Below are 47,704 nucleotides of genomic sequence, written 5' to 3'. Positions count from 1 at the left end.
TTTTTTTTTGAAAGCAAAACACAATCCCTGTGGGAGCGAGCCTGCTCGCGATGGGGCCGTGTCAGTCAACATTGATGCCAGCTGACACTCCGCTATCGCGAGCAGGCTCGCTCCCACAGGGTGATCAGTTTTATATTCGATACAGATCTTAATAAATAGCTTCTTATTCCTTAACGAATATAAACCCCGTCCCTATACTCGACCAGGAACAGACACGCACAAGAGAACTCCCCATGCGCAACGAATCAATTCGCTACCTGATTGTGCCGGGCTGGCAAGGATCGCCAGGGGATCATTGGCAAAGCCATTGGCAGAACAGCCTGCCGAACAGCGCACGGGTGGAGCAGGCCGACTGGCTGACGCCGCGTCGCGAGGATTGGGTTGCGGCGCTGGCCGAAGCGATTGATGCCGACAGCACGCCGGTGATCCTGATTGCCCACAGTCTGGGTTGCATTACCGTTGCGCATTGGGCGGCTACTGCGCCGTTGCAGGCGTTGCGTCAGGTTCGCGGGGCCTTGCTGGTAGCGCCTGCCGACGTCGAACGCCCGGCCTGTGCGCCTGCGTTGCGCAACTTTGCACCGATCCCGAGGCACCTGCTGCCGTTCCCGAGCCAGGTGGTGAGTTCTGACAACGATGCCGCTGTCAGCGCTCCACGGGCGCTTGAGTTGGCACGAAACTGGGGCGCCGAAGCAGGGATCCTGGCGGGTGCCGGGCACATCAACGTGAAGTCCGGTCACCATCGTTGGGAGCAGGGATTTGCCTACCTGTATCGCCTGCAAAACCGCATGGAACATCACGCCCTACGCCGCGCTTGAACCTCTTATTTATTTAAACGCCCCCGTCTCCCGGCGGTTCTGGGCGGGAGTCTGCCATGAGTTTGCATGAATCTTTCGGTCAGCCCTTGCTGACCTTTCCCGACGCTGAAAAAAGCCCGTTGAGCATTCGCGCCAAGGCGCTGGTGTTTGTCGACCCACGCTCGCGGCAGCTGCGCCAGGAGCTGGAGCAACTGGCGCCGCGCTCGATCCCGGTGTTGATTCGCGGTGAAACCGGCAGCGGCAAAGAGCTGTTGGCGCGATATATCCACCGTGCCAGTGATCGCGGCGGTCTGTTTGTATCGGTCAACTGCGGCGCCATTAGCCCAACCTACGCCGATGCCGAGTTGTTCGGTTATGCCGGCGGCAGTTTCAGTGGTTCGGCCAGCAGTCGCGCCGGCTGGTTTGGTTCGGCCAATGGCGGGACGTTGTATCTGGATGAAATCGGTGATTTGCCGTTGCCGATTCAGATCAAACTGCTCGCCGCCCTGGAGAATCACGAAGTCACCCGCGTCGGCGCGCAACAACCGAGCCCGGTGGATGTGCGCCTGGTGGCGGCGACCAGCATCGATCTGGCGCAAGCCGTGGCGGCTGGCAAATTCCATGAGCGGCTCTACCACTACCTCAACGAAGGTCGGCTCGAATTACCGGCCTTGCGTGAGCGAGTCGGTGATATTCAATCATTGGCCGAGTATTTCCTCGGCATCTACAGCCAGCGCCTCAACCTGCCAGTGCCGTTTATCAGCGACGCGGCCCAGCAGGTTCTGGAGCGGCACAGTTGGCCGGGCAATACCCGTGAGCTGGAGAACGTCATTCACTTTGCGTTGCTGGTGAGCAGTGGCGAGGAAATAAAGCCTGCGCATTTGAATTTGCCTCAGGTGCTTGCGCCATTGGAGTTGATCGAACGACAGGCAACGCAGGTGATTACATCCGGATCTGCCGGTGAGCGCGCAGCGCTTAAACGTTTGCTCGAAAGCCTGACGCAAACCGTTTAACCCCCCCCCTGTGGCGAGGGAGCTTGCTCCCGCGGGTCGGTCCGCGCTCGGGCGAAGCGACCCCAAAATCAGCAGGCGATTTTTGTCAGGTAAACCGCGGTTACCGGAATGCGGCTGCTGCGCATCCGAGCGGGAGCAAGCTCCCTCGCCACAGGCGTTAGGTGTCTTTTTTGTGTATGAGCAAAATGGAATATGAAAGTGAATAAAAGATATTGTTCGGGAATAAAAAATCTCGGTATCGTCCGCACCACACCAGCGATAGCACGTCACTGGCCTTTCATTTTTTAGCCATTGTCGATAACGACAAATAAGGACACTGCATGAAAAAGGTTCTGTTGTTCACCGCATTGGCGGCTGCCCTGACTGCGGGCCTGGCCCAGGCTGGCGAGAAACTGGTGGTTGCCGCAACGCCGGTGCCGCACGCCGAGATCCTCGAGCTGATCAAACCGACCCTCGCCAAAGAAGGCGTGGATCTGGAAATCAAGGTCTTTACCGACTACGTACAACCGAACGTGCAGGTCGATCAGAAGCGTCTGGACGCCAACTACTTCCAGACCCTGCCGTACCTGCAAAGCTTCAATGAAGGCAAAGGCACTCACCTGGTGACCGTGATCGGCGTCCACGTCGAACCGTTCGGCGGATACTCGAAAAAGGTCAAAACCCTGGCTGAATTGAAAGACGGCGCGACCATCGCTATCCCCAATGAAGGCAGCAACAGCGGCCGTGCGCTGATCCTGTTGCAGAAAGCCGGCCTGATCGAATTGAAAGATCCGAAAAACGCCCTGGCGACGCCAAAAGACATCGCCAAGAACCCGCACAACTTCAAGTTCAAGGAACTGGAATCGGCGATGCTGCCGCGTGTGCTGGATCAGGTCGACCTGGACATGATCAACACCAACTACGCGCTGGAGGCGGGTCTGAACCCGGCTAAAGACGCGCTGGTGATCGAAGGTGCGGATTCGCCCTACGTGAACTTCCTGGTCGCGCGTCCAGACAACAAGGACAGCGCAGCGATGCAGAAACTGGCCAAGGCCCTGACCAGCCCTGAAGTGAAGGCATTCATCGCCAAGAAGTACAACGGCGCGGTACTGCCGGCGTTCTGATTGAGCGGTAAACCCTTTTGAGGTTTCAACGCCGACGGCTTTCGATAGCGTCGGCGTTTTTATTGCACGCGAAAATCAAAAGATCGCAGCTTTTCGAGTCAATCCGGCCAGTTCCACGCCGGCTCGTCCAGCATCCCCTGACCAACAATCCCGGTCTGGCCGAAATTTTTCTCCAGCACGATGGCGTTGCATTCGGGGGCTTGCTGCAACGCCGCGATCAAGCGGCTGGCGTGGGACACCACCCACACCTGACACTGCTCCGAGGCGCGGACGATTAGCCGTGCCAATGCCGGCAGCAGGTCCGGATGCAGGCTGGTTTCCGGCTCGTTGAGCACCATCAGCGTCGGCGGTCTTGGCGTCAGCAGAGCGGCGATCAGCAGCAAGTAACGCAAGGTCCCGTCCGACAGCTCGGCGGCGGACAGCGGCCGCAACAACCCTTCCTGATCGAACAGGCTGTCGAAGACCGGCGTGTGCTGGGCCAGCACATCCCAATCGCGTTCGACCCGCGAGCGAATCATCGGGCCGATGCGATTGACCAACAGGCTGGCCGGGCGGTACAGCGGCCCTGACCAGATACATTCACGCTTGATTTCCGGGTCCAGGGAAAACGCTGAGTGCGACAGTTCCGGCAGGCCCAGGGCGATTGCATAACTGAAGTCTTCACTGGCAAAGCCCAGCCGCAAGCGCTTGGGCGACTGGCGCACGGAGGCCTCGACGGCCACCTCACCGTTGCGCATGCGCCGGCTGATGTTTTCCGGACCGGCCCAGAAAGTCGAGGCCAGACCACCCTCGCGCGCGAGTGCGTTAACCACACCGCTCTGAGCGGTTTCGGCCAATAGCCGCAGAGCGCGGTAGAGGTTGGACTTGCCGCTGCCATTGGGCCCGGTGATGAGATTCAGGCGCCCGAGCGGGATCACCAATTTATTGATCGAGCGGTAATTGGCCACCGCGAGGGTTTTGAGCATCCGGGAGCTCCTGCTGTGTTGCCCGGCAGTGTGCCTTACTGTCGATAACGCGATGATTTCTGAATGTGTGCAGTTGTTGCCGTGCAGCGCTGGAGCCCTGATCTAAGCTCTCAGTCGTACCGTCACGTGTCCGCCCGTATCACGCAAAGGAGCTTGCATGGCTGGTCCCGGATTGAAATGTATCGTTGGCCTGAGCCTGTTTGCCCTGCTGGCCGCGTGCGGCGATAAAAAGCCGGTCGAAAAGGAGCGCCCACGGGTGTTTGTGCAAGAGGTTCAACCGACCCATTTCGCCGCTTCGGTGACCCTGACCGGGGATGTTCAGGCGCGGGTTCAGACCGAGTTGTCGTTTCGCGTTGCCGGCAAGATCATCCAGCGCATGGTGGATGTCGGCGATCGGGTTTCCGCCAAACAGGTATTGGCCAGGCTCGACCCGAAAGACCTGCAGACCAGCGTTGACTCGGCCCACGCCCAGGTGGTTGCCGAGCAGGCGCGGGTCAAACAGAGCGCTGCCGCGTTCGTCCGCCAGCAAAAACTCCTGCCCAAGGGCTACACCAGCCAAAGCGAATACGATTCTGCCCAGGCTGCATTGCGCAGCAGCCAGAGCGCCTTGAGCGCAGCGCAGGCGCAGTTGGCCAATGCCCGCGAGCAGCTCAGTTACACCGCGCTGGTTGCCGACGCGCCCGGCGTGATCACCGCGCGTCAGGCTGAAGTCGGCCAGGTGGTGCAGGCCACAGTGCCGATTTTCAGCCTGGCCCGGGATGGCGAGCGTGACGCGGTGTTCAATGTCTATGAATCGCTGTTGAGCGCGCCGCCATCGGATCGGTCGGTGGTGGTCAGCCTGCTCGATAACCCGACGATCCACACCACCGGCACGGTGCGCGAAATCACCCCGGCGGTGTCGGCGCAAACCGGTACGGTGCAGGTCAAGGTCACCCTCAGTGCATTGCCCGAAGGCATGCAACTGGGCTCGGTGGTCAGTGCCACGGCCAAGGTGCCGGGCAAGTCTGTGATCGAGTTGCCCTGGGCAGCACTGACCAAGAACCTCAGCGATCCGGCCGTGTGGCGGGTGGATGCCAATGGCAAGGCACAGCTGCAGACCGTCAAGGTGGGACGCTACCTGACCGGCAACGTGATCATCAGCGAAGGCCTGAACGGCGGCGAGAAAGTCGTCACTGCCGGCGGTCAGTTGTTGCACCCCGACGTGTTGGTAGAGATCGTTACACCGCCCGCCGAAGGTTCGACGGGAGCCCAGCCATGAAGCGCGTGTTGCTGCTGTTGTCGGCGGGGCTGTTGTTGGCCGCCTGCTCGAAAAAGGAAGCACCACCGGAACCTGTGCGGCCGGTGCTGTCGATCGAAGTGCAGTCTTTTGACCAGCAAGACCTCGGGCGTTTTGCCGGGAGCATTCAGGCGCGCTTCGAAAGCAACATCGGTTTTCGTGTGCCGGGACGTATTGCCAGCCGCAATGTTGATGTCGGCAGCGAGGTCCGGAAGGGTGCGTTGCTGGCAACCCTCGATCCGACCGATCAGCAGAACCAGTTACGTGCCGCCCAAGGCGATCAGGCGAAGGTCGAGGCGCTGCTGATCAATGCCAGGGCCAGTGCACGCCGTCAGCAGGAACTGTTCAACAAGGGGGTGGGCGCTCAGGCGCAGTTGGACATCGCCCAGACCAACCTGAAAACCACCCAGGCTTCACTGGACCAGGCCAAGGCGGCGGTCAGTCAGGCCAGGGACCAGCTCAATTACACCGAACTGCGTACCGATCACGCCGCGATCGTGACGGCCTGGAACGCCGAGGCTGGACAAGTGGTGACGGCGGGGCAGCAAGTGGTGACGCTGGCGCGGCCGGACATCAAGGAAGCGGTGATCGATCTGCCAGCGGGTCTCGCCGAGCAGTTGCCCACCGACGTTGTGTTTGAAGTGGCTGCGCAACTTGATCCGAGTATCCACACCACGGCCATCATCCGCGAGATCGAGCCGCAGGCGCAAAGCGCGACCCGTACCCGCCGCGCCCGTCTGACCCTGGCCGAGACACCACGGGGCTTTCGTCTCGGCACGGCGATCAGCGTGACCTTGAGCTCGACCGTTGAGCCGCGTATCGAGTTACCACTGACAGCCTTGCAGGAAATCGACGGAAAACCGCGAATCTGGGTGATCGACAAACAGACCCTGACCGTTTCCCCGCGAGACGTCACGGTGCTCAGTCGTGGCGCTGACAGCGTGATTGTCGGGCACGGAGTCAAAAGCGGTGAGCGAGTGGTCAGCGCCGGTGTGAACAGCCTCAAACCGGGGCAGAAAGTCAAAGTCGACGAGGACAGCCCGCGATGAAAGGGAGCTTCAACTTATCCGAATGGGCCCTCAAGCATCAGTCCTTCATCGGGTACCTGATGTTCGTCGCTTTGCTGATGGGGGTGTTCTCGTACCTCAACCTGGGGCGAGAGGAAGACCCTACGTTTGCCACCAAAACCATGGTGATCCAGACCCGCTGGCCGGGCGCGACCCAGGAAGAAACCCTCAAGCAGGTCACTGACCGTATCGAGAAAAAGCTCGAAGAGCTCGACTCGCTCGATTACGTGAAAAGCTACACCCGGCCAGGTGAATCCACCGTTTACGTCTATCTGCTGGACACCACGCCTGCCAAGGTCATCCCGGATATCTGGTACCAGGTGCGCAAGAAGATCAGTGACATTCGCGGCTCTTTCCCCCCGGGCATTCAGGGGCCGTCGTTCAACGACGAGTTCGGTGATGTCTACGGGTCGATCTACGCCTTCACCGCCGATGGTCTGTCGATGCGCCAGTTGCGCGACTACGTCGAGCAGGCCCGCATCGAAATTCGCAGCGTACCGGGGCTGGGCAAGATCGAGATGGTCGGCCAGCAGAATGAAGTGCTCTACCTGAACTTCTCCACCCGTAAACTGGCGGCGCTCGGCATCGACCAGCGTCAGGTGGTACAGAGCCTGCAAGCGCAGAACGCGGTGACGCCGGCCGGGGTTATCGAGGCCGGTCCCGAGCGCATTTCCGTGCGTACCTCCGGGCAGTTCGCCTCGGAGAAAGACCTGGAAGCGGTCAACCTGCGGCTCAATGACCGTTTCTACCGCCTGGCCGATATTGCAGACATCAGTCGCGGTTACGTCGACCCGGCCTCACCGATGTTCCGCTTCAACGGTCAACCGGCCATAGGCCTGGCCATAAACATGAAGGCGGGCGGTAACATTCAGGTGTTCGGCAAGGCGCTACACGAGCGCATGACCCAGCTCACCGCCGACCTGCCTGTGGGCGTCGGCATACACATGGTCTCGGACCAGGCCCAGGTGGTGGAAGAGGCGGTTGGTGGCTTCACCAGCGCGTTGTTCGAAGCCGTCATCATCGTGTTGGTAGTCAGCTTCATCAGCCTCGGCGTGCGTGCCGGACTGGTGGTGGCCTGTTCGATTCCGCTGGTGCTGGCAATGGTCTTTGTGTTCATGGAATACAGCGGCATCACCATGCAACGGATCTCTCTCGGTGCGTTGATCATCGCCCTCGGGTTGTTGGTGGACGACGCGATGATTACCGTCGAGATGATGGTCACGCGTCTGGAAATGGGGGAAACCAAGGCGCAGGCGGCAACCTTCGCCTACACCTCGACCGCGTTTCCGATGCTCACCGGAACCCTGGTGACGGTCGCAGGCTTCGTGCCGATTGGCCTGAATGCCAGTTCCGCCGGTGAATACACCTTCACCTTGTTTGCGGTCATCGCCGTGGCGATGATTGTGTCGTGGATTGTCGCGGTGCTGTTCGCTCCGGTGATCGGCGTGCACATCCTCAGCGCCAATGTGAAACCGCATGACGCGGAGCCCGGACGCATCGGCAAGGCCTTCAACAGTGGCTTGTTGTGGAGCATGCGCAACCGCTGGTGGGCCATTGGCATCACGGTGCTGTGTTTCCTGCTGGCAGTGTTTTGCATGCGTTTCGTGCAGAACCAGTTCTTCCCGTCGTCGGATCGCCCGGAAATCCTCGTCGACCTGAACCTGCCGCAAAACGCCTCGATGGCTGAAACCCGCAAGGCTGTTGACCGTCTCGAAGCAACCCTCAAGGGCGATCCGGATATCGTGCGCTGGAGCACTTACATCGGCCAGGGCGCGATCCGTTTCTACCTGCCGCTCGACCAGCAATTGCAGAACCCCTACTACGCGCAGTTGGTGATCGTCAGCAAGAACTTCGAGTCACGGCAGGTGCTCAGCGAGCGCCTGCGCGAGCGCCTGCGCAAGGACTTCGTGGGCATCGGCAGCTACGTGCAGGCTCTGGAAATGGGTCCTCCGGTGGGGCGTCCGATCCAGTACCGGGTCAGTGGCAAGGACGTCGATCAGGTGCGCAAGCACGCCATCGATCTGGCCAGCGAACTGGACAAGAGCCCGCACATCGGCGAGATCATTTTCGACTGGAACGAGCCGGGCAAGGTGCTGCGCATCGACATCGCCCAAGACAAGGCGCGGCAACTCGGGCTGTCGTCCGAGGACGTGGCGAACCTGATGAACAGCATCGTCAGTGGTTCGACGGTGACTCAGGTTGACGATGATATCTACCTGATCAACGTGATCGGGCGCGCCGTGGATGCCGAGCGGGGGACACCGGAAACCCTGCAGAACCTGCAGATCGTTACACCGGGCGGGACGTCGATTCCGCTGCTGGCCTTTGCCACGGTGCGTTATGAGCTGGAGCAACCGCTGGTCTGGCGGCGCGACCGCAAACCCACCATCACCATCAAGGCGGCGGTGCGCGATGAGATCCAGCCGACGGATCTGGTGAAGTTGCTCAAGACGCAAATCGACTCGTTTGCCGAAGGCTTGCCAGCGGGCTACTCAGTCGCCACCGGTGGTACGGTCGAGTCCAGTAGCAAGGCTCAGGGGCCAATCGCCAAAGTCTTGCCGTTGATGCTGTTTTTGATGGCGACGTTCCTGATGATCCAATTGCACAGCGTGCAGAAGCTGTTTCTGGTGGCGAGTGTCGCGCCGCTGGGCTTGATCGGCGTGGTGTTGGCGCTGGTTCCGTCGGGGACGCCGATGGGCTTCGTGGCGATTCTCGGGATCCTCGCGCTGATCGGTATCATCATCCGCAACTCGGTGATTCTGGTGACCCAGATCGAAGAATTCGAGCACAGCGGCCTCTCACCGTGGGACGCCGTGGTGCAAGCTACCGAACACCGTCGTCGGCCGATCCTGCTGACTGCCGCAGCCGCGAGCATGGGCATGATCCCGATTGCCCGGGAAGTGTTCTGGGGGCCGATGGCCTACGCGATGATTGGCGGGATCATCGTCGCCACCTTGCTGACGCTGCTGTTCCTGCCGGCGCTGTATGTGGCCTGGTACAAGATCAAGGAGCCGAAGAAAATCGCGCAGTAACGGCGATAGCGTCCTGACAGGCTACGCCGCTTTACGCCAGACACTCGCCAACCAAGGCTGTTGATCCCTCGGCAATCCCGCCGGCCGGTAGTAATGCTCCAACTCGACAAACCCTGCCGCTGTCAGCAATTTTTGCCACGCCGCCAGATCGTGATACGCCCCAAATCGCGGGCCATTCCAGCCTTCGCGGTTATCCCCGCGCGGATTCGAACTGAACAACACACCGCCTGGCTTCAATGCCCCGTGCAACTGCTTCAGCACCCGAGGCAATTCCTGAACAGGAACGTGAAACAGCACTGCGTTGGCGAAGATTCCGTCGAAGCGTTCGGCGGGCAGATCGAGTTTCAGAAAGTCTTGCTGCCAGACCTCGCAGCCGCTGTCCTCGCGGGCCATTTGGGCGAATCGCTCCGAACCGTCGAGGCCGATGGCGATGTGGCCCATGCGGGTGAAAGTTTGCAAATCGCGGCCGGGGCCACAGCCGAAATCGAGCAGGGTGAACGGCGCCGAGCCCTGAATGTGCCGCAATAGTGCGTCGATGTTCTGGCTGACATCGTGGTCGCGTGTGCCTTCACGAAAACTTTCGGCCACCTGATCGTAGTGGCCCAGAGTGGTCGCGGTGATCTGTTTGAGGTCGTCGGGCGTGTGCTTCATGGCGGCTGCGCAGGCAAAGGGTGAGTTCGCCGAATATACGCCATGACGAGGGTGGCTGCTGCGCCGCCAATCGCGAGCAAGCTCGCACACACTGGATCGTGTCGATCCCCACAATTTTGTGTTCACCGAGTATCAAATAATGAAATGGCTACCCCCGCCGCCCCCTGTGATCGCCCACTAAGCTTTCGCAGGGGGCTCATCGGAGACCGTTGCCATGAACAAAGTAGCTATTGCCGCCATCGATCTGGGAAAACACTCTTTCCATCTACACGCGCAAGATGATCGTGGTCATGAGCTTTACCGCAAAAAGTTTACTCGTGCGGCGCTCATGCAGCACCTGATGAATCTCGAACCCTGCACCGTTGTGATGGAAGCCTGCGGCGGAGCCCACTTCATGGCGCAGGAGGTCGCGAAGCTGGGACATACGCCCAAGCTCATTGCCCCGCATCTCGTACGCCCTTACGTGAAAAGCAACAAAAACGACTTCGCTGATGCCGAGGCGATCTGCGAGGCGGCGACTCGTCCAACAATGCGCTTTGTACACCCCAAAACCCAGGCTCAGCAGCTGCTGGCCATGCTCAACTCGACACGCGATTCGTTCATCAAAGAGCGCACCGCGACCGTCAATCGGATTCACGCAGCGCTTTTGGAGGTCGGCGTCAGTCTGGCCACAGGCTTCAAGCCCATCAAAGAACTGCCCGCTCGGCTTGAAGCGAGTTCAATTCCTGTGCCCATCAAAAAACTTCTGACGAGGTTGCAGGAGCACTTCACCTATCTGGATGGGCAGATCAAGACGCTGGACAAGGAAGTGGAATGCCAGGCCGCCGAAGATGATCTGGCGGCTCGTTTGATGACCATGCCCTGCGTAGGCCCGATCACCTCCAGCGTCCTGGCTGCCGAATTGGGCGATGGCAAGCAGTTCAAATGCGGCCGAGGCTATTCGGCCTCAATCGGGCTGATACCCAAACAGCATTCTACGGGCGGCAAGACCGTCCTGCTGGGCATCAGCAAGCGAGGTGATCGCAACCAGCGGCGCCTGCTTGTCCAATGTGCCCGTGTTTACCTGATGCAACTGGACCGACAGAAAGGCTGGCTGGCGGACTGGGTCCGGCAGCTATTGGCCCACCATCACTCCAACCATGTGGTCTGCGCGCTGGCCAACAAGCTGGCAAGGATCGCCTGGGCGATTGCTGCCCACCACACTGAATTTGATGCAGGGCCAACCGCGATGAACGCCTGACCCTGCTGTCACCCGAGCACCACCCACCTGGTTTTGCGATGCTGGATAACAGATGACGTGAACGGCTAACCGGCCTGACGACAACCCTGAGCTCCCACACGGCTGAAAGGCCGTTCGAATAATTAGGATCGTTAGGCATCGATTCTCATCGAGGCGCGGGGTTGCCACCCCACACAGACGCCGGATAGATGAAAGCAAGCCAAACACGCATCAAAAACAGTATTGCAGAAAAGGGGGTAACCATAGATGTGGGAGCGAGCCTGCTCGCGATGGCGGCGGTCCTGCCAACATCGGCTCAGGAATACTGCACCTCTATCTCATCCAGCTGATGATCAAAACTTTTCAGCCGTGCCGTCCACGTATAAACCAGCACTTCAAAATCCCGATTGATCACCGCGCCATTCGGTGAATCCGAGCGTGGGTCGCAGAAATCCAGTTGATAGCGCTCGCGGGCCATGGCGTTGGCCACGTCAGACAGTTCGCGGGCGTTGTTCAACCAGTGCCAGCCTTCATCGGTGACCTGTTTGTCGAGGGCCAGGCATTGGGTTTTGAGGGCTTCGAGGCTTTTTTCCAGCGGAGTGCCGGTGAGTTCGCCCATGACTTCCTGAAAAGTACGTCCCGGTTGCCAGTAACTGCCCCAGAAATACCGGTCGAATACCGTTTCAACCCGGCGCAACGCCACCTTGGTGTCCCAGATCAGCACCAGGGTCTTGCCTTGTTCGAGTTGTTTTTTCTTGATCCGCCGGGTTTGCAGCGAAGCCCAGGCGACGACTGCAATCGACATCACCCCGATCAGCGCACTGGCACTGTCGAGAAAGATCAAAGCCTTATCAATCTGGTGCGCCAGCATCACGCCATAAAAATACGTAGCCGAGAGCAGCACCAGCGCGACAATTGCGCACCAGAAGCCGGGAGCATAAGGGTTTTTCATTATTGGAATCCCCATGACCAATGCGAGCCTTGACTGCCGGATCCGCACGCGCGAACCCGACATGTAAAAGCATAGCAACGGCCTCAGGGTTTCGTTGGCTGTGAACCTTGCGTTCGTCCGCTTTCCCAACCGCCGCCCAGCGCCAGGAACAAATCGATCTGGCTCATGGCGACCTGAGTATTGGCGGTCGCCACCTGCGCACGCACGTCGGTGTAGGTGCGGGTTGCCTGCAAATCGGCAAGGAACGACGCCCGGCCGGCCTGGAAGAAGCGGTGAGTCTGGTCCGCCGCCTGTTGCGCCGATTGCTCGGCATCGACCAAGGCATCGCGGCGTTGCAACAGCGCGGAATACTGCGCCAGACCGGTCTGGGTTTCGCGGATCGCGTTCAACACCACCCCGTCAAAGTGCGCCAGCGCGCCTTGGGTCGCCGCTTCAGCCTCACGCACCCGTGCCCGGGAGCCGTTGGACGGCACTGTCCAGGTCAACAACGGGCCGAAGCCCCAGCGATTGGTTTGCGGTTGGCCAAGGTGATCGAGAATACCCACGGTGCCGACGGTCGCGCCGATGCTGATGTCCGGGTAAAGCGCACCGGTAGCGACCCCGATGTCCGCCGTCGCGGCCGCCAGTTGACGTTCGGCCTGACGCACATCCGGTCGCCGTTTGAGCAAGGTGGCACCGTCACCGACCGGCAACAATTGCGCAATCTTTGGCAGCTCGTGACAACTGCTGGTCCCGGCGGGTAATTGATCCACCGGTTTGGCCAACAGCATCGACAAACGGAACAGCCCGGCCTGACGGGCGGCTTCATAGCGCGGCATATCGGCGCGCAAGGATTTGAACTGGGTTTGCGAACGGGTGACCTGGGTTTCGTCGCCGCGCCCGGCATCGCGCAGGCGCTGAGTCAGCGCGGTGCTCTGGCCTTGCAGGTCCAGTGAGTGCTCAGCGATTTCACGCTCTTCGTTGGCCGCGCAGACTTGGGTATAGGCCCGCACGACGTCGGCGACCAGGGTGATGCGCGCAGTGTCCGCCGCGGCTTGCGTCGCATCGGCATTGGCCTTCGCCGCTTCGATGCCGCGCTGCAACGTCCCAAACAGATCGAACTGATAAGACGTGGTGATGCCGATGTCACCGACATTGGCCACTGGAACCTTTTCCGGTATCAGAAACGCCTCGCCGGATTCCTGCAAACGCTGGGCACCCATCTTCACGCCACCGCTCCAGCCGCCCGCCGACTCGGCCTGTTCGACCTGGGCACGGGCGCGAGACAGGTTGGCTGCCGCCACCCGCAAATCGGTGTTGGTGGCCATGGCCTGGCGCACCAGCTCATCCAGACGCGGATCCTGGTACAGCCGCCACCAGTCGCCCGGCACCGGCGCCGACACTACGTTTTTTCCGTGCGCAGTCAGATCGCCCTGAAAGTCCGCGCGGTGCACCGCTGCCTCTTCAGGCAAATGGTAATCCGGGCCGACCACCTGACAGGCCGACAGCAGCAAGCCGAGACCGGCCGTCGCTAAACAGGCGGCCGCTTTCATTGCGCCGGCTCCTGCTCGGGCTTGTCGCCGATGATCGACACGGTCGCGGTACGCCCGGCAATCATGCGGAAATCTGCCGGTACGTCATCGAAGGCAATCCGCACCGGAATCCGCTGTGCCAACCGCACCCAGCTGAACGCCGGGTTAACGTTGGGCAGCAGGTTCGAACCGCTGCTGCGGTCACGGTCTTCAATGCCGGCGACGATGCTTTCGACATGCCCGCGCAACCGCGCACGGTCACCAATCACGCGGATATCGACACCTTGGCCGACATGAATACCGTCGAGTTTGGTTTCTTCGAAATAGCCGTCGATGTGGAAGGAATTGCTGTCCACCACCGACAACACCGGACGACCGGCAGTGACGAACTCCTGAGTACGCGGTGCACGGTCGTTGACGTAACCGTCCACCGGGCTGCGAATCACCGAGCGGTCGAGGTTCAGCTGGGCGCTGTCCACCGACACCAGAGCCTCGGACAACGCCACTTCGGCGCGGGCCACGCGGGACTGGCTTTCTTCGAGTTGCTCACCCGGCACCAGATTGCCCAGGCCACGGTTGCGCTTGGCTTCACGTTGCGCCTGAGCCAGGGTTTCCTGACGGTCGGCGACTGCCGCCTTGGCTTGGCGCAGCGCCAGTTTGAAACGGTCCTGGTCAATGCTGAACAGCACCTGGCCGCGTTTCACCAGTTGGTTGTCGCGCACTTCCACTTGCTGGATCAGCCCGGAAACGTCCGGGGCGATCTGCACGATATCCGCACGAATGTGCCCGTCACGGGTCCACGGAGCGAACATGTAATACATCACCATGCGCCAGACCACGACGACCGCAAAGGTCACCACCAGCAAGGTCAACACCACACGGCCAAGAGTCAAAATAGGTTTTTTCATGTCATCAGGTATCGACTGAGTGAGTCCACGGCGCCGAGCAGCAAGGCGTAAAGACCAACGTTGAACAATGCCCGGTGCCAGACCAGACGATAAAAGTGCAGGCGCGTCAGTAACCCGTGCACCACCAGGTACAGCACGTACGTAATACCCATCAGCACCAGCAACGTGGGCAGGAATACCCCGCTGATGTCCAGATCACCGATCATAAAGGCGCTCCATCGATACCATGGGGAAACGGCTCATCGGCCTCGCTGCCACCGATGAACTCCACGCCCGGCAACAGCGCCAGACGTAGACCTGCGAGGGCGTGCAGCAGGTGGAGGCGGGTTTCGCCGTCACCTTGCAGACCTTGGCCATTGAGTGCGCGCCGGGTGCGATCCAGGGTCATCAGCAACGGCGCCGGTGCCGGCAAGCGTTCGCCGGCCTTGAGGCAGGCCTTGAAGTACTCGCCGACCTCGGCCACCACCTGCCGCAGCAAGACGTTCGGTACGCCCAATACCCGTGGCGCGTACGCCAGCAAGTCAAGCAGATTCAGCGCCACGCGCACTTCGCGCAGCGCCACGCCGGTGTCCTGACCGGTCATCGCCAGACGCGGCAAATGCTGCATCAGCCGATCAAGCATCTGCACACCCAACTGCCGGTGTTCGGCAAGGTTCGCCGGCTCGGTCATGCCGACGATGTCGCGCCAGCTGAAACGGGTCAGGCGCTTGGCCGCCAGCTCCGAGCCAAAGGGCCGCGCCACCAGGGTCCAGATAAAGGCAAACAACAAGCCGATGGGCCCGGCGAGATTGGAGTTGGCGAAGCTCAAAAAGTCCGCGTCGTAGGCACCCTGGATGCTGATAAACGACGAGGTGTTGACGATGGTCAGCAACATGCCGAGGTAGAAACGCGGCTGTACGGTCAGGGTGCCGACGCAGATAAACGGCACAGCAAACGCCAGCACCAGCATCGGGAAGTCATGCAGGTTCGGCAGGATCAAAAACAGATAAAGGCTGGCGAACAGCACCGACATCGCCGTCCAGAAAAAAAACCGGTAAATCTGCGGCGCCGGGTCGTCCATCGCGGCGAAAAAGCTGCACGCCACCGCTGCCAGAATCACCGCGCTGCCACCGTCGGTCCAGCCGAGCAGAATCCACAGCACCGAGGCGACGATGATCGCCAGCACCGTCGACGCCGCCGAATAGAGCATCAGCCCACGGTCGAGAAAAGGTGTCAGCCGACCCAGCCGCCAATGCCGGTAGACCGCACGCCAGTTGTCCTGGCTTTCGCAGCGAATCGCCTCTTGCAGGCTGCGCAGGTCTTGCCACAAATCGATCCATTCACCCAGACGATACAGCGCGTTGGAAAACAGCAATGGCTTGCGATCATCCAGCGCTTCGGCACTCGGTTGCAGGGCTTCAAGTTGAGCGCGCAGGGTTTGCCAGTGCTCGACCGAAGCGTCTGTGCGGTCGAGCCATTCAATGGTCGAGGCCAGCAACGGCGCGAACTTGTCCACAAGCTCGGGAGTGCGCCGCTGCAAGGCATACAGCGCATCGTCCAGCGCATCCACCACCGGCAGCAGGTGAATCATCCGCCCGCGCAGTTCTTTGATGTTGCGCACGGTTTGCGGCCGCGCACCTTCGTGGGGCAACTGGCCGATCATCAATTCCAGGGAGTTGAACGTGGCCACCATCGAGGCGCGCAGGGTGCTGACTTCTTCGGGCTGCACGTTGCGGGTCAGGAAGCGCTGGCTGTAGGTCACCGCATCGCTGAACCACTTGCTGACTGAGTCATCGAACACCGGCGCCAACCGCCGTGGCCAGAACATACTGCCAACCACTGCTGCGCAGACAATGCCGAGGAAGATTTCTTCGGTCCGTGCTTCCGCCACATCCCACACCGCCAACGGGTTATCCACCACCGGCAGGGCGATCAGCGGCAAGGTGTAACCGGCGAGCATCAGCGCGTAGTTATTGGCGGTGCGCAAATGCATCGACAGAAACAGCAGGGTGCCGGTCCACAGCGCGATGACCAGCACCAGCACATACGGGCTCTGGACGAACATCGGCACAAACAGCAACGCCGCTGCCGCGCCGGTCAAGGTGCCGACAGCACGGTACAGGGCCTTGGAACTGGTCGGCCCGACGAACGGGCTGGAAACGATGTACACCGTGGCCATCGCCCAGTACGGACGCGGCATTTGCATGAGCATGGCGATGTACAGCGCGATCATCGACGCGGCGAAGGTACGCACGCCGTAAAACCAGTCTCGGGCCGGCGGTATGCCGCTAAAAAATCCGTTCACAGTGGGGTCACCGGTAACTGCTGCTCCGCCGCCTCGAATGCGCGAATCACCCGCAGCGCGGCTTCAAGATCCGCTGGATCGATGCCTTCAAGCACCACACGGCGCAAGCGCACCAGCTCGGCTTCTACCGCCTGCACCAACTCACGGCCAGTATCGGTCAGGTTCAGGCACTTGGCGCGGCGATCCAGGGGATCTTCGCCGCGGCAGACATACCCGGCCTGGCACAACTGATCGAGCAAACGCACCAGCGACGGGCTCTCCATCCCTGCCGCCTGCGCCACCGTCACCTGGCGCACACCCTCGCCCAGCCGCCCGATCATCAACAACGGGACCGCGCAGGCTTCGGAGATGCCGTAGTTGACCAGCGTAGTCTGGCAGATTTTCCGCCAATGCCGCGCGGCCACCACCATGGCACTGCTGATGTTCATCTGAAGGGCGTCGAGGGTCTGGGACACAGGTCAATTCGCACACTGTTAGTTTGCTAACTATCAATATCGCATTGGAGGGGAAATGCAGTCAAGTTTTGAAACAAATTAGCGCAGTGGGCAAAACCTGCGGTGAGGGGGCTTACCTTGATGCCGGTAAATGAACGGAAATCTATCGCCTGGCGATCCATTGTGGCGAGGGAGCTTGCTCCCGCTCGGCCGCGAAGCGGTCGTAAGCCGGCAATCGCGTTCCATCTGAATACTCGCGGTGACTGATTTCAGGGTCGCTTCGCCCGAGCGCGGTTTGAAACAATTCTTCCCCCGCTCGTCGCGGCAATATCTGGACAGTGATGAATATGTACTGAAGACGTATATACTTTTTCAGCACCTAATCCCGGAAACAAAACCATGTCCAAACAAGCCGTTTTTACGATGAAACTTGAACCCGAACTGCGCGAACAGTTCATGGCTGAAGCAGAAGCGTCCCATCGGCCGGCGTCGCAAATTGTCCGGGAAATGATGCGTCAGTTTGTTCAAACGCAACGAGAGTCGCGTGAGTACGAGGCGTTCTTGCAACGTAAAGTCGACATCGCGCGAGTCTCCATGCGGGCAGGCGAAGGCCTGACAAACGATGAAGTAGAAGCCGAATTTGCTGCCAGGCGTACTCAAGCAGCCAGACAAGGATGAGGGTAATTTGGACGCCAGCCGCGGCACAGGATCGTGCAGACATTTGGGACTATCTCCACGCCGTAAACCCACGAGCAGCCATCGAGATGGACAACCGATTCAGCGAATCGGTTTCTCGCCTCTCACTCCATCCTGAATGCGGTCCTGTAGGGACGATTTCTGGTACTCGCGAATTGATTCCTCATCAAAGTTACCGACTGGTCTATCAACTGGATCAGGGAACCGCGTGGATACTCGCTTTGGTCCATACCTCGCGCCAATGGCCTCTTGAGAAATGAACATTCCCGCGCCCTGCGCGGGAACGCATTGCAGCAACCTTAGCTCGCTTGCGCCGCCTGTGCAGCCAAGCGGTGTTGCAGCTCCTCCATCAAATCCAGCCCATCACGCAATGACACGTACGCGGCGTTGATCAGGCGATAGAAGTCTTTGTCGTTGAGATCGCGAAGGGTGATCGAGGTGAGGGTTTCCAGCAGATCGGTGCCGATGCGGACACGGCTACAGGCGGTTTCGTGGAGAAAATGGGTGGGTGCGAGGATGTTGTAGGCCAGAACGCAGACGGGGGTTGGGTTGGTACTCAGTGCTCGATAAGGAGTCATAGCGATCGCTCTCAAAAAAATAGTTTTTTGGGTAGTGATTAGGATCGCCAAATCCTGTCGCCGATGTGCGGCGACGAGGCGAACTATAGGGGGGCGTTTCGGGGTTCGCAACCGAGCGGGCAAGCTTCGGAGTTTTCCTCGGACTTTCGAGCCCTTTCACACATTGGCCAACAGTCGCCCCGCCTCCGCCTCAATAAACTCAAACACCTCTTCCGGCACGCTGTACTGGAACTGCTTGCGTCGATGTTTTGAAACCTTACCTTCGTTGTCCAGGCACATCATCACCAGCTTCGACAGGTCACTGCCGCGTATGTCGTAACGTTGGTTCACGGCTTTGACGATGCGGTCGTAGCGGTCGAGGAATTCGGTTTCTTCGCGCAGTTCGACTTCGAGAGCGCGGCGGGCCATTTGCAAGGTGAATTCAACGCAGCGGGTGGCGTCCCAGAAGCGGTAGATCGAGGGATGGCCAATGAACTCGAAAGCCATTTGGTCAGCGTCCAGCCAGGTGACATTCCAGAAATCGCGGGCCGGTTGCGAGAAGTCCTTAAGGGCGGCTAGATAGCTGGACTCTTCGTGTTTCATGGCCACGGACACCGGCAGCAGCAGGCCATTTTCCAGGGCTCCGGAATGACACAGGGTCTGGTGGATCAGAAAACGTGAAAGTCGACCATTACCGTCCATGAACGGATGGAGAAAGACAAAACCAAACGCCGTCACAGCGGCGGCCACCAGTGGATCGACCTTTCGCGAAGACTGATTGGCGAAATTCATCAGTTCGCCCATCAACTCACGGCACAGGTCCGGCTCAGGCGGGATATAACTGACACCGGCAGCGCCGCGCAGACCGTTATGCAGGTGGTTCTGTTCATGGCGAAACAAGGCGGCTTTGTCGAACGGATTGGAGACCGTGCTGTTCTGTAATTCCACCAAGTACTCTTCGCTCAGCTCGCGACCATCATGGGCCTGGCGCAACAGTTGAACGAAGCGCCGGGACTTTTCATCGCTGGGTTCTTCCCTCTCGATGGCAAAGGAATCACGGGTTTCGTGGAGATACGCCCAGTTAATGGCGCGGTCCATCATCTCTGCCGGTAACGTTGCCATGAAGGTTTTTGCGCGACCGAGGATGTCGAGGCTGAGCAGGGCTTCAAGCTCGGAAGTCCGCTCAACAGTGGCGCAGTAGCGAAGGGAGCCGAGGCCGTTAAACTCAATGCGCCAGCGTGTGTTTCTAACAGCAGGGCCAGTGATATACCGCGCTGGATCAAACAGCGGTGAAAATCGGCTATTCACTGATGCTTCGTAGTCGAGTCGCCGGTGGGTTAAACCTTCCCAGAGATAGCAGGCTTTTCGAACGAATACACCGTTCGGGGCCTTGGCTAATTCCTGGAGCAGCTCTTCAGCAGGCACAGACTCAAGTGCTTGGGCCAGAATGCCGAGATTGATACCTTCGTGTTTGAGCGCAAAAAAAATGTGTTCAAGGATCGAGTCGCTTGCAGGTGCGACTGACTGTGGAACAGCCAGGCAATCTCCGATCATGGATACGCGGGTGACGGGTTTGACCATCGCCACACGCGTAGGCGCAATGGCTTTGAGTCTTAAGGCATCATGCAGGTAGGCGTATCCAACCAAGGGCATCGTGCGCATCCACAGAAAAAGTTCAGAAATCCGATTAAAGCCCAGATTTTTTCATCGCTCATCAGTTTTTTGCACGATTTGCCGTTTTTCCTAAGATTTTTACACCCCCCGCCCCTTCCTCAGCAGCACATCCAGCTGATCCACCACTTCCGCCCAATCGGAATCGTCGAGGATGTCTTCACGCAGGAAGTCCGCCTGGCTCTTGGTCCAGAAAAACGCATCGGCCAGGTGCAGTTCGGGTTTGAGCGGTGAGTGGGTGGCGATGAATTTGTCGATGCTTTCGGCGTCGTCGGGCAGGCCGAGTTGTTTGAACAGGTTGGGGAGGCTGTGGGTGGGTGATTCCATGGGAATTGGCTCCTGAATTTTTAGAGGGTCGGGGACTGCTGCGCAGTCCATCGCCAATAATGGCTACTGACTCAGCTCGCACACCTCGGCATGAGGCACCATTTTCAGGTACTGGTCCATGCTCAAGTGCACGAGGTTGTTGTGGTTGCCGGCTTCGACGTAGATCTCTTTCTGACGGGTCAGCATCGGGTCGATGACCATGTCCAGGCCATAGGATTCACCCAGGGCCGGAACGGCGCCGCGTTCACAGTCGTTGAACAGGTGGGCCAGGGTGCTTTCGCGGGTGACTTGCCATTCACTGCTGCCGCGCACTTTGCTCAGGTCCAGATGCCGGCTGGCTGGCAACACGGCCATCAGGTAGTGGCCGTGGTGGTCGTCGAGGATCACCGATTTCGCCACGCGCTCAGCAGGAATGCCCGCTACCCTGGCGGTTTCCAGGCTGCTGGCCGAATGCGGGTGAGAGACTACGTCGAATTCGCAGTGCGCCTCTTCCAGGCTGCGCTGCACGGTTCTTGCCATACGCATGATGCACCTCGGTGTCCGTCGCAGGGCGGGCGGACGATAATTAAACAGGTTGGCGTCTCCTCTAAAGTCTAGGCCTGCTGCCGGAACCCGGTGATAAATCTGCCCACTGGAAACTCGCAAAAATTGATCAAGAATCATCCAGCCAAAGGCTCAACTAGACTATAAGCAGGGCCACCGTGTGGCTCGCGGACGGATGACTCTCCTGGAGGGTCAAGTGAACACTCGCTGGTGGTGTGCGGTTGCGTTGTTGTTGGGGTTGAGCGGATCGGCTTTCGCGACAGACACGGTTGTGGTGGTCGTCCCCAACCCGCTCGGCGTCTGGCTGATGATGGTGGGTATCGCGCTGCTCGTGGCGGAGGTGGTGCTGCCCAATTATGGTGTGGTCGGACTGGGCGGCATCACGATGTTCGTGATCGGCGCGGTGATGCTGAGCAATGCCGATGTCCCTACGCCACTGATCATCGGTCTTGGACTGATCAGCGCCCTGCTGTTGATCGCCCTGCTGATCCACGCCCTGAAAACCCGACCGCGCCACATCGTCAGTGGCGATGCCGGGCTACTCGGCAGCGTCACGCAGGTGACCGCGTTGCAGGGTCACAACACGCACAAGGGCTGGGTGCATTTGCAAGGTGAGCGCTGGCAGGTGCACTGCAAGACACCCTTGCATTCCGGGCAACGGGTGCGAGTGGTGGCGCGCAAGGGAACACTGCTGGAAGTGGCCGCGGCTGACGCGGCGCCGCAAGGAGAATGATCATGGGTCTGCAACTGGGTTTTGCCGCGCTGTTGGTGCTGCTGATTGCACTGGCAGGGTCGACCTTCCGCATCCTGCGCGAATACGAGCGCGGCGTGGTGTTCCAGCTTGGACGTTTCTGGCAGGTCAAGGGCCCGGGGTTGATCCTGTTGATTCCGGTGGTCCAGCAAATGGTTCGGGTCGATCTGCGGACCGTGGTGCTCGACGTACCGCCGCAAGACGTGATCACCCGCGACAACGTCTCGGTGAAGGTCAACGCGGTGCTGTACTTCCGTGTGCTCGACTCTCAGAAAGCGATCATCCAGGTCGAAGACTTCCTGATGGCCACCAGCCAACTGGCGCAAACCACCTTGCGGGCGGTGCTCGGCAAACATGAACTGGACGAACTGCTGGCCGAACGCGAACGCCTGAACTTCGACATCCAGCAAGTGCTGGATGCCCAGACGGATGCCTGGGGGATCAAGGTCGCCAACGTCGAAATCAAACACGTCGATCTCAACGAGTCGATGATCCGCGCCATTGCCAAACAGGCCGAAGCCGAACGTGAACGGCGGGCGAAAGTGATCCACGCCGAAGGTGAATTGCAGGCCTCGGAAAAACTCATGCAAGCTGCCGAAATGCTTGGTCGCCAGCCAGGCGCCATGCAGTTGCGTTACATGCAGACCTTGAGTTTGATTGCCGGCGACAAGAGCTCGACCATCGTCTTTCCGTTACCGATCGAGTTGCTCAAGGGCATGGCGGATTTGTCGTCGAAGAGCTGAGCTGTTGATTCACCTGTGGCGAGGGAGCTTGCTCCCGTCGGCCGGTCCGCGTTCGGGCGAAGCCGTCGTCATTCAGCCAATGCGGTGCGCCTGACAAAATACCGTTGCCAGGTTTAGGGCCGCTCCGCGGCCCAGCGGGAGCAAGCTCCCTTGCCACAAGAAGCGGTTCGCCATTGCTCCAATGCTTCGTAAGGCCCGTGCGCCCAACACTCAACGCACTCTCTGAGCCGCGCCGAAGCCTCTTGTTGTTTGCCTTCGCTGTCGGCCACAAACGTTTCGGCCGGTTGCTTGGCGTGCTGATGCACAGCGCTGAACACCAGTGTCCGCTGCTCGGCACTCAGCGCAAAAAACCCGGCCAAACGTCCCTCCATGGCGCCCGGCAACTCATGGTAATTAATCGCCAGCCCGGTAAATTCGCGGCAATGTTCAGTGCCCAATTGCAGCAGTTTGCCCAAGCGCCGAGCGATGAAGTCTTCTCGCCCCTCGAATTCGCCGCTGTAATAGTCACGGTTGAAATGATTATGCCAGTCGCTGTCCTTGATCTGCGCCAACGCCTGCAATAGCAACGGCGGAGGCACCGTCACCGGCAGTCGGGAAAACACCGGGCGCGTCCTCGACCCTCCCGCGGTACCCGACTGACACTGACTGTGGGCGCCTGTAGATTACTTTTCTTGAACATGCGCTGGCGGCGCCGTGATGTTGCCGTCGGCCCACGCATCCTCGCGGCTGGCCAGTGCGGTGGCGATCGACTGCACTTGAGTCGATTGCACCTGGTCCGGCAGCGGGTCGAGCCCGGCGCTGGCGAAGATCTGCCCGTAAGCGTTACGCAAATCCGCGTACGACAGATCGCGGCGCAGGTCGGCTTGCAAGGTGTTCAGTTCGCCCTGGATCAGCTCCAGTTCGCCGATGCCCGCTGCCTGGTGGCGGTTACGTAACTGGCCAAGAATCTGCCCGTCGATAGTCGACAGCTGCTGGTTGGTCTGGAACTGACGCAGCGCTTCACGGTAGTTGGCGTTGGCCACGTAAAGCTGCGCCAGCACCGCGATCGACATTGCCTGACGGCGTGCCTTGGCCACTTCTTCACCGGCCTTGGCCACGTCGATGGCCGCCGGGGCGGAAATCACGTTGAACAGGTTCCAGGTGATTTTTACCCCGTAGTCAGCCCACTTGTCGTTGACCAGAAACGAGTTGCTGTCGTAATGCCCGCCAGCCGAGAGTTCCAGCCCCGGTAGCAGCCGCAGCATGGCTTTGCGGGTTTCGGCGGTGCTGATGCGCGTCTGATAATCCTGCTCGCGCAGTTCCGGACGGCTGGCCAGGGCCTCTTGCTCAAGGCTGTCCATGCCGACCTTGAGCTCCGGAATCGTGTAATCCTCCGGTGTCGCCAACGTCAACTCGGTGCCCATCGGCAGGTTGATCAGGGTCGCCAGTTCGGTTTTCGCCAGCGACAGTGCCCGCCGCTGTTCTTCGAGCTGGCGCGTGGCTTCGATCAGCGAACGCTGATACCCCAAGGCCTGCACCGGGTCGCCGATGCGCTGCTCGCTCATGCTCTGGCTGTTGTTGCGCGCCGCATCGACCCGCTCCATCAGGCTGTCGATCTGCTTGAGCAGACGTTCAGCGGCCACCGCTCGCCAATAAGCCGAGCGCACGTCCTGAACGATGGTGTTGATGACCTTGCGCCGACGTTCCTGAACGATCAACCGTTGATCGCCTTGCTGCTTGGCGTTGATGTAGCTGACGCCGAAGTCAAGGACGTTCCACACCATGGTCAGGTCAGCGACTCTGCGGTCGCGGTCCTGGGAGGTCGAGGGTTCGAGGGATTGGGTGCCGGTGCGCACGCTCTGGCTGCTGGCGGCGCTGGTGTTGTTGCGCCCCACGTAACCGGCGTCCAGGGCCATGCGCGGCAGCATGTCGAAGCTGGCAAGGTCGAGTTGGCGCTTGGCCAACGCCTCTTCCATGATTTTCAATCGGCCTTCGAGGTTGTATTTCACTGCACGGGCCATGGCCTGATGCAGCGTCAGTGGGCCGCTAAGGGGCTCCTGATCCTTGTATATGCTCGCCAAATCGCTTCTGGCGCGCTGCTCGCTGACGCGGCGTTCAATCGGTTCACTGGTCACCGCACATCCGCTGATTGCCAGCGCCAGCAGACTGGCGCCGAATAGTTTCTGATTTTTCTTCATCCTTGGACCGCCCCTAGGTACCGCACAATTTCAGGTTTTTAATCAGGCCTGCATTTCGCTGATGCCGACCTGTTGCAACGCTGCAGCCAACGCCTGGATCTGCTGCTTCTCGGCGTTTTCAAGTTGTTGAAGTTGCTCGCCCAAGGTCAGTGCACCCAATGCACCGTGCAAGCCCTGAGAGGCATCGCCGCCGTGCTGGATCGATCTGTCGCCGAACGCGTTCGGGGAACTGTCGCCATTGCCCGATGCATGGCTGAACAGGCTCGACAGCGTGCTGTTACCAAACACTCCGCCATCGCCCCCGCCAAAACCCAGGAAGCCGTGAGTGGAACCATTCCCGCCACTGTCGCTGCTAGTGAACACCTGAGCGATATAGCTGGGGCTCAGTGCGCCACGATTGATGAAAATATCCCCCAGTGGGCGGATGCCATCGCCCAATACCCGCTGTTCGAACAGCGGCGCAAAGGTCAGCGGAGAACCGAGATTACCGGTCGGCGGCGTGAAAACAATCGGCTGCAACGGAACGTTCGGAGTGTTTTGCGGCGGTGCCGAGTCGCTGACCGAGATCACGACAGCCGGCACCGTGTTGATTGTGAAATTGTTGGAGATCGCGACGCCAGTGCCCGCGTTCCCGGCGCGGTCGGTCACGGTGCTGCTGTCCAGCCCGATAAAATTGGTCGCATCGTTGATATTGGCCGTCGGGGTCAGAGTGGCGGTCCAGGTCTTGCCGCCGTTGCTGCTGCTCAGGTTGGTGAGGGTGCCATTGGCCACACTGATGTCGGATAAATCGAAATGCTTCACCGCTTCGCTGAAGGTGAAGGTGACCTGCGAGGTCTGGCCAACGCCCAGGTTCGGGTTGGCGATGACGATGGTCGCCGTGGGGCGATCACTGTCCAGGGCGTAGTTGTTGGAGATGGCCAGTCCCGCTCCGGCATTGCCTGCCTTGTCGGTCACGTTACTGTTGTCGAGCACAATCAGGTTGGTCGCGTCGGTCACGTTCGCCGTCGGCGTGAACGTCGCGGTCCAGGTCTTGCCGCCGTCACTGCTGGCCAGGTTGGACAACGCACCGTTGGTCACGCTCAGATCGGACAGGTCAAAACCGCTCACCGCTTCGCTGAAGGTGATGGTCACCCCCGAGGTCTGACCGATGCCCAGCAGCGGTTTGGCAACGACGATGGTCCCGGTGGGCCGGTCGGCATCGAGCACGTAATTGTTGGACAGGGTTACGGTGCTGCCCGCGTTTCCGGCGCTGTCCTGCACATTGGCGGTGTCGAGCACGATCTGGTTGGTGGCATCGTTGACCGCGGCGGTCGGCGTCAGGGTCGCCGTCCAGGTCTTGCCGCCGTCGCTGCTCAGCAAATTGGACAATGTGCCATTGGCCACGCTGAGGTCGGACAGATCGAAACCACTGACCGCTTCACTGAAAGTGATGGTCACCTGTGAGGTCTGGCCAATGCCCAGCAGCGGATTGGCCACCACAATACTTGCCGTCGGACGCTGGGTGTCGATGGCGTAGTTGTTCGAATCGGTGCTGCCGCTGCCCGCATTACCGGCCAGATCGGCGATCCCGGTGTTATCCAGAGTGATCAGGTTGGTCGCGTCGGTGATGCTGGCGCTCGGGGTAAAGGTCGCGGTCCAGGTGATACCGCCATCACTGCTGCTGACCGCGGTCAGCGTGCCATTGACGATGGTCAGGTCGGCGTTGGTGAAGCCGGTCACCGCCTCGCTGAAGGTGATGGTCACCAGTGAGGTGTCGCCAATCTTCAGCGCGTTGTCGGCAACAATGATGGTCGCGGTCGGACGCACGGTATCAATGGTGAAGTTGCCGGAGTCAGTGGTTCCGCTGCCCGCATTGCCGGCCAGGTCGGCCACGCCGGCGTTGGCCAGGGTGATCAGGTTAGTCGTGTCTTTTATGCCTACTGTCGGGGTGAAGGTGGCGGTCCAGGTGATACCGCCATCGCTGCTGCTGACCGCGGTCAGCGTGCCGTTGGGAATCGTCAGGTCGGCGTTGGTGAAACCGGTCACCGCCTCGGAGAAGGTGATCGTCACCAGCGAGGTTTCACCGGCTGCCAGTGTCGGGTCGGCCAGCACAATAGTGGCGGTCGGACGCTGGGTGTCGATGGCGAAGTTGTTCGAATCGGTACTGCCGCTGCCCGCGTTGCCGGACAGGTCGGCCACGCCGGTATTGTCCAGGGTAATCAGGTTGGTCGCGTCGGAGGTGCTGGCGCTCGGGGTAAAAGTTGCGGTCCAGGTGATGCCGCCATCGCTGCTACTGACGGCGGTCAGTGTGCCGTTGGCGATGGTCAGGTCGGCGTTGGTGAAACCGGTCACTGCCTCGCTGAAGGTGATGGTCACCAGCGAGGTGTCACCGATTTTCAAGGCGTTTTCCGCAACCACGACCGTCGCAGTCGGGCGCACGGTGTCGATGACGTAATTGTTGGAGTCGGTGGTGCCGCTACCCGCATTACCGGCCAGATCGGCGATCCCGGTGTTGTCCAGAGTGATCAGGTTGGTCGCGGTCCGGTGGTGCTGGCGCTCGGGGTAAAGTCGCCGTCCAGGTGATACCCGCCATCGCTGCTGCTGACGGCGGTCAGCGTGCCGTTGGCGATGGTCAGGTCAGCATTGGTGAAGCGGTTACTGCCTCGCTGAAGGTGATGGTCACCAGCGAGGTGTCGCAATCTTCAGTGCGTTGTCGGCCACGATGATGGTCGCCGTCGGACGCACGGTATCGATGGTGAAGTTGGCGGAGCTGGTGGTGCCGCTGCCCGCGTTGCGGCCAGATCGGCCACGCCGCGGCGTTGGCCAAAGTGATCAGGTTGGTCGCGTCGGTTGGTGCTGGCACTCGGGGTAAAGGTTGCGGTCCAGGTGATACCGCCATCGCTGGCTGCTGACGGCGGGTCAGCGTTGCCGTTGGCGATGGTCAGGTCAGCATTGGTGAAAGCCGGTCACTGCCTCGCTGAAGGTGATGGTCACCAGCGAGGTGTCACCGATTTTCAAGGCGTTGTCCGCGACCACGATGGTCGCGGTCGGGCGCACGGTGTCGATGGACGTAATTGTTGGAGTCGGTGGCTGCCGGTCCCGGCGTTGCCGGCCAGGTCAGTCACGCCGGTGTTGTTCCAGGGGTGATCAGGGTTGGTCGCGTCGGTGGTGCTGGCGCTCGGGGTAAAGGTCGCGGTCCCAGGTGATACCGCCATCGCTGCTGCTGACGGCGGTCAGCGTGCCGTTGGCAATGGTCAGGTCGGCGTTGGTGAAGCCGGTCACCGCCTCGGAAAAGGTGATGGTCACCAGCGAGGTGTCACCGATTTTCAAGGCGTTTTCCGCCACCACGACCGTCGCGGTCGGGCGCACGGTGTCGATCGCATAGTTGTTGGAGTCCACCGACCCGACACCGGCATTACCCGCCGTATCGGTGTAGGCCGTGTTGTCCAGGGTAATCACGTTGCTGGCATTGTTGAGGCCGTTGGTCGGCGTCAGGGTCGCGGTCCAGGTGATGTTGTCGCTGGTGGTCAGGTTGGTCAGGGTGCCGTTGGAAACGGTCATGTCGGCGCTGCTGAAACCGGTCACCGCTTCGCTGAACGTAATGGTCACTGTGGATCCGCCGATGTTCACCGTGCTATTGGCGACCACAACGGTCGCCGTTGGCCGCACGGTGTCGACGGCGTAATTATTGGACGAGCTGGTGCCGAACCCGGTTACGCCCCGCGACACACTCGTCACGCCGGTGTTGTCCAGGAAGATCTGGTTGGTGTTGCCCGTGACGCTTGAACTCGGGGTAAAGGTCGCCGTCCAGGTGGTGCCGCCATCACTGCTGCTGACTGTTGTCAGCGTGCCGTTGGTGATCGTCAGGTCGGCATTGGTGAAACCGCTGACGGCTTCAGAGAACGTGAAGGTGACCAGTGAGGTTTCGCCGATTATCAGCGAGTTGTCCGCCACGACGATGGTCGCGGCGGGCGACGCCGGGTACGCGGTATTCAGGAGGCCGCCGTCGTTGTAGATCGCCGCTACCGCCGTCGGGCTGGTGCCTGTCGAACCCCCGCCCAGCACCGCACCACCGGCACCGCTGCCGGCTGCGTTGCCGGAAATGGCTGCGAAGTTGGCCGCGGTGATCTGGAGGGTGCCTTTGTTCCAGATCGCACCGACACCCTTGCCGCCGACCCCGCCGTTGCCGATGTAGCCAACACCGCTACCGCCACCACCGCCGCCACCGGCACCGATGTTGTTGGTGATGGTCGACGTACCGACGATAGTCAGGGTGCCGGTCGAGGCGTTGTAGATCCCGCCAGCCGCGTTGCCGCCTGCGCCGCCCACAATGTCCAAACCGGCACCGCCACCACCGCCGCCGATGGAAATCGTGCCGTTGGTGGCCGTCCCCCCGCTACCGCCATTGCTGTACCCGTGAACCCCAATCCCTCCGTTGCCACCGGTGCTGGTGCCACCGCGACCGCCCATGTGGGTGGCGTCGTAACCGCCGCCGTGGCCGCCCACGCCGCTACCGCCTGCCTGGCCGAGGATGCCCAACCCCGTCGAACCGCCGTTGCCGCCGCCCTGGCCACCCAACCCACCACCGCCACCGCCACCACCGCCATCGTATAAGCTCAAAACACCACCGCCGCCACCGCCGCCCGAGGCCGCGTTAGAGGTCACGCTGACGTTGTACAGGGTCAGGTTCCCGGCGTTGGAAATACCGCCGCCCATGGCCCCGGTCGCGCCAAATCCACCATTGCCACCCGCACCCGAGTACAGGCCTCGGGTAATCACCAACCCGTCGAGGGTCACGGTGCTGCCCGAGGCGATCTCGATCACCCGGGTCTTGTACTGACCATCCAGGGTCACATCCGCCACGCCGTCATTGTTCAGGTCACCGTCGATGGTGATGTTCTTGTTGACCAGCAGCTCGGAGGTGAGCTGCACGGTCATGCTGGCGTTGAAGGTGACGATATCGCCGTTCTGCGCCGAGGCAATCTCGGCGCGCAACGAACCCACGCCGGTGTTGGCGTTGTTGCTGGCGGTCCAGGTGGCCAGGCCCCATTGGTACTCGCTCATGGCCGTTTTCGACAGCACGTTGGCGCTTTCGATGTTGCCCGTGGCGACTTCCAGGTCCCAGTCGCCACCCACGCCGGTGCGGTTGTTCGAGGCGGCGATATCACGGCCGGTCAACTCTGCCAGCGAGTCGACAAAACTCAAGCCACGCGTACCTTCAGCGGTGTAGCAGGCGTAGATCAGGATGTCGCCGCCGACGTTCATGTCCTTGCCGATTTCAGCCAGCACCGCGCTGCGGGCCGCCACGTTGTCGGCCGACAGGTAGCTGTCACCCAGCCACAGGTCACCGGCGTTGCCGTGGGCGATGATCTGCACCGAGCTGATGCCCTGATGCTGACCGAGGTAGTCGGCAATCTGTTGCAAGCCGTCCTTGCTCGCGTCGAGCTGGACCACCTGAGTGCCGGGGGCCACGCCTTTGAGCAGGCTGTCGGCGTCCTTGACCCGGGCGTCGACGAACACCACGGTCTGCCCTGGCACGGCGGCGGGGGCTGACGCCACCGGTGCCGCATTGTCGGCCTGGGCGTGGGTGTCCTTGCTCGCGGCCGGGTGATCGGTGCCTTGGCCGCGTCTGTGGCGGTGTGGCTGTCAGTCTGAGCAGTATCGGCCACCGTGGCCGCCACCGCGCCGTCGAACAGCATCCGCGGCTCCAGGGACATGATCAATGGCGATGCCAGGACGCGTGCGCCCTCCGTGATCCGCGACTTGCCTTTGCTCCACCACATGTTGCTCACCCAGACTCGAACGTTCATACCGCGCAAATGAAAACGCCGCGATCAACTGATCGCGGCGTCGGCTTTCATACGAATGACATTGGCAGCGCTGGCAGAGCCATCGAGCCAAAAGGACAGTTCCGCGTATTGCGCAAACAGGTCCGGCGGCAGAATGGTGCGCCGTGACTCCAGGGAAACCCTGGATCTGACCTTGTGCAGACCTGCAACCCCAAGCGCCTGGTCGAATTCCGGCGCATCGTAGGCCAGGTGGTTGAAGTCATGTTCGAACCAGGGTTCGCCGATGAAATCGTAGATCAACCGCATGACCCGCTCGGGGGCCTGGGTCAGCAGGTCGTAATCAACGATCAGCAACGACTCGGCGTGCTCGCCGTAATAGGCTTCCTTGAGCGCGGCCCAGGCAAATCCCACCAGGCGATTGCGCTGTGCCAGCGTTTCGCAACGGCTGTAAACCGTATTGCGCTCGACCGCATCGCCGAACAGCTTGGTGTTTTCGAAAGGATTGGCGCGATACAACCGTTCAAGGCTGTCCATGACCCAGGCGACATTGCGCACGCAGGCGATGACCTTCGCTTGGGGAAACAGATCGTTAAGCGCCGGAAGCCGTGAGCTCCATTGGCGATTGGTGTCGAAGACAATCTGCTTATCGGCTTTGTCGGCGTAGTAGGAGTCGAACAGCCCGCGCAGCAAGCGACGGCGCAACGGTGTGTCGATCACCGCACCGAACTCGCTGCCGGCACTGCACTGATCGAGAATGCCGCTGAACAGGGCACCGACCGGGCTGCTCATGCCGGCATGAAAACGCGGATTCTGCAACAGAATCGCAGACAGCAGGGTTGAGCCTGAGCGCGGCAAGCCGGAGATAAAGTGGAACTTCTGCAATCCCTTCACCGTAGTCATCAGTCCTTTGTAGGACAAAGCGTAGCCTACGATTTTGGATCCGACTAGTGGGCTTTTGATATCAAATTGGAACTAAAACCCTGTGAAAGGTGCGGTTGTAACAAAAGCGGACAGGGTGAAACGCGCTTCTGTAGGAGCAAGGCTTGCCCGCGATGAACGATGACGCGGTATGCCTGAAGCACCGCGGCGCACCCATCGCGGGCAAGAGCTAGGCGCCCCCCCCGCTCCTACGGATTTACAGGTTATTTTTTAGGGCTATTGATGACAAACAACCGCGCCTGCGCATTTCCAGCGACTTTTTCGCTGATCTTCTGCCAATCGGCGGGCAATGGTGCGAACTCATCAGGTTGGTCAGCGGTGCTGAACAACCACACGCGATGCGCTCCGGGCGGCAGGTCGGTGAGCCGATCGAGGTAGATCTTGTCGGCGGCTTCCTCTACCAGCGTACCGAAACCGTAGGCATTCGGCCGACTGGACGTGCCGTTGGCCAAGACCGGGGTAAAGAGGCGCGGCTGAACGTCGGTGCGATCGTAGTAGACGTACGGCATATACCAGAGCAGATCGCTGATGACGACCTGATCACCCGGCTCGTAATGCTGATTGATGAACTCGACCGTCACATTGAGTTGGTCATTTGGATCGACCGTCGCGTTGTTTTTCAGGCCCACCCCTTCAATGCCGATAAACAGCATGAGCAATGCCAGGGCCAGCACTCGAGCAGATTTTTTCAGGCCATCGATGCTCAGGGCAATGATCAGCGGCAGCCCCAGCGCGAAAGCCGTCACGTAGCGCTCGATAAACACCGGTGAAATGAACGACACGAGGAAAACCAGCACCAGCGGCACCACTGCGTAAATCGCCAGCAAGGCACTCCAGCGGTAGACGCTACGATCACGTAGCACCGTCACCACGATCACGGCCAGCAACAGCACTGGCAATGCGAAAAACACCGACCTGGGCAGGAAGTCATCATCGCTCTGGATCATGAAGGTCCAGACCATGGACGGCAGGGAGCTGACGGTGACCGGATCTTCCCAGCCCACATCGCCGCTGGCCTTGAGCTCCGGCATGTGCTGAACCAGGCTCAGCAACTGCGGGACCCACGGCAGAAACAGCAGCACGATCGCCGCATTGGTCAGCCACCAGCCCGGGCGGTTGATGTGCCGCAACGGCTCGCCTGGCTGCACCCGCAGCACCAGCAGGTACAACCAATGGGCAATCACGCACAGGGCCGTGAAGTAGTGGGTGTAAAACGCGGCAGCCATCAGCAGTGCATAGATCACCAGATACCGTGCGCGCTGGGGCTGTTTGACCCAATACACCAGTGCAATCGTCGCACCCAGCAGCAACACGCCCAGCAGCGAATACATCCGCACTTCCTGGCTGTAACGCACCGCCGACGGGAATAGCGCCAGCAACAACCCGGCCAGCAACGCCACCCGCGGGTTGGCGATCAACCGTACCAGCCAGACGCCCATTGCCACCGTGGCGATCCCCGGCAACGCACTCAGGCCGCGGATCGAGAGCATGCCGTCGCCGAACAGTTCGATCCAGCCGTGCAGGACCATGAAATAGAGCGGCGGATGCACATCACGGGCTGCGTGAAACCAGATCCCGGCCAAATCGTACTGGCTCATCAGCAGGCTGGAGCCTTCATCGCCCCAAATCGCCGCAGCTGTCAGGTCGTAAAACCGCACGAATGCCGCCAACAGCAAAATTGGCCAGATCCCGTAATCGGTCAGCCATTGAAACAGACGCGCCGAGGCCGTCAGCCGAGTGCGCGCCGCACACCCATCAGGCTGGCCGGCAAGCTCTGTTTCTCTTCGGTATTCCATCTGTCCCCCCTGGGTGATCGAAAAGGCCCTATAAGGCTTGGACCTTGAACTGGGGGTGGATGCTGCCCCATTCCCTGCACGCACGCAATGTAGCGGCATTCGTCTTGGCGGCCACGCTGATCGGTGGTCGGCGGACTCGCCGGCCTCCCCCAAAAAACACAGGGATAACAACCATGAAAGTGTTTACCGGAACCCCAGACCTTCGCTTTCAACTATCCACCCAGCGGCTGGGCGTTGTGTAACGGGCAGACCCTGCAAGTCGGCCAGTTCCAGGCGCTGTTCGCCTTGCTCGGCCCCCCTAACCTGACCACCACCACGACCGTCCGCGGCCTTGGCATTGTTGTTCGGCATCGTGATGCTCCTTGCGCTAAAAACCACTCTCCCTCACGCCCAACGCCGCCAATCGGCGCCAGGCGGTCCCCAGCAACGACTCACTGCCGCCCTGCAACACCACCAGCCCCCGCAATGGCTGCACCGGGGTGACAATGCTGTCGAGGACTTTAAGCCGCACCGCGTATTGCGCTTGCACAGGCTCGGCGCGCTGGCTCTGATCGCGGCGCACAGCAATCGGCCCATGGTGGTCGGAGGTCAGCGCTTCCTGATCGACAACCGCCGCGCCGTTGGTGTCGATTTCAGTCAGCTCGACCGCCACCGCCGGGTGCATCGGGTCCTCGGCGATAAACCTTCCCGCCGCACCGGGTGTAACCCGCCACAGTTCGGCTTCGGCCACATAACCGCGCAGTCGCGCGCCCTCTTCGACAACCCGGGCCAGCGTCTCCTTGGGCGACAACCAGCGGCCAACGGCCAGTTGCGGCAGCAGATCGCGCACCTGACCGGCCTGGGGCGCCCGCAGCAGCAGGCGCTCGCGCTGCGCCGCCAAACCGCGATACTCGGCCACCGCCTCCGCCAGCCGCTGTTCGACGATGCCCGCATCGGCGGCGGTTTCACTGCGTCCGGCCTGACGGCGCATCTGCAATTGCTGAATCTCGATTTCCCGGCGCGCGATGGCCTGACGCGAGTCCAGGTCCGGCGACTCCAGCTCAAGCAACACATCGCCCTGGGCGACGATCTGCCCGTCACTGACATTCAGCTGCTTGACCCGTGCCGCCACCGGCGCATGCAAGGCGCTGACCCGGCCAGCCTCCAGCATGCTCGGCAGTTCCACCGCGCTGCGCCACGGCAGCACCAGCACGGCAATTACCGCCAACAACCCCAAACCACTGAGTAACGCCCGCGGTGCATGGGCCTGTTCGCGGCGGCTCCACCATTCGCGCCATTCGCGCGCAATCGGCAAGAAGATGAACCACACCAGCTCGACCATCATCAGGAAGATCCCCAACAATTTGAAGAACAGGTGATACACCGCCAACGCAATCCCGAAAAACAGCACCGCGCGCCACAGCCACGAGCCGTATCCCCACCACAGCAAACGCCGTTGCATCGATGGCGACCAAGGCTCCGGGGCTGGCGCGCCGTACCCGAACAGCGCCTCGCGCAATCGCCAACGACATAAGGCAAACGCCCGGCCCTGAAGGTTGTCCACTTCCCAGAAGTCGCTGAGCAAAAAATAACCATCGAAACGCATGAAAGGATTCAGGTTGACCGCAAGCGTAGTGAGCCAGGTCGCGCTGGCGAGCATGAACGCCGCCGTCCGCGCCGGCCCGTCCGGCAACAGCGACCAGGCAAGCAAGGCGATACACGCCAGCAGCAACTCGGCGAGCACCCCGCCCGCGCCGATCAGCAACCGCGCGCGCCGATCATTGACCCGCCAGGCATCGCTGACATCGGTGTAAAACATCGGCAGCAGCACCATGAACGCCACCCCCATGCTCTGCACCCGACAGCCGGCGCGTTTGGCCATGAAGGCGTGGCCGAACTCGTGACAAAGCTTGGCGAAGAACAACGCCACCCCGAACGCCAACGCACCGCCAAGACTGAACAAGTGCGGGAAGGTCGCGATAAAGCGCTGCCAGTCCCGCGACACCAGAAACACCCCCAGCCCCAGGGTCAGCGGCACACCATAGCGCAACGCTCCAGGGCCAAAACGCGCGAGCCAGGGCCACGCGCGATTGAGGAACGCGTCAGGACGCCACAGTGGAATCCGGAAGAACAGGTATTGGTGCAGCAAGATCTGCCACACACTCTGACGTTGCGCCGCGGCCTTGAGGCCATAACTGTCGCGCTGTTGCGGGTCGAGGGCGGAAATCAGGTCGTGGGCGCGCAGAAAACTCAGCAACTGCTCAAGCTCAGCGACGTCCAGAGGCAAGCCCGGTTCGCGATTGGCGGCGCGCAGCACTTGCTCGGGATCGCCCAAAGACCAATGACGCAGCAAGCGCATGGCCGCGGCACCGAGCTTGAAGTAGCGCCCGCGCAGCGGGTCGGCCAAGGTCCAGCGCGGCGATCCGTCCAGCGCCGGGGCGGCCATCTGCAACTGTAAATCGGCACGCAGGCTGGGCAATGTCATCTAGAGACCTACACTTTGGCGCAAGCCGGCCAGCGGCTTGCGCAACAGGTACAGCGCCAGCGGCGCACGATCCCCGAAGATTTTCGCCGTACCGCGCAAGCCGATACGCGGCGGCGCGGCCTCGAAACTGGCGTCGAGCCGATACGCCAGCTGGCCGCCGGCCGTCGGTTGCGCTTCGTAGGCCGAGCGCTCGAGTCTGGCCGAATGCCGTTGCAACGGGTCGCTGTCGAGAAACAACGCCACCTGCGCGCCCGGCTCCAGTGCAATCGCATCGCCGACCGCCAGTTCGATGCGCAGTTCCGCCTGGCTCGGGTCAGCGATTTCCATCAGCCGCTCACCGGTCTGCACCGGCTTGCCGGTCCAGCGTTCAGCGTCGGCGAACACCGCAATGCCGTCGCGCTCGGCACGCACTTCACTGCGTTTGAGCAGTTCACGGGCGTAATCGCGTTCAGCACGTTTCTGCTCGACCCGCGCGGCCAGCAAATCAATTTTCGAACTCGACTCGGCGTCGGCAAAGGCGCGCTGGGCGTTGGCCTTGAGCTCGGCTTGCGCCACGCCCAAGGCCCGATCGGCAACATCGGCCTGGGCTTTGAGCGTGGTGCCTTCGAAGCGCAGCAACAGATCGCCGGTTTTCACGTTCTGGTTGGGTTTGACCAGGAACTCGGCGATCACCCCGTCCAACGGTGCCGCCACCACCCGACCGCCGAGTGGTACGACCTCGGCCGGCGCCAGCACCGACTGACGTACCGGAATCAACAAACCCAGCACCAGCACTGCCGCCAAGGCGACCTGACGTTTGCGGGTCCAGCGCAAGCGCCACGGTTGACGCGGTTGCAGCGCCAGCCAGGCGTGACTGTAGGTGTCGCCCAGTTGCGACAACAGCACTTGCTCGGACAGATTCCACGGCACATCGCGAGCCAGCCACACACCGCCGAATACCTGGCCCTGGCGATCAATCAATGGCAGCCAAAACACCTGCGCAGCGGAAAGACTTTGCCAGTCGGCCTGAATCGGGCCGCTTAACGCGGTCGCCGGTATAACCCGCGCCTGTTTCACCAGCTCGAGCTTGAACAACTGCGCCACCGCTTGCTCGACGAACGCTACAAACGGCGCATTCGGCTCCACGGCGCTAACACCGGTGATCGCCCGCACCTTGCCGGCGATCAACAGCGCCGCGTGACGAAAGCCGAACAAGGATTGACCGTCGTTGGCCAGGCTGTAAGCCAGTTGGTCGGTGGTGCGCGCGGTGCGGGTCTGGCGCTCCAGCTCCAGAAAGCGCGCGAAAACCTGCTCGGCGCCACCCGTGACGGGCGCGTTCATTTGAGCTCCGCGAAGCGCGCCGTGCCACTCATCCCGGCCAGCAAGCCGCTGGCGTTGGGCACCGTTGCGACCAGCAGCAGGGTCTGGCTGCCTTCGTCGATTCGCGCGCCGAGGCGTTTTACCGTGGCATCGAGTGGCTGGCCGGTTTCATCGGGAATGAAGCTGAACGTCTGTCCGGGCTTGAGTTTGCTCATCCAGCGCGAGGGCACCAGCAGGTGGATTTCCAGGCTGCGGTTGTCGACGATGTCCAGCAGCGGCGCACCAGCGGCGACGCTTTCATAACGCTGAACCTTGCGTGCGACGACCTGTCCGTCAAATGGCGCGACGACGCTGCAGCGTTTGACCTGAACCTGATAAACCTGAGATTGGGCCTGGATTTCGCTGAGTTTGGCTTCGGCTCGCGCCACTTCGAAACGTCCGACCGAGTTCAACGAAGCGAGTTGTTTGTTGTGCGCCAACTCTTCGCCGGCACCACGGCTGGCGGCCTGCGCGGCGTTGAGCTGCGCCTGAAAGGCCGAGCAGTCGAAACGCGCCAGGGTGTCACCCTTCTTGAAGGACTCGCCTTCACTGAACGGCAACTCGACAATTCTGCCGGGCAGTTCACTGGCAAGTACCGCTTGATCGCGAGCGCGCAACACACCACGCGCTTCGCTGCTGGTTGTGGCATGACTGCCTGCGGTGCTGCTTTCCAGCAGCGGATCGTCTGGCACGGGCGTTTGCGCCTGTGCCACGCCTGCCAGCCCGATCAAACCTAACGCCAAACCACGAAAACGCTGCATAGCCGTGTCTCCCTGACAGATGGTCGGAGTCTACGACAGCCTCAACAAGCGTCAAGCAATTAGCCATCACTGCCCGAAATTGCGCCGTTTCAAAAAACACAATGGGGCAACGCCATTACCCAATCATCTGTGCAATGACGCTCGGTATCAGATCCCACATAAAAAATTCAGAACCTGCAAACCATCAAGATAGAAGGTTAAGGCCTTTGCTCGGGTTCGGGATTGAGTGAGGTGGCCCTAGCAGTTCTGATAGTTCCCAGTGTCGGGCTGAACGAGTAACACTGGACACCTTCATTACGTCGCTCCTGCCAATCAAAGGAAGCACTTCCATGAACCACACCAACACGACTCAACAACGCACCGTGTTGCTGGCGACCGACGACAAAAACTCGGTAATTGCTGAAGTGGTTGGCGACAAAACCACTCCCATGGCTTATTCCGCCTACGGCCATCAGTCTGCACAACAGGACGTCGTAACGCGGCTGGGCTTCAACGGCGAGCTGCGCGAAGCACAGATCGGCTGGTATTTGCTGGGCAACGGCCACCGCGCTTACAACCCGCGATTGATGCGTTTTCATAGTCCGGACAGTTGGAGTCCGTTTGGAGAGGGTGGATTAAACGCCTATGCATATTGTTCAAATGATCCAACCAATAGCAAGGATCCCACTGGGCACATACGCCTTAAGATCATACCAACTCGCTCTCTTATCCGAAGACCTCCCGTCATTGTTCAAAATCCGCAAAGACATAGCGTCACGACTCCAACTCCGCCAAGATCTAGCGTCATCGTTGAAAATCCAAAAATCTCACCACCCAAACCCACTGACACTCAAGAGAATTCTGTAAGAAGCTTGGGACTGACAATATCGAGTAAAGCCCTCCCCCGCTCGGCCTCTACCGGGGCTATACCAATATCTTCGAGCACAATCCTCGACGCAATCAAAACTCCTATCTCAAGCACGTCACTCTCCAAACAAAATGTCAGCGCCATGCACTCAGGCGCTTCAGCGCCACAACAAATGCCCAAACTAGAGCCGATTGGCATCCATAAAAATCAGCTACCGCCCGGAAAGAGAAGAATGCCAACGCTTCCCATTAGTGCATCAGAACAAGAGATCAAGAAAATACGCTGGCTAAATCCGTCCATCCGCTTAATCCGCGGCTCCTGAGGGCGATCATTTCGTGTAATAGCCCTGAGGCTTTATGGCAGATCAGTGGTCATCACACGCTACCGCTCGTGTAACGCCTCTGCCCGTGCCTTGATGATCGGTTTGAGCGGGTAGCTGAGGATGGTTTTCTTGCCGGTGATGATGTCTACCGAGGCAACCCTGCCGGAATGGCAGGGTGCGATCACCACGATCGCGCTAAACTTGGGAGACGCGGACGCAGTTGAAAAGATCTTAGCCCGTGAAGTTGCGTTCAGTGGCAAAGCCCGTGGCCTAAAACTGTCGAAAACTGCATTGTCTTGCCGGTTTGACAACCCGTCAGGCAGTTACTAGTGTTCATTGGATCCAATTTTTCCATTTCAATCAGGGTGCGTTGTCGTGACACAGAAGCCCAACCCTTTAAGTACGATCCCGGTCAGCGGCCCTATCCCCGCACACCTTGCGCGATCGGTGATCGAAGAAACCCTGCGCTCGGCGATTCTCGACGGCCGTTTGCCTTGCGGCACCGCGCTGCGCCAGCAAGACCTGGCCGACCTGTTCGGTGTCAGCCGCATGCCCGTGCGCGAAGCCTTGCGCCAGCTCGAGGCGCAATCGCTGCTCCATGTTGTCGCACATAAAGGTGCAGTTGTTGCGCCATTGGTCGAAGGTGACGCCGCCGAAACCTATGCCCTGCGCATCCTGCTGGAATCCGAGGCCCTGCGCCTGTCGATTCCGCTGCTCGACGACGACGATTTTGCCGAGTCGGCGCGCTACATCGACGACCTCGAAACGCAAACCGATTACGCCGAGATCGGCAGACTTAACCGATTGTTCCATATGTCGCTGTACCGCAAGGCGCCCAACCGCAGACTTCTCAGCCTGGTGGAAAGCGGTCTGTGGGAAGAGGAACGTTTTCTGCGCTTCAACCTTGAAGCCATGGGGCTCGGCAAGCTGTCCCAGGAAGATCACCGCGACCTGCTGCGCGCTGCACAAGCCCGAGACATCGCGCTAACCGTGACAAAGCTTGAGAACCACCTCAACCGGGGTGTCGAGGTCATCACGCGTTACCTGAACAGCCTTGAACCTCAGGGCAAGAAATCGTCGACGTGAATCGCACAAGGAAAGCCGTGCACGCCCGGAACACTCCATGGCTGACTGTTATCAGCGCCAGCCAGACGACGGATGTCAGGCTGATCTGCTTCGGCGAGTCTGGTGCCGATCCCGAGCAGTTCCGCAGTTGGACGCAAGCACTGAGCGAGCACATTGAACTGCTCGCGTTCAGACAGCCCGGCCATGGCGATCCGCAGAACCGGACACCCTACGAACAATGGCCACCGCTGTTGGTCGACGCCTTTGCGGCGCTACAACCTTACTTGTCCGAACCCCATGCACTGTTTGGCCATGGCCTGGGCGCAATTCTGGCCTACGAGCTGGCCAAATTGAGCGAAATCCACTGCCCGGGGCAAACCCGTCATTTGTTCATTTCCGGTTGCCGCAGCCCGGATACCCGACCCGCCTCTGCGCCGCTGCACAGCTTGCCGAACATCCGGCACGGTTATGCACCCTCCAGCCCCGGAGCACTTCCCGATGCAACGGCCGGCGATCAACTCGCCGCCTTCGAAGCACTGATCCACGGTGACTTGAAATTGCTCGAGTCCTGGGCCGATCCTTCCAGTCGCAGCCTGCACATCCCGATGACGGCCTTCTACGGCAGCGACGATCCGCTGGCCCCCCTCGAAAGCATGGTCAATTGGCGCGAGTTCACTCGCCGTGAGTTCGAACTGATAGAAATGACCGGTAATCATTTTTTCACCATCACTCAGCGTCATCGTCTGCTGCAGATCATCAACACCCATCTGGGCCTGCTCAGCGAGTAAGCGCCTGACGCCTGTGCCTCATGGCACAGGTTCTCGAAAAGCGCTGGCGACACCTTTCCCTTCTTCCCTCCCTGAAAACCCCTGCCCACCCCTGTGCCAGTGATAGCAGTGCTGGCTTTTTGGGCTCACTCTTGGTTTGCCGACTAAAAAAGGACGAGCGGCGTGTAAATCTGCCTGCACAGCCCTCGCGTGATGGACGAACAAAAGGAGGCTTGCCAAAGGACGGGAAGAGATGGGCCGTGCCCGCCTCCTGCCCACCACATCAAAAACCATTAACTTTCCAGCCACAAAGTTGCTCCGAGTGAGGCATTCACTCTTTTAAATTCTGACTTATATAAGCCGGAAGGAACAACTTCACCCAAATAAAACTTAGCCAAAAAGTTTTATCGAAACTTGTCACACCCGAAAAAACACACTTGACAAATAATATAAAAAACACTTGCCCGCTACTTGTTTCATGTATTAATTTTTCTCCGCCGACAACTTCAAGTTCCAGCGTACTTGTCGGCGCGGTCAATGCCCAGGGTCTGTAATACTCACCCGAGCAGCTGACTGCCAAGCACCATCGACGCACGCAACGCCTTGCCTGGCAAGGTCCGCCAACGCCATGAACTGCATCAACGTTTGTTTGAGGTACTTGTTCGTCTATTAAAAAGATCAGGCCGCACCGTGTTTGAACTTGCCTAATAAACTTCTGCCAACCGAACAATTTAACTCACAACTTATAGGCCTCTCATGAAACCCAATAAAGCACTTCTCGATCAAAAAAAAGCAGCGCTGAGCGCTCACCCTATCTTCGCCGAGATTCATTCACTGTCGATACTTCAACGCTTTATGGAAACCCATGTATTTGCCGTTTGGGACTTCATGTCACTGACCAAACGCCTGCAACAGGAACTCACGTGTGTGCAACTGCCCTGGCTGCCGCCCGAAGACCCTCAAGCGGCGCGCCTGATCAACGAAATCGTTCTTGGCGAAGAGTCCGATGACCGGCTCGATCACGGTCACTACAGCCATTTCGAGTTGTACCTGGACGCGATGCGCGAAATCGGCGCCAGCACGGCGGCCGTGGAGCGCTTCGTCGCCCTGCAAAAGGAAGGCGTGAGCTACGACGTTGCCCTGCAAAGCGTCGACGTCGACCCAGCCGCCTCGAACTTCGTCCGGCACACCTTGCACACCGCCCTGTATGCGCCGGGGCACAGCGTTGCCGCAGCGTTTTTGCATGGCCGTGAAAGCGTCATCCCACAGATGTTCCAGCGCATTCTCGACGATTGGGGAATAGGCATCGAACAGGCGCCGACCTTTCGTTACTACCTGGAGCGGCATATCGAAGTCGACTCCGAAGACCACGGCCCCGCCGCCGAAACACTCCTGGCACGCTTGGTCGATGGCGATCCGCAACGGCAGGAAGACGTCTACACCGCGGCCATCGCCGCCGTGGAAAGCCGTATCGCACTGTGGGACGGCTTGCGCCTGAGCATGCGTGAATCAGTCGCCGAGGTGAGTGCATGAACGCCGCCGACTACCAATCCTTCGCCGACGCCTGGGAAAACCGCGCGACCATCCGTACACGTCCGCGGCGCATGGTCGAAAACGACGACAAACTGATCTATCCCTTGAGCCGTCAACCGCTGGTGCTGAGCGAAACTTTTGTCCGCGAATGCCCGGAGCAACGCGACTTTGCACTGGTGCAGACGCTCTACAAGTTCATCAACGACGTGGTGATTTTCGAAACCGAGATCGTCGACAAGACCGCCCGCAGCATCGCCAAGAATCGCTTCGCCGTGCCCTTCCCGTTCGCCTGTCGCTATGACGCCATGACCGTGGTGGTGGATGAGGATTACCACGCGCTGGTGGCGATGGACTTCATGCAGCAGACCGTGGCCATGACCGGCATCTCGCCGATCGAACTGCCACGTGAAATCGAACTGAGCCGGGCGATTCCTGCAGCGTTGGCGCTGGCTCCGGAACATCTGCGCAGCGCCGTGGAGCTGATCTGCGTGGCCATCGCGGAAAGCACCGTGACCAACGACGTCGCGGCATTCGCCAAGGACGACACGGTCAAGCAATCGATCAAGGGCCTGATGGCTGACCACTTGCTCGACGAGGGCCGCCACTCGGGGTTCTGGTCACGGCTGGTGCGGATCTATTGGCACTCGGCTAACGAAGACGACCGCCAACTGATCGCGAAGATTCTGCCGGTATTCATCGCTCACTACCTGACTAACGACATTCAGAAATCGTTCGATTTCCGGTTGATCGAACACCTGCACATCAACGATGCCGCCAAGGCCGCACTCAAGAGCGAAGTGGCAGGCCTGGCCTTCCCGATCAATCGCCATCACCCGCTGGTCGCCAACATCGTGCGGTTTTTCCGCAGCAGTTCGCTGCTCGAATCTCCGAGCGTGCAAGACGCCCTGAGCGACTACCTGATCTAGCCGAGGAGAACATCATGAGACGTCTCGACATTCTGCTCATCGGTCAAAGCCAGGCCTTGAATGAGCTGGCGCTGGAGCTGGAACAACACGGCCATATACTGACGCGATTAAGCGACAGTCACACCCTGAACGAACAATCGGTCGATAACGCCGAGCTGCTGATCGACGACGGCAGCCTGGCCATCCCGGCGCAACGTCTGCGCGACCTGGGCGAGTGTGCACAACTGAGCGTGCGCCTGGGCCTCGGGCCAACAGACGCGAGCGGCCTGCCACCCATCGATGTGCTGTGCCGCTACGCATCGAGCGGCGGCCAAAGACTCATCGCTCGCGTCCCCGTCGCCGACGAACCCTCGGGCAATGGCCAGGCACTGCGCCTGAGGGTCATCGCCGAACTGGTCGATCGTGTCGCGCTTGAAGTCAGTCGTTTCTCCCGCGATGCCGAGTACTTCATACACGCTGCAACAGCCACGCCCGGTCGTCATCAGCGTGAAGAAAGCTTGTTGACGCTGGAGAGTCTGGCCTATGCCCACCGGCTCAACCTCACCGCGCAACCGCAGCTGCTGCAACTCGGGCAAATCCCGATGATCGAGCGGCTCGAGCAGAGCTTCAAAACCTTCCGTGAACGCCCGGCGCTGCACATTGCCGGGGAGGTGCTCAGCTATGGCGACTTGCACACCCAAAGCCTGGCAATTCAACAACAGCTACTGCCACTGATCGAGCAGTACCGAGCGGTTGATGGACCGGTGGTGGTGGGCATTTGCCTGCCGAAATCCAGTGCGTTGTTCGCCGGCATTCTGGCGATCCTCGGCAGTGGCGCGGTGTACCTGCCACTCGAACCCAGCCATCCGCTGCAACGTCAGCAGTACATCCTGGAGAACGCCGGCGCCGTGCTGTTGTTGCACGATGGCCTGCACCCGCTGAGCAATGAAATACCGGGGCTCGACATCACTGGCATCGACGCCCGCGAGGCAAATCCCGGCTTGCCGCTGATGCGCCAGCGCCCCGGCAGTCAGGCGCCGTGCATGGCGCTCTACACGTCGGGCACCACCGGTCATCCCAAAGGGGTGTTGCTCAGTCAGAACAATCTCGGGCACTTCACCGCGTGGTACGCCGATTACGTCGGGCTGACGGAACAGAGTCGGGTGTTGCAGTTTTCATCGCTGAGTTTCGACTCCTCGTTGATCGATATTTTCCCGGCACTGATCCAGGGCGCCGAGCTGATCGTGCCCAACGACGACCAGCGTCGTGACCCGCTGCTACTGGTCGAGTTGATCCGTCATCATCGGCTCAGCCACGCGTTTCTCCCGCCAGCACTGCTGAGCATTCTGCCGTTGGATCAGTTGCGCGACCTTGCGCATGTGATGACCGGTGGCGACGTCTGCGAACCCCACGTGATCAAGCAGCTGACCCAGCAAGGCAAGCTCTACAACCTGTATGGCCCGACCGAAGCCACGGTGCTGATCACCGCCCGACAATTGCAAGTCGCTGACAGCAATCGCAGCCTCGGGGCACCGATTGCCAACAGCCAGGTGCTGATCCTCGACGAGAACTTTCAGCCCGTGGCCGAGCAGACCGTCGGTGAGCTGTACATCGTCGGTCCAGGGGTGTGTCTGGGCTATTTGAACAACCCGCAGCAGACCGCCGAGCGCTACCTGCAATTGCCCTTGCCGGGCGGCCAAAACTTGCGCGCCTATCGCACCGGCGATATGGCGAAGTGGACCGCCGACGGTATCGAGCTCTGTGGGCGACGAGACAATCAGGTGAAGATCCGCGGCTACCGGGTCGAGCCGGAGGAGATCGAACGCTGCCTGCGCGACAGCCAGTTGTTCCGCCAGGTGGCTGTAGTGATCGACAGTCATCGACGGATTCTGGCGTTCCTCGCACAACCCCAGGAAGACCAGCCAGGCGCGGCGCGCGAAGCGCTGAAAACTCACGCCCAGCAGTTCTTGCCAGACTACATGCAGCCCATTGCCTGGACTGAATTGGCGAACATGCCTTACGCCAGCAACGGTAAAGTCGATCGGCGAGCGCTGCTGGAAATGCCGGTCAACATCCTCGAAAACCTTCAGCGTCGGTTACCGGAGTCCGCCGACGAGGCGCAACTGCTGGAGCTCTGGGCCGATCTGCTGGAGTTGCCGGCAGGCGACATTTCCACCGACGAAAACTTCTTTAATCTGGGTGGCCACTCAATCCTGTTGTCGCGCATGTTGCTGCAAATACGCGAGCAGTTCGGACGCAGTATCTCGATCAATCGCTTCATCGAAGTCCCGACCATCGCCAGGCTGGCCACGCTGGTCAGAGGTTCTGCCGGCGAAGAAGTGCTCAGCGAAAAAGCCCTGGCCGATGCCTTCCGCGAGCTCGATGTACAGCCCTTGCCGGTCAGCCGGATGGGCGATGTGCACAAGGTCATTGTCACCGGTGCCAATAGCTTCGTCGGCGTGCATATCGTCGAGGCGCTGCTGGCCTGGGGCGCCAGCGAAGTCGCGTGTCTGGTGCGTGACGGTGCCGGGCAAAGCGCTGCGCAGCGTTTTGCCGAGTCCCTGCGTGAGAACCGTCTGGAGCATCTGGACCTGACTCGGGTGCAGGTTTACGCAGCGGACATCACGCAACCGGCACTGGGCCTGACGCCAGAGGTGTATGAGCGACTGGATCGGGAGTTCGGCGCGTTGGTGCACAACGCCGCCAACGTCAACCACGTGCTCGATTACGAGTCGCTGGCCCGGGATAACGTCGAGCCGATTTTCGAGTGCTTGCGACTCTGCGAAGGACGCAGCAAGAAGATCTTCAATTTCGTCTCCACGCTGTCGGCCTCCAGCACCATCGACGCCGAGGGTCGAGTGCTCGAACAACCCGCCGCGCAGACTCCGCCGATCTACATCAAGAACGGCTACAACCTGTCCAAATGGGTCGGCGAACGGATCCTTGAGCGTGCTCGCGAGCGTGGGGTGCGGGTCAACCTCTACCGGCCGGGCAACATCAGTTTCAACAGCCTCACCGGCGTCTGCCAGCCGCACAAGAACCGTCTGATGCTGATGCTCAAAGGCTCGATCCAGCTCGGCCAGGTGCCGGAGTTCGCGCTGAACTTCGACTTGATGCCGGTGGACTTCCTCGCTCGCTTCATCGCCTTTCACGCCAGCCGCTACCAGCCCGAACAGGCGGTGTTCAACCTGCACAACCCTGAACCGCTGAGCTGGGACGCCTATGTCGCTTCATTCCGCGAGGCCGGCCGCGAGTTTCAAATGGTCAGCGTCGCCGACTGGCAACAGCAACTGGGCCGGGTCGACAGCGATAACGCGTTGTTTGGCGTGCTGGGTTTCTACCTCAACGGCTTCGAGGAGGACATTGGCGACATCTCGATGATCGGCCACGCCAATGCCCAGGCCGGTGTGCAGCAAATGGGCACGCACTACCCGCAAAAATCTCCGGCGCTGCTGCGTCGCGGCTGCGACTACCTGAAAGAAATCAACTTCATCTGATTCACCACCCGTAGAAATGGAGCAAGACCATGAGCACTCTGCAACCCGATACCCTGATCAAAAACCCGCACGGCTGCCACGTTGTGTCGTCGGTGGAAATACCCGCCGAGGCGTCGCGTGTCTGGGAAGTGGTCGGCAACTTCGCCGGCTTCGACAAGTTCATCCCGGCGCTGTCGCACATCGAGATGACCGGTGAAGGCGTGTCGTCGCTGCGTAAGAAGTTCTTCAAGGACGGTAACCTGGTGGTCGAACAACTCAACTCCCGCGACGATCAGGCGCTGAGCATGACCTGGACTACCGTTTACAACACCTTGGGCGTTGGTCAATTGTGGGCCGCCATGAGCGTCGAGCCCCTGAGCGCCGCCAAGTCCCGCGCAACCTGGACCATCATCGCCGAACCCGCCCAGGGCGGTGTCGAAGCCATGTCGGGGTTCAAGGAGTTCGTGCAGGGGTTTGCCGATGACTCGATGAGCAATGCGCGCAATCTGTTTGCGTAGGGCAATTTCGCCATAAAAAAACGCGATGAGTCAGACCGACCTCATCGCGTTTTTTGGCATCCATGCAACGGTTTAAATCTTGAAGCTATCTACCAGTTGCTTCAGGCGGTTGGCCTGCAACGAGGTGATCATCTTGTGAATCTCTTCCGCCGACTCCTGAGTGCGGTGGGTCAGGTTGCGCACTTCGTCCGCCACCACCGCGAAACCGCGCGCCCGGCCTCACCCGCCCGCGCCGCTCCGATGGCCGCGTTGAGGGCCAGCAAGTTGGTCTGCTGCGAAATGCCTTTAATTACGTCGAGGATCCCAGAAAGCTTGGGCTTTTCAGCTTTCCCTGCAAAACCCGCTAAAGGCCATGCTAGAGCGCTCAACCTACGCTTTTTTGATGACGTTTGATCATGCAGGGCAGGCGCTCTGCAACAATCACCGCGCAGGAGAGCGAGCCGCGTAGACAACGTATTCGCGTGGAGCTTTTAGCGGTCTCTGAAATGACAAAACCCCTGTCTGCGTAAGCAGACAGGGGTTTCGGAATTC

At 60.3% G+C, this 47,704-nt stretch carries 43 protein-coding genes and 2 pseudogenes; 19 read left to right on the top strand and 26 right to left on the bottom strand.

Going from position 1 to position 47,704, the window contains the following annotated elements; genetic code table 11:
- Positions 1-233: 233 nt before the first annotated feature.
- From HK44_RS25800 to HK44_RS25790, 3 genes are all read left to right on the top strand, one after another.
- Positions 234-815 (top strand): alpha/beta hydrolase, encoded by a 582-nt coding sequence (locus HK44_RS25800; protein ID WP_019691164.1) that lies wholly within the window; start codon positions 234-236, stop codon positions 813-815.
- A 56-nt stretch (positions 816-871) separates the two neighbouring features.
- The gene (locus tag HK44_RS25795; RefSeq protein ID WP_019691163.1) at positions 872-1,807 is read left to right on the top strand and encodes a sigma 54-interacting transcriptional regulator; all 936 of its coding nucleotides are present in this window, start codon (positions 872-874) and stop codon (positions 1,805-1,807) included.
- A 320-nt stretch (positions 1,808-2,127) separates the two neighbouring features.
- Complete coding sequence (locus HK44_RS25790; RefSeq protein WP_019691162.1) at positions 2,128-2,910, top strand: MetQ/NlpA family ABC transporter substrate-binding protein; 783 nt, start codon at positions 2,128-2,130, stop codon at positions 2,908-2,910.
- A gap of 98 nt (positions 2,911-3,008) precedes the next feature.
- Here HK44_RS25790 and HK44_RS25785 read toward each other — a convergent pair whose 3' ends face one another.
- Positions 3,009-3,875: an AAA family ATPase gene (locus tag HK44_RS25785; protein ID WP_019691161.1), complete on the bottom strand. Its 867-nt coding sequence runs from the start codon at positions 3,873-3,875 to the stop codon at positions 3,009-3,011.
- A 157-nt stretch (positions 3,876-4,032) separates the two neighbouring features.
- Here HK44_RS25785 and HK44_RS25780 point away from each other — a divergent pair, with 157 nt between their 5' ends.
- Genes HK44_RS25780 through HK44_RS25770 form a run of 3 tightly spaced genes read left to right on the top strand, consistent with a single transcriptional unit; the run spans position 4,033 to position 9,250 of the window.
- Positions 4,033-5,133: an efflux RND transporter periplasmic adaptor subunit gene (locus HK44_RS25780; protein ID WP_019691160.1), complete on the top strand. Its 1,101-nt coding sequence runs from the start codon at positions 4,033-4,035 to the stop codon at positions 5,131-5,133.
- Entirely contained in the window at positions 5,130-6,200 is a 1,071-nt protein-coding gene (locus tag HK44_RS25775; RefSeq protein WP_019691159.1) for an efflux RND transporter periplasmic adaptor subunit, read from the top strand. The genes HK44_RS25780 and HK44_RS25775 overlap by 4 nt, the downstream gene beginning before the upstream one ends.
- Entirely contained in the window at positions 6,197-9,250 is a 3,054-nt protein-coding gene (locus tag HK44_RS25770) for an efflux RND transporter permease subunit (protein WP_019691158.1), read from the top strand. The genes HK44_RS25775 and HK44_RS25770 overlap by 4 nt, the downstream gene beginning before the upstream one ends.
- A 21-nt stretch (positions 9,251-9,271) precedes the next feature.
- Here HK44_RS25770 and HK44_RS25765 read toward each other — a convergent pair whose 3' ends face one another.
- Entirely contained in the window at positions 9,272-9,901 is a 630-nt protein-coding gene (locus HK44_RS25765; RefSeq protein WP_019691157.1) for a class I SAM-dependent methyltransferase, read from the bottom strand.
- Between the two features lie 214 nt (positions 9,902-10,115).
- On the opposite strand from HK44_RS25765, the gene HK44_RS25760 reads away from it, so the two are divergent.
- Entirely contained in the window at positions 10,116-11,141 is a 1,026-nt protein-coding gene (locus HK44_RS25760) for an IS110 family transposase (RefSeq protein WP_024264761.1), read from the top strand.
- A 295-nt stretch (positions 11,142-11,436) separates the two neighbouring features.
- On the opposite strand, the gene HK44_RS25755 is transcribed toward HK44_RS25760, so the two are convergent.
- From HK44_RS25755 to HK44_RS25730, 6 genes are all read right to left on the bottom strand, one after another.
- On the bottom strand, positions 11,437-12,072 hold the full coding sequence (locus HK44_RS25755) for a hypothetical protein (protein ID WP_019691156.1): 636 nt from the start codon (positions 12,070-12,072) through the stop codon (positions 11,437-11,439).
- An 83-nt stretch (positions 12,073-12,155) separates the two neighbouring features.
- Entirely contained in the window at positions 12,156-13,604 is a 1,449-nt protein-coding gene (locus HK44_RS25750) for an efflux transporter outer membrane subunit (RefSeq protein WP_019691155.1), read from the bottom strand.
- Positions 13,601-14,491, bottom strand: coding sequence for an efflux RND transporter periplasmic adaptor subunit (locus HK44_RS25745; protein WP_019691154.1), 891 nt, complete (start codon positions 14,489-14,491; stop codon positions 13,601-13,603). The genes HK44_RS25750 and HK44_RS25745 overlap by 4 nt, the downstream gene beginning before the upstream one ends.
- Entirely contained in the window at positions 14,488-14,697 is a 210-nt protein-coding gene (locus HK44_RS25740) for a DUF1656 domain-containing protein (RefSeq protein WP_017478036.1), read from the bottom strand. Before HK44_RS25740 ends, HK44_RS25745 begins: the two co-directional genes overlap by 4 nt.
- Positions 14,694-16,775 (bottom strand): FUSC family protein, encoded by a 2,082-nt coding sequence (locus tag HK44_RS25735; protein WP_019691153.1) that lies wholly within the window; start codon positions 16,773-16,775, stop codon positions 14,694-14,696. The genes HK44_RS25740 and HK44_RS25735 overlap by 4 nt, the downstream gene beginning before the upstream one ends.
- The gene (locus HK44_RS25730) at positions 16,772-17,203 is read right to left on the bottom strand and encodes a MarR family winged helix-turn-helix transcriptional regulator (protein ID WP_019691152.1); all 432 of its coding nucleotides are present in this window, start codon (positions 17,201-17,203) and stop codon (positions 16,772-16,774) included. The genes HK44_RS25735 and HK44_RS25730 overlap by 4 nt, the downstream gene beginning before the upstream one ends.
- Before the next feature lie 405 nt (positions 17,204-17,608).
- Here HK44_RS25730 and HK44_RS25725 point away from each other — a divergent pair, with 405 nt between their 5' ends.
- Positions 17,609-17,887 (top strand): hypothetical protein, encoded by a 279-nt coding sequence (locus HK44_RS25725; RefSeq protein ID WP_019691151.1) that lies wholly within the window; start codon positions 17,609-17,611, stop codon positions 17,885-17,887.
- Positions 17,884-18,165, top strand: a complete 282-nt coding sequence (locus HK44_RS25720; RefSeq protein WP_080690684.1) for a type II toxin-antitoxin system RelE/ParE family toxin — start codon at positions 17,884-17,886, stop codon at positions 18,163-18,165. The genes HK44_RS25725 and HK44_RS25720 overlap by 4 nt, the downstream gene beginning before the upstream one ends.
- A gap of 39 nt (positions 18,166-18,204) precedes the next feature.
- Here the strand turns inward: HK44_RS25720 and HK44_RS25715 are convergent, their stop codons facing one another.
- From HK44_RS25715 to HK44_RS25700, 4 genes are all read right to left on the bottom strand, one after another.
- On the bottom strand, positions 18,205-18,483 hold the full coding sequence (locus HK44_RS25715; protein WP_019691150.1) for a hypothetical protein: 279 nt from the start codon (positions 18,481-18,483) through the stop codon (positions 18,205-18,207).
- Between the two features lie 156 nt (positions 18,484-18,639).
- Positions 18,640-20,115: a Fic family protein gene (locus tag HK44_RS25710; protein ID WP_019691149.1), complete on the bottom strand. Its 1,476-nt coding sequence runs from the start codon at positions 20,113-20,115 to the stop codon at positions 18,640-18,642.
- A 99-nt stretch (positions 20,116-20,214) separates the two neighbouring features.
- Positions 20,215-20,460 (bottom strand): DUF2789 domain-containing protein, encoded by a 246-nt coding sequence (locus HK44_RS25705; RefSeq protein WP_019691148.1) that lies wholly within the window; start codon positions 20,458-20,460, stop codon positions 20,215-20,217.
- 63 nt (positions 20,461-20,523) lie between these two features.
- The gene (locus HK44_RS25700; RefSeq protein WP_019691147.1) at positions 20,524-20,985 is read right to left on the bottom strand and encodes an aminoacyl-tRNA deacylase; all 462 of its coding nucleotides are present in this window, start codon (positions 20,983-20,985) and stop codon (positions 20,524-20,526) included.
- Between the two features lie 214 nt (positions 20,986-21,199).
- Here HK44_RS25700 and HK44_RS25695 point away from each other — a divergent pair, with 214 nt between their 5' ends.
- Positions 21,200-21,736, top strand: a complete 537-nt coding sequence (locus tag HK44_RS25695; RefSeq protein ID WP_019691146.1) for an NfeD family protein — start codon at positions 21,200-21,202, stop codon at positions 21,734-21,736.
- 2 nt (positions 21,737-21,738) lie between these two features.
- Entirely contained in the window at positions 21,739-22,497 is a 759-nt protein-coding gene (locus tag HK44_RS25690; protein ID WP_019691145.1) for a slipin family protein, read from the top strand.
- A gap of 113 nt (positions 22,498-22,610) precedes the next feature.
- On the opposite strand, the gene HK44_RS25685 is transcribed toward HK44_RS25690, so the two are convergent.
- The 9 genes from HK44_RS25685 to HK44_RS25665 form a co-directional block, all read right to left on the bottom strand.
- Entirely contained in the window at positions 22,611-23,099 is a 489-nt protein-coding gene (locus HK44_RS25685; protein WP_019691144.1) for a hypothetical protein, read from the bottom strand.
- Between the two features lie 60 nt (positions 23,100-23,159).
- Positions 23,160-24,674 carry a TolC family protein gene (locus HK44_RS25680; protein WP_019691143.1) on the bottom strand — a complete coding sequence of 505 codons (1,515 nt, stop codon included), beginning with the start codon at positions 24,672-24,674 and terminating at the stop codon, positions 23,160-23,162.
- Positions 24,675-24,716: 42 nt separating this feature from the next.
- The gene (locus HK44_RS30735) at positions 24,717-27,053 is read right to left on the bottom strand and encodes an Ig-like domain-containing protein (protein ID WP_242031600.1); all 2,337 of its coding nucleotides are present in this window, start codon (positions 27,051-27,053) and stop codon (positions 24,717-24,719) included.
- 125 nt (positions 27,054-27,178) lie between these two features.
- Positions 27,179-27,352: an Ig-like domain-containing protein gene (locus HK44_RS30730; protein WP_242031599.1), complete on the bottom strand. Its 174-nt coding sequence runs from the start codon at positions 27,350-27,352 to the stop codon at positions 27,179-27,181.
- A 3-nt stretch (positions 27,353-27,355) separates the two neighbouring features.
- Positions 27,356-27,592, bottom strand: coding sequence for a hypothetical protein (locus tag HK44_RS30725; protein WP_431357349.1), 237 nt, complete (start codon positions 27,590-27,592; stop codon positions 27,356-27,358).
- Between the two features lie 7 nt (positions 27,593-27,599).
- Positions 27,600-27,710 carry an Ig-like domain-containing protein gene (locus HK44_RS30720; RefSeq protein ID WP_024265173.1) on the bottom strand — a complete coding sequence of 37 codons (111 nt, stop codon included), beginning with the start codon at positions 27,708-27,710 and terminating at the stop codon, positions 27,600-27,602.
- A 90-nt stretch (positions 27,711-27,800) separates the two neighbouring features.
- A complete protein-coding gene (locus tag HK44_RS30715; RefSeq protein WP_024265172.1) occupies positions 27,801-30,212 on the bottom strand; it encodes an Ig-like domain-containing protein in 2,412 nt (803 codons plus the stop codon).
- Positions 30,213-30,487: 275 nt separating this feature from the next.
- A complete protein-coding gene (locus HK44_RS25670) occupies positions 30,488-31,342 on the bottom strand; it encodes a sulfotransferase family protein (protein WP_019691140.1) in 855 nt (284 codons plus the stop codon).
- Positions 31,343-31,584: 242 nt separating this feature from the next.
- Positions 31,585-33,177, bottom strand: a complete 1,593-nt coding sequence (locus tag HK44_RS25665) for a glycosyltransferase family 39 protein (RefSeq protein ID WP_019691139.1) — start codon at positions 33,175-33,177, stop codon at positions 31,585-31,587.
- A gap of 173 nt (positions 33,178-33,350) precedes the next feature.
- Here HK44_RS25665 and HK44_RS29970 point away from each other — a divergent pair.
- Positions 33,351-33,471 (top strand): annotated as a pseudogene (locus tag HK44_RS29970) (tail fiber protein); the annotation flags it as partial.
- 73 nt (positions 33,472-33,544) lie between these two features.
- Here the strand turns inward: HK44_RS29970 and HK44_RS25655 are convergent.
- The 3 genes from HK44_RS25655 to HK44_RS25645 are packed head-to-tail and all read right to left on the bottom strand — an operon-like array spanning position 33,545 to position 37,740.
- Positions 33,545-35,641: a biotin/lipoyl-binding protein gene (locus HK44_RS25655; RefSeq protein WP_019691137.1), complete on the bottom strand. Its 2,097-nt coding sequence runs from the start codon at positions 35,639-35,641 to the stop codon at positions 33,545-33,547.
- Positions 35,642-36,961, bottom strand: coding sequence for an efflux RND transporter periplasmic adaptor subunit (locus HK44_RS25650; RefSeq protein ID WP_019691136.1), 1,320 nt, complete (start codon positions 36,959-36,961; stop codon positions 35,642-35,644). It abuts the gene before it with no gap.
- The gene (locus HK44_RS25645; RefSeq protein WP_019691135.1) at positions 36,958-37,740 is read right to left on the bottom strand and encodes an efflux RND transporter periplasmic adaptor subunit; all 783 of its coding nucleotides are present in this window, start codon (positions 37,738-37,740) and stop codon (positions 36,958-36,960) included. The genes HK44_RS25650 and HK44_RS25645 overlap by 4 nt, the downstream gene beginning before the upstream one ends.
- A 329-nt stretch (positions 37,741-38,069) precedes the next feature.
- Between HK44_RS25645 and HK44_RS25640 the strand changes: the two genes are divergently transcribed.
- Positions 38,070-38,909 (top strand): RHS repeat-associated core domain-containing protein, encoded by an 840-nt coding sequence (locus HK44_RS25640; protein WP_080690683.1) that lies wholly within the window; start codon positions 38,070-38,072, stop codon positions 38,907-38,909.
- A 59-nt stretch (positions 38,910-38,968) separates the two neighbouring features.
- Here HK44_RS25640 and HK44_RS30230 read toward each other — a convergent pair whose 3' ends face one another.
- On the bottom strand, positions 38,969-39,097 hold the full coding sequence (locus HK44_RS30230) for a hypothetical protein (protein ID WP_431357350.1): 129 nt from the start codon (positions 39,095-39,097) through the stop codon (positions 38,969-38,971).
- Positions 39,098-39,284: 187 nt separating this feature from the next.
- On the opposite strand from HK44_RS30230, the gene HK44_RS25635 reads away from it, so the two are divergent.
- The 6 genes from HK44_RS25635 (at position 39,285) to HK44_RS25610 (ending at position 47,173) form a co-directional block, all read left to right on the top strand.
- Complete coding sequence (locus tag HK44_RS25635; RefSeq protein WP_019691132.1) at positions 39,285-39,995, top strand: GntR family transcriptional regulator; 711 nt, start codon at positions 39,285-39,287, stop codon at positions 39,993-39,995.
- A 17-nt stretch (positions 39,996-40,012) separates the two neighbouring features.
- Complete coding sequence (locus tag HK44_RS25630) at positions 40,013-40,762, top strand: thioesterase II family protein (RefSeq protein WP_019691131.1); 750 nt, start codon at positions 40,013-40,015, stop codon at positions 40,760-40,762.
- A 735-nt stretch (positions 40,763-41,497) separates the two neighbouring features.
- Positions 41,498-42,274, top strand: a complete 777-nt coding sequence (locus HK44_RS25625) for a DUF3050 domain-containing protein (RefSeq protein ID WP_019691130.1) — start codon at positions 41,498-41,500, stop codon at positions 42,272-42,274.
- A complete protein-coding gene (locus HK44_RS25620) occupies positions 42,271-43,200 on the top strand; it encodes a diiron oxygenase (protein WP_019691129.1) in 930 nt (309 codons plus the stop codon). Before HK44_RS25625 ends, HK44_RS25620 begins: the two co-directional genes overlap by 4 nt.
- Before the next feature lie 14 nt (positions 43,201-43,214).
- A complete protein-coding gene (locus tag HK44_RS25615; protein WP_019691128.1) occupies positions 43,215-46,676 on the top strand; it encodes an amino acid adenylation domain-containing protein in 3,462 nt (1,153 codons plus the stop codon).
- 29 nt (positions 46,677-46,705) lie between these two features.
- Positions 46,706-47,173: an SRPBCC family protein gene (locus HK44_RS25610; RefSeq protein WP_019691127.1), complete on the top strand. Its 468-nt coding sequence runs from the start codon at positions 46,706-46,708 to the stop codon at positions 47,171-47,173.
- Positions 47,174-47,287: 114 nt separating this feature from the next.
- On the opposite strand, the pseudogene HK44_RS25605 reads toward HK44_RS25610, so the two are convergent.
- Positions 47,288-47,475 (bottom strand): annotated as a pseudogene (locus HK44_RS25605) (methyl-accepting chemotaxis protein); the annotation flags it as partial.
- Positions 47,476-47,704 lie beyond the last annotated feature (229 nt).

The organism is Pseudomonas fluorescens HK44 (genome assembly GCF_000217955.3).
Taxonomy (GTDB): Bacteria; Pseudomonadota; Gammaproteobacteria; order Pseudomonadales; family Pseudomonadaceae; genus Aquipseudomonas; species Aquipseudomonas fluorescens_AQ.
The sequence above is the reverse complement of the archived record's forward strand: the minus strand, read 5'-3'. Positions and strand labels throughout refer to the sequence as shown.

Excerpts from the sequence above, each read along its gene's own strand:
- HK44_RS25640 (WP_080690683.1), top strand. The coding sequence starts at position 38,070 with ATGAACCACACCAACACGACTCAACAACGCACCGTGTTGCTGGCGACC.
- HK44_RS25670 (WP_019691140.1), bottom strand. The coding sequence starts at position 31,342 with ATGACTACGGTGAAGGGATTGCAGAAGTTCCACTTTATCTCCGGCTTG.
- HK44_RS25745 (WP_019691154.1), bottom strand. The coding sequence starts at position 14,491 with ATGAAAAAACCTATTTTGACTCTTGGCCGTGTGGTGTTGACCTTGCTG.
- HK44_RS25785 (WP_019691161.1), bottom strand. The coding sequence starts at position 3,875 with ATGCTCAAAACCCTCGCGGTGGCCAATTACCGCTCGATCAATAAATTG.
- HK44_RS25765 (WP_019691157.1), bottom strand. The coding sequence starts at position 9,901 with ATGAAGCACACGCCCGACGACCTCAAACAGATCACCGCGACCACTCTG.
- HK44_RS25780 (WP_019691160.1), top strand. The coding sequence starts at position 4,033 with ATGGCTGGTCCCGGATTGAAATGTATCGTTGGCCTGAGCCTGTTTGCC.
- HK44_RS25625 (WP_019691130.1), top strand. The coding sequence starts at position 41,498 with ATGAAACCCAATAAAGCACTTCTCGATCAAAAAAAAGCAGCGCTGAGC.
- HK44_RS25720 (WP_080690684.1), top strand. The coding sequence starts at position 17,884 with ATGAGGGTAATTTGGACGCCAGCCGCGGCACAGGATCGTGCAGACATT.
- HK44_RS25740 (WP_017478036.1), bottom strand. The coding sequence starts at position 14,697 with ATGATCGGTGATCTGGACATCAGCGGGGTATTCCTGCCCACGTTGCTG.
- HK44_RS25650 (WP_019691136.1), bottom strand. The coding sequence starts at position 36,961 with ATGAACGCGCCCGTCACGGGTGGCGCCGAGCAGGTTTTCGCGCGCTTT.
- HK44_RS25715 (WP_019691150.1), bottom strand. The coding sequence starts at position 18,483 with ATGACTCCTTATCGAGCACTGAGTACCAACCCAACCCCCGTCTGCGTT.
- HK44_RS25770 (WP_019691158.1), top strand. The coding sequence starts at position 6,197 with ATGAAAGGGAGCTTCAACTTATCCGAATGGGCCCTCAAGCATCAGTCC.
- HK44_RS25645 (WP_019691135.1), bottom strand. The coding sequence starts at position 37,740 with ATGCAGCGTTTTCGTGGTTTGGCGTTAGGTTTGATCGGGCTGGCAGGC.
- HK44_RS25800 (WP_019691164.1), top strand. The coding sequence starts at position 234 with ATGCGCAACGAATCAATTCGCTACCTGATTGTGCCGGGCTGGCAAGGA.
- HK44_RS25655 (WP_019691137.1), bottom strand. The coding sequence starts at position 35,641 with ATGACATTGCCCAGCCTGCGTGCCGATTTACAGTTGCAGATGGCCGCC.
- HK44_RS25615 (WP_019691128.1), top strand. The coding sequence starts at position 43,215 with ATGAGACGTCTCGACATTCTGCTCATCGGTCAAAGCCAGGCCTTGAAT.
- HK44_RS25760 (WP_024264761.1), top strand. The coding sequence starts at position 10,116 with ATGAACAAAGTAGCTATTGCCGCCATCGATCTGGGAAAACACTCTTTC.
- HK44_RS25775 (WP_019691159.1), top strand. The coding sequence starts at position 5,130 with ATGAAGCGCGTGTTGCTGCTGTTGTCGGCGGGGCTGTTGTTGGCCGCC.
- HK44_RS25690 (WP_019691145.1), top strand. The coding sequence starts at position 21,739 with ATGGGTCTGCAACTGGGTTTTGCCGCGCTGTTGGTGCTGCTGATTGCA.
- HK44_RS25680 (WP_019691143.1), bottom strand. The coding sequence starts at position 24,674 with ATGAAGAAAAATCAGAAACTATTCGGCGCCAGTCTGCTGGCGCTGGCA.
- HK44_RS25730 (WP_019691152.1), bottom strand. The coding sequence starts at position 17,203 with ATGAACATCAGCAGTGCCATGGTGGTGGCCGCGCGGCATTGGCGGAAA.
- HK44_RS25750 (WP_019691155.1), bottom strand. The coding sequence starts at position 13,604 with ATGAAAGCGGCCGCCTGTTTAGCGACGGCCGGTCTCGGCTTGCTGCTG.
- HK44_RS25665 (WP_019691139.1), bottom strand. The coding sequence starts at position 33,177 with ATGGAATACCGAAGAGAAACAGAGCTTGCCGGCCAGCCTGATGGGTGT.
- HK44_RS25755 (WP_019691156.1), bottom strand. The coding sequence starts at position 12,072 with ATGAAAAACCCTTATGCTCCCGGCTTCTGGTGCGCAATTGTCGCGCTG.
- HK44_RS25710 (WP_019691149.1), bottom strand. The coding sequence starts at position 20,115 with ATGCCCTTGGTTGGATACGCCTACCTGCATGATGCCTTAAGACTCAAA.
- HK44_RS25610 (WP_019691127.1), top strand. The coding sequence starts at position 46,706 with ATGAGCACTCTGCAACCCGATACCCTGATCAAAAACCCGCACGGCTGC.
- HK44_RS25620 (WP_019691129.1), top strand. The coding sequence starts at position 42,271 with ATGAACGCCGCCGACTACCAATCCTTCGCCGACGCCTGGGAAAACCGC.
- HK44_RS25790 (WP_019691162.1), top strand. The coding sequence starts at position 2,128 with ATGAAAAAGGTTCTGTTGTTCACCGCATTGGCGGCTGCCCTGACTGCG.
- HK44_RS25725 (WP_019691151.1), top strand. The coding sequence starts at position 17,609 with ATGTCCAAACAAGCCGTTTTTACGATGAAACTTGAACCCGAACTGCGC.
- HK44_RS25700 (WP_019691147.1), bottom strand. The coding sequence starts at position 20,985 with ATGCGTATGGCAAGAACCGTGCAGCGCAGCCTGGAAGAGGCGCACTGC.
- HK44_RS25795 (WP_019691163.1), top strand. The coding sequence starts at position 872 with ATGAGTTTGCATGAATCTTTCGGTCAGCCCTTGCTGACCTTTCCCGAC.
- HK44_RS25705 (WP_019691148.1), bottom strand. The coding sequence starts at position 20,460 with ATGGAATCACCCACCCACAGCCTCCCCAACCTGTTCAAACAACTCGGC.